The organism is Yersinia vastinensis (assembly GCF_902726565.1).
Lineage (GTDB): Bacteria > Pseudomonadota > Gammaproteobacteria > Enterobacterales > Enterobacteriaceae > Yersinia > Yersinia vastinensis.
Genome location: NZ_CACVAF010000003.1, coordinates 1 through 57,671, shown reverse-complemented (window position 1 = coordinate 57,671; position 57,671 = coordinate 1). Strand labels below are relative to the sequence as shown.

Here is a 57,671-nt window from a genome sequence, read left to right as displayed (position 1 = left end):
GCGTTTTAGCTGGGCCTGCATAATAGATTGGATGGTCTTTAATGTACTGTGGCAGGCCTTCGCCGTTGTCCAGTCGCTCTTTTAATTTGGCATGGGCGATATCACGGCCAACAATAATGGTGCCACTCAGTGACAGGCGCGTGGATACCGGATACTGCGACAGCTCTTTTAAAATCTCAGGCATTGGGCGGTTAAGGTCGATTTTAACCACTTTGCCTTCTGTGCTCTGGCGCAAATGCTCAGGAATGTATTTCCCCGGATTTTGCTCCAGTTTTTCCAGCCAGATACCTTTACGGTTGATTTTGCCTTTGATATTACGGTCAGCGGAGCAGGAAACACCCATGCCGACAGGGCAGGATGCGCCATGACGTGGTAGCCGAACGACTCGCACATCGTGAGCAAAGTATTTACCACCGAACTGCGCGCCCAGACCTAAATCTTGCGCAGCTTCCAGCAGTTCTTGCTCAAGTTGGATATCACGGAAAGCTTGCCCGTGTTCATTCCCTTCTGTTGGCAAGCCATCGTAATACTTGGTTGAAGCCAGTTTAACCGTCTTCAGCGTGCTTTCAGCGGAGGTGCCACCGATAACAAAGGCGATATGGTATGGCGGACAGGCTGCAGTACCCAAGGTGCGCATTTTATCAACCAGATAGTCTTTCAACTTACCCGGTGACAGCAGCGCCTTGGTTTCCTGATACAGATAGGTTTTATTCGCGGAGCCGCCACCTTTGGTGACGAACAGGAATTTGTAATCCTCACCTTCAGTGCTGTACAAATCAATCTGTGCTGGCAGATTGGTGCCGGTGTTCACTTCTTTATACATATCCAACGCTGCATTTTGCGAGTAGCGTAGGTTATCTTCAATAAAGGTGTTATACACGCCGCGTGACAGTGCTTGCGCATCATTACCGCCGGTCCAAACGCGCTGACCTTTTTTGCCCACGATAATCGCGGTGCCGGTATCCTGACAGGTCGGTAAAATCCCTTTGGCGGAGATTTCTGAATTGCGCAGGAATTGCAGGGCAACATATTTATCGTTTTCGCTTGCTTCCGGGTCATCCAAAATAGCGGCGACTTGCTTTTGGTGGGCGGGGCGAAGCAGGAATGACGCGTCGTGGAAAGCATGTTGGGCGAGGAGGGTCAGGGCTTCTGGCTCGACTTTTAGAATGTCGTGGCCTTCAAACTGTGTAACCGAGACATGATTATTACTGACAAGGTAATACTCAGTATCATCTTCCTTTAATGGGAAGGGATCCTGATAGTGGAACGGTTTGTTTGACATATTTTTCTCACATTCAACATCAGCTAGCGAAAGTGTTCGATAACAGAAACAAGCATTGGCAAATCGAGCCTATCTATTTTTAGCCCTGATCTTACTATAGAAAGTGATTGTCAGGCGACGGCGCCACCCTCTTTATAACGGGTGGATCTCATTTTCCGCACTTATCGATGGCCCTGACAGCATGATGGTGGGAGACTGGCCGACCGCCAGCAGATAACACTGCCATAAGCGTGCATTTTACCGCGAGATCCTGAATGCTGAACGGCTACATCATCACTGCACTATTCGACATCCACATTTGAGATAACTTGCTCGACATCATCCAACGTACCGATCCTTACCTCTCCGGTTCTGCACATTTTACTTTTATCGATCAGCAAAATAGATTGTGTGGCGCGCTTAAGCAGCATGGTTTTGAATTCGGCATTAAATGGGTTGGAATCCCACATAACACCGTCAGTATCAATGCCTTCACATGAGAAGATAAACAGGTCGATTTCGATGGTTTTCAGTAACGAAAAAAGGGCTGGATTAACGTAGCAAGCATACTTGCGCTGCAACAGACCACCGGCACTGATCAGCTCGATATTTTGGTGTTTCGCCAGTTCCTGACAAATTCGCACGCTATTGGTAAATACCGTGATATCGATATCCGGGAGTTTTTTGGCTAAATACCAGCAGGTGGAACTGGCATCCAGCGCAATCACCATCCCGCTGTCAATCAATGATAAAGCATGGTCGGCAATGCTGGCCTTGCTGGAAAGATGGCTCTTTAAGCGCTTGGTAAAAGGATCACCGCTATCTTTGGTTGCGCGTTTAATACTTTTGGCTCGCCCATGTTGGCGAATGATCAGCCCTTGTGCTTGTAGCTCGTTTAGGTCACGGCGAATGGTTTCCTGACTGACCGCCAGTAAACGGGCTAGGTCTGCCGTCGTCAGCGTTTCATGCTGCTTAATGTGTTGCAGGATTTCCTGATGACGAGACGCTTTCATTATCCTCTCCGTCAGCAAAGCCATGTATTTCATACCTGATGAGTATCAGTATTAAATACATGGCTAAAGGGGTGAGGTTACGTGATAGTCGATTTAAAAAACAGGCGTCACCCCTTTCTTTAGCAGAATATTGCCATACTTGGCGGTCTCTCCTGTGATGACGATCGCAAATGCTTGTTGGGCGCGCTGATAAAACGCAAAACGATCAATACGCTCGACTGGCAGGGCTTTTTTAGCCCCAAATAGGGCGCGTAAATAACGTTTCTCAACCGAGGCATCGAGTGTGTCACCATCAACTGCGGCCATCATCACCAGTGGTGGTGCATAGCTGTCGAGTTCAAATAATGGGATGGTGGCCTCCAGTAACGCACTGACAGATAATCCGTCGGCATGAATCACTTGCGGCCCGTTGTTTTTACCAATGGCATGAGCGGGAAAATGGGCATCTGAAAAGATAATTTCATCGCCGTGCCCCATTTCTGCCAATGTTTTTAGCAACTGCGGTGATAGCAGTGGTGAGATGGTTTTAAGCATGACACGCTCCTTTTAAAGGTATGGCTTGCATTAAGGGAATGGGGAGGGCTGAGAGCGCCTGATAAAGTGGCTGCTGGTCACCCGGTTGATAATATTGATAGCGGTAATTAACTTGTGCCCGAGCTTCTTCGGCACTGGCGTAGTAGCCTGTGGCGTGCCAGGCAAACAGTGCCGCGCCCAACACGGTGGTTTCGGCCTCATCAATGACTTTAACCGGTAGATTGAGCACGTCAGCTTTAATTTGATTCCACAATGCATTGCGGCTGCCACCGCCAACCAGCAGCAACTCTTTGGTATGGAATTCGCCAATCCTTTCCAGCACGGCCAGATTATCTTTCAATTGCCAGGCCAGACCTTCTAACGCCGAGCGATAAAAGTGCCCACGCCCACTGGAGAGCGAAACTCCTTGCCAGCCACCGGACAATTTGTGGCGTGCGTTGCCGAGCAAGTTACAATCCATTCTCACTCCATCAGCACCCGGTGCGATAGCCTCGGCCTCGCGAATCATCCGCTGATAAACATCATCACAGGCATCATCGTGCCAGTACAATTGTCGAACCCACTCCAGTACACCAGAGGCCAACCACTGCAAACCGGGGTTAAATAACCGTGGGCAACTGTCGAGTTCGCAGGTAGAACCGGCAAATTGCGGTAACAGGGCGGTATTCACACGAGGTGTTCGCACCATTAGAATTTCCCATGTACCTGATGACAGCACGGGTTGATCTAAACCAGCCCCTGAGCCAAATAGCGCAAATTGGGTGTCGTGGCCGGCAGAAATCACGGGTAAACCAGCAGGTAGCCCTAGTGACGTCGCAATATCCGGTTGTAGTTGCCCGATAATGTCACCTGCAGCAACCATTGGCGGAAAGAGGTCTGCTTGAATGCCTATCCTCTGTAAAATTTCGCTGCTGAATTGTTCACGCTTCACATCCAATAGTTGGCTGGTGCCCGCCATGGTGCGGTCTGTGGTAAATTCCCCGGTGAGGCGCTGATTAATTAAGGACGAAATAAACAGCCAAGCATGGGCCTGCTCGATTAAATCTGGCCGATTTTCTTGTAACCAAATCAGCTTGTACAAGGTGTTAAAACTAAACTGACCAATGCCGGATATCTGTTGTAACTTTTCGGCGGACAGATAGCGGGCGATATTTTCCATCACCGCAACGGTGCGTGGGCATTTCCAACTGATAATCGGATACAGCATCTTGCCTTTAGCATCGACTAACGCACCGTCTACACCAAAAGTCGTCACTGTCACTGCGTGGATCTTATCTTGTTGAATCTGTGACAGTAACTTACGGCAGCATTGGGCGAAACTCTGCAAAATGCCCTCCAGTGGCCATAATTGCCACTGCGGATTAGCCGGGTCGGATTGGCTATGATTGGGCAACACAGCTTTAGCGACGACTACGCCTTGAGGGTCTACTGCAATTGCTCGGATATTGGTTGCGCCGCAATCTAAAACGATGACCACATCGCGCTTCATAAAGGCTCCTGTAACGGCTATCTGGCAGCAAAGAAGGTTATCTGGCCCCAGTGAAGAGTGGTTTTCACCGGGGCAGATCGCCTAATGAGTTTAAAAATGACGGATTATTATTTTTTATATAATGGGCCGTAATTCTGGCAGGCACGGTAATCTTGCCCTTCGATATCCATACCGTGTGCGCCCCAAGCGGTTGGCCGGTAGACTCTCTCCTCTTCCACGTTGTGCATGCAAACAGGAATGCGCAGCATTGAGGCTAAAGTAATCAGGTCCGCGCCCACATGGCCGATGGTCAGCACACCATGGTTTGCTCCCCAATTCGCCATGACGGAATACACATCGCTAAATGGCCCTTTACCCGTCAGGCGCGGTGCAAACCAAGTGGTAGGCCAGCTTGAGTCGGTGCGTTTATCCAGAGTGTCATGGACCGATTTTGGTAACTCAACACTCCAGCCTTCCGCAATTTGCAATACTGGCCCAACACCCTTAATCAGATTGATGCGGCTCATGGTGAATGGCACGCCGCCACGGGTCAGGAAACGAGAGGAAAAGCCGCCGCCCCGGAAATATTCATGAATCGCCGGACACCATTCAGTGGCAGCTAAACACGCATCGGCTTCTTGTTGGCTCACTTGCCAATGTGGTTTGATGATAGGTTTACCTTGAGCATCATTTTGGCAGCAAGTGCCATCCAATGCAGCGGAACCCGAGTTAATCAGGTGGATAATGCCGTGCTCGGCAACGCCCTCAAGCTGGTGGCCGGTCACGCGCTGTACTGCTTCCGGTGACCAATAAGTACGGACATCAGCAAAGATCTGCGCAGTCCCGGTCAGCGTATGGCCAAATAGCATTGCAACGCCGTTCAAACTGTCATTTTCGGTAGCGATAACCATGGGTTTTCGCACCCCATTCCAGTCGAACGAGCTGTTTAGCAAGGCTTCAGCGGTATCCCCGTTCGAGTATTGATCCGTCCAGTGACGCTGCCCTTGGAAACCGGCGGCGATGGCGTTGTAACCCAAAGCTTCTTCACCAAAACCTTTGGCGGCCAGTGCCGGGTTGCCTTGCATCATATCGCGGATGCATATTGCCATTTGTAGGCTTTCACGGAGCACTGCGCGGCTGCTTTCTGGGGAGCGACGATATTGTTCGGCGTTTTTATCTGGGCCAAATTTGAAATTGTTATCAGCCCATGCCAGTGCCAGTTCTAGCTCTTGTTCATCATAGATTTTGTGGTCAATGCGGCGGCGCAGTTCAGTCATGTCCACTGCCTGCACTTTCATCCCTAGCCAAGATTCAAAGAAATTATGGTCAACAATGGAACCGGCAATCCCCATCGATACCCCACCAAGTGAGAGGTAACTTTTGCCTTTTAAGCTGGCGACGGCTAAGCCAGCACGGGTGAATCGCAACAATTTTTCCTGCACATCAGTAGGGATGCGGGTGTCATTGGCATCTTGTACGTCATGACCATAAATAGAAAAAGCAGGTAGCCCTTTCTGATTATGCGCCGCCAGTGCTGCGGCCAGATAAACGGCTCCTGGGCGTTCGGTGCCATTGAAGCCCCAAATAGCTTTCGGGCGGAACGGGTCCATATCAATGGTTTCGCTGCCATAACACCAGCAAGGTGTCACGGTGATGGTCAGCCCGATATTCTGAGCACTGAATTTATCATCACAAGCGGCAGATTCGGCCATGCCTGCAATACAGGTATCGGCAATGACGCACTCAACTGGTGTTCCGCAAGGATGGCGCACCACTTCGTGAAGAAATTCTGCGGTGGCGCGGGCCATTTTCATGGTTTGTTCTTCCAGTGACTCACGCACGCCCATTCTGCGACCATCGATGACCGGACGGATACCAATTTTAGGTAACTGAATTGTCTTTTTCATAATTTTTCCTTATGTTCTGTAGCAAAATTTAATTTATTAGTTACCCGCGGAATTAATTCACGGGAGACGTTTTGAATTTGGCGAAAATAAAGATAATGGCAAAGCACAATGCTGGAATAAGTTCTGCTGTCGGTATATTTCCTGCTGCGTCACTGACCAGCCCCATAATAGGCGTTACAATCCCGCCACCGACAATGGTCATGACAATAATAGATGCACCATATTTAGTGTCTTGATTCAGATTCTTAATGCCTAAAGAGAATATAGTTGGATACTGTATGGACATGAACATGCTGCATAGCGTTAATGCTAATAGTCCAAAATGCCCACCAAAGGCGGCAGAGATAATACACAGTAACATCGAGATAAAGGCATAGGCCGCTAATACTTTCTCTGGGGCAAAACGTGTAATTAACCAAGTGCCACTAAATCGACCAATAAAGAAACAGACCATGGTGGCGGTTAGATAATTCGCGGCGTATCCAGGCGTAATATTAGGTAATTCTTCTATTGCATAACGAATTAAATAACTCCAACACGCAGTTTGAGCACCGACATAACAAAATTGTGCTAATACCGCCCAACGCCAATGGGTTATTTTTAATAAGCGAGGTAATGAAGCAAAGAAAGAACCATTATGTGTATCGTCTGATTCACTTTTTATTGCCGGAAACCGAGTAATAAGAATTAATAGTGCTACAAAGATAACCACTGCCACAATAATTAAATAGGGTAACTGTACTGCTTTGACCAAGCTATGATGGTAGCTATTCAAATCTTCGGCAGACAATTTATCCAATACTTCTTGTGTTTGGTGAGGAACATTCGAGAGGATTAAACTTTGTCCGAACACAACGGCAATGATGGCTCCGAAGGAGTTAAATGTTTGCGCCAAGTTGATACGGAAATGGCTACTTTTTTCTGGCCCCAGAACGGTAACAAAAGGATTTGCAGCTGTTTCAAGGCAACCTAAACCTGCGGCAATAATAAATAAACCGATTAAAAACAAAGTGTAATTCATTGTTTCAGCGGCAGGCCAGAACAGCGCAGCCCCAAAAGCGTAGAACAGCAGCCCGGTAATAATCCCTGCTTTATAACTGAACCTTTTCATCAAGATACCCGCGGGGATCGGAATCAAAAAGTAACCAAAATAGAAAGAGGATTGGATCAACCCCGCTTGAAAATTAGTTAGGGTGAATGCCTGCTGAAACTGGGGTAATAAAATATCATTCAAGTTGTTTGCTACTGCCCAAAGGAAGAACAGTGAGCACAGCAATGCGAAAGGAATCAGATATCTTTTTTTATTTGCCGACTCGTCACTTACCGAGGCGGAAATTTTGGTGCTATCTGTTTGTATTAAAATATTTCCCATGATGCCCTCGTCAGATGTTGCACTTATTCTACTCGTCTTAAAATGCGTAGTATTCGACGGAAGTCTTTTATTTAATGAATGATGATTTTATTTCATCTGGCATTTATGAGTGTCGGGTGAAATTAAAATATCCTCATTGCGTTAAGTCCCGTCCTTTATAAGGCAAAAACCACTGAAAAGTATGAGCTGAATCACATTGGTAACTCAATGCTGATATTTTGTGATGACAATCACTTTAAATAAAAACATTTCATGACCGTTTGAAATGAAATGTGTTTCAAACCCACATGCATAATGACCGATTTTTTTATTTTCGTCACAAACGGTCAATTCAAGATGGATATAACTATGTTCGGTTGTTGAACTGCCACTTGACCGTTTAATCATATTATTTTTTCAAACGGACATTTTATAAAAATAAATAAAATTTAAATTGCCAGAAAGTGAGCAATAGTCATGACATTGATCACAAATTTGTATGCTTAATTTTTGACTTCAAATAAATAAGCGAAAAATATCTCTCACATTCACCATTGTTAACGTTCATTGGCCCCTATCCATTATTTAATGCATTTTTATATTTAGGTGTAAGAGAGGAATAAATGAAGAAAGAAGCATTGGCGCGCGACATTATTAACACTTGCCTGGAAATGACCCGATTGGGCCTTAATCAAGGAACCGCAGGTAATGTTAGCGTGCGCTATCAGGAAGGATTTTTGATTACGCCGTCGGGTATTGCCTACGACAAACTGACTGAGTCGCACATTGTTTATATTGATGCTGACGGCCACCATGAAGCCGGTAAAGTTCCCTCCAGTGAATGGCGTTTTCATCAGGCGGTTTACCAGACTCGCCCCGATGCCAATGCCGTGGTGCACAATCATTCCATTCATTGTACGGCAGTTTCGATTCTTAACCGTCCAATCCCCGCCATTCATTACATGATTGCGGCCGCTGGAGGGGATGATATCCCATGTGCACCTTACGCCACTTTTGGCACCAAAGCACTTTCAGAGCATGTCGCTAATGCAATGAAACACCGTAAGGCGACACTATTGCAGCATCACGGACTGATTGCGTGTGAAGAAAATCTGGCAAAAGCATTGTGGTTAGCTCACGAAGTGGAGGTATTGGCCACGCTACTATTGGCTATTTTGCCCATTGTTGATGAGGTCCCGGTGTTATCTAAAGAGGAAATCAGTGTGGTTTTGGAGAAATTCAAAACCTACGGTTTGCGGGTCGAAGAATAGTCAGTGGATTAACACATTGAGGAATCAATCATGAATAGAATGATTTTAAATGAAATGGCCTGGTTTGGTCGCGGTTCACTGGATGCCTTGACCGACGAGGTATCTCGGCGCGGCTATCAAAAAGCTTTAGTGGTAACAGATAAAATATTGCTCGAATGTGGTGTGGCAACGCGTTTAATGGACCGTCTGGAACAGGCGAGTCTGGACTTTGCGGTTTTTGACGCTGTTAAACCCAATCCGACTATCAGTATTGTGCAACAAGGAGTGGCTGCCTTTCGGCAAAGTGGAGCGGATTATCTGATAGCTCTTGGCGGTGGTTCACCACAAGATACCTGTAAAGCTATTGGTATTATCATTAATAACCCTGAATTTTCTGATGTGCGCAGTCTGGAAGGGGTTGCCGACACCCACCAGCCTTGCGTACCGATTCTGGCTATCCCAACCACGGCGGGTACAGCAGCAGAAGTCACTATCAATTACGTCATTACCGATGAAGAGCGGCGGCGCAAGTTTGTTTGTGTTGACCCTCATGCGATTCCTGCTATTGCCTTTATTGATGCCGATATGATGGATAGCATGCCCGCAGCGCTCAAGGCTGCTACCGGTGTGGATGCTCTAACCCATGCTATAGAGGGGTATTTGACGAAAGGGGCTTGGGAACTCACGGATGCTTTGCATCTGAAAGCTATCGAAATTATCAATCGGTCATTGCGTGCTTCCGTAAAAGGCGATGCGACAGCAACCGAGGATATGGCGCTTGGGCAGTATATCGCGGGAATGGGATTTTCGAATGTGGGTCTTGGATTGGTGCATGGAATGGCTCACCCGCTGGGGGCGTTTTATAACATGCCACATGGTGTCGCCAATGCGATTTTACTGCCGTATATCATGCGCTATAACGCCCCTTATACTGGCGAGCGTTTTCGCCAAATCGCCATGGCAATGGGGTTGGATAACGCCCAAAGTTCACCGTTGGAGCAGGTGCGCGAGCAAACTATTGAGGCAGTGATTGCCTTAAACCGCGATATCGGTATTCCATCTTCTCTGAGTGCTGTGGGGATGCGGGCCGATGATATTCCGGTGTTGGCGGTAGCAGCATTTGCTGATGTTTGTACCGGAGGAAACCCGCGCGACACCACGATTGATGAGATCATGGCGCTCTATCATCAAGCCTGCTAAATAATAGAACCGTTTTTCATCACAAATTCACTATAAAGCAGCAGGGAAAACCAAATCCTTACTGCTTTATTGATGCCAAACAAATCCCGCACTACCCAAAAGAGGTAAAAATAGTGCTAGCGGGACGGGTTATTAATTATCCTAATTATAAAACTTGCCGTAATTGGGTCAGCGGCCCCCACTAAGTACCCCTTCCATCCCGCTTATTTACTCATTTTTTTGAATTAATCGGATGTCATCTTTGCGGGTGATCTCCATTTTCTGGAATGCAACCAAGTGGGAATCTTATGAAAGAGACCAACGAATCCCGACTGTTAACAGCAGAAGTTTCGCGCCGAAAACTGGTCCAAACGACACTCGTTGGCGGCCTTGCCATCGCCACCGGCGCGTTTTCGCTGCCGTTCTCCCGCACGGCCCGTGCTGTCCAATCTGCAATCAACCCCACCAATGACGGTAAAGTCATTTGGAGTGCTTGCACCGTTAACTGCGGTAGCCGCTGTCCATTACGTATGCATGTTGTTGATGGCGAAATTAAATATGTCGAAACTGACAATACCGGCGATGATAATTTTGATGGCTTACATCAAGTACGTGCGTGCTTGCGTGGCCGTTCAATGCGCCGTCGAGTATATAACCCTGACCGATTGAAATACCCGATGAAGCGTGTTGGTGCGCGTGGGGAGGGTAAATTCAAACGCATCTCGTGGGAAGAGGCTTTTGATACTATCGCCGCCAGTATGCAGCACATTATCAAAGAATATGGCAATGAAGCCATTTATCTGAATTACGGCACTGGGACTCTGGGTGGCACCATGACCCGCTCTTGGCCACCGGGTTCAACACTATTGGCGCGTTTAATGAATTGCTGTGGTGGCTATCTTAATCATTATGGCGACTACAGTACTGCACAAATTGCTGCGGGTCTGAATTACACCTATGGCGGCTGGGCTGATGGTAATAGCCCATCAGATATTGAAAACAGCAAGTTAGTGGTGATGTTTGGTAACAACCCCGGCGAAACCCGGATGAGTGGTGGCGGCGTCACCTATTATCTGGAACAGGCGCGGGAAAAATCCAATGCTAAGATGATTGTGATTGATCCTCGCTATACTGATACCGCCGCTGGTCGTGAAGACGAGTGGATCCCGATTAGACCAGGAACCGATGCCGCACTGGCCTCTGCATTGGCTTATGTCATGATCACTGAAAATCTGGTTGATCAGCCATTCCTCGACAAATATTGCGTCGGCTATGACGAGAAAACGTTGCCAGAGGGTGCACCGAAAAACGGTCATTATAAGGCTTATATTTTAGGGGAGGGGGCAGATAAAACCGCCAAAACGCCACAGTGGGCAGAGGCTATTACTGGGATTCCGGCGGCAAAAATCATCAAGCTGGGGCGTGAGATAGGGTCGGTCAAACCGGCTTACATTGCGCAGGGTTGGGGGCCACAGCGTCATTCCAACGGTGAGAATACCAGCCGCGCCATTGCCATGCTGGCTATTTTGACGGGTAACGTCGGCATTAATGGCGGTAACTCTGGTGCTCGAGAAGGCTCCTATGGTTTGCCGTTTGTTCGAATGCCAACCTTAGAAAACCCGGTTAAAACCAGTATTTCTATGTTCATGTGGACTGATGCCATTGAGCGTGGCCCAGAAATGACGGCGACTCGCGATGGTGTCCGTGGCAAAGATAAGCTGGATGTGCCGATCAAATTTATTTGGAACTACGCCAGTAACTGCCTGATTAATCAGCACGCTGAAATCAACCGTACCCATGACATTTTGCAAGATGATAAGAAGTGCGAAATGATTGTGGTCATCGATAACCATATGACATCGTCGGCGAAATACGCCGATATTATCTTGCCAGACTGCACCGCTTCTGAGCAGATGGACTTCTGCCTTGATGCGTCCAGTGGCAACATGGCGTATGTCATCTTTGCTGATCAGGTAATCAAACCGCGCTTTGAATGCAAAAACATTTACGAGATGACCACTGAGCTGGCAAAACGCATGGGGGTCGAGCAGCAATTTACGGAAGGGCGCACGCAAGAAGGTTGGTTACGCTACCTTTACCAACAATCGCAAGAGGCCATTCCAGAGCTGCCTTCATTCGAGGAGTTCCGCGCGCAGGGGATCTTTAAAAAACGCGATCCTGAGGGCCATCATGTGGCCTATAAAGCGTTCCGCGCCGATCCTGAAGCTAATCCACTCAGCACACCATCCGGTAAAATCGAGATTTACTCCGCTGAGTTGGCGCAGATTGCAAATACGTGGGAGTTACAACCTGACGATGTTATCGATCCGCTGCCAGTGTATGCCGCCGGTTTCGAAAGCTTTGATGACCCGCTTAACCAGAAGTATCCACTGCAACTGACCGGGTTCCATTACAAATCCAGAACCCACTCTACTTACGGTAACGTCGATGTACTCAAAGCATCTTGTCGCCAAGAGATGTGGATTAACCCGATAGATGCTAGAGAGCGCAATATCAAAAATGGCGATATGGTGCGGATATTCAATGGCCGTGGCGAAGTTCAGATTAACGCTAAAGTCACACCGCGCATGATGCCGGGGGTTGTCGCATTGGGCGAGGGGGCATGGTACAGCCCGGATGAGAAACGTATCGACCGAGCGGGCAGCATTAACGTGTTAACGACTCAGCGACCGTCTCCGTTGGCGAAAGGGAACCCATCCCACACCAACCTCGTTCAAGTAACCAAGGCATAAGGAGCTAAATGATGACGCAATATGGTTTTTACATCGACTCCAGCCGTTGCACGGGTTGCAAAACTTGCGAACTGGCTTGCAAGGATTTCAAAAACTTATCAACGGATGTCAGCTTCCGGCGCATCTACGAATATGCCGGGGGGGATTGGCAGCAGGATAATGGTGCATGGCATCAGAATGTGTTCGCTTACTATCTGTCTATTGCCTGCAACCACTGTAGCGACCCCGCCTGTACCAAAGTGTGCCCGAGTGGTGCAATGCATAAACGCGATGACGGCTTTGTGGTGGTGAACGAGGACATTTGTATTGGTTGTCGCTACTGCGATATGGCTTGCCCATACGGTGCGCCGCAATATGATGCCGAAAAAGGGCATATGACCAAGTGTGATGGCTGCTATGAGCGTGTGGCCGCGGGTAAAAAGCCGATTTGTGTCGACTCCTGCCCACTGCGAGCGTTGGATATGGCCCCGATTGATGAACTGCGCGAGAAATACGGTGACTTAGCGGAAGTCGCGCCATTGCCATCGGCGCATTTCACGCTGCCAAATATTGTCGTGAAACCGAATGCCAACAGCCGCCCGGTCAGAGATACCACCGGCCATCTGGCAAATCCGGAGGAGGTGTAACATGGGCATGGGATGGCATGAATGGCCGCTAATGGTCTTTACGGTTCTGGGGCAGTGTGTGGTCGGGGGCTTTATTGTTCTGGGGCTAGCACTGATATTCGGTGGTTTTAATCGCGGGCAACAACTGCGGATTCACCGTAGCATGTTTGTCTTGTGGGTACTGATGGCGCTGGCCTTTATCGCCTCGACATTGCACTTAGGGTCGCCTATGCGCGCGTTCAACTCATTGAACAGAGTCGGGGAATCAGCACTGAGTAATGAGATTGCCGCAGGTTCGGCGTTCTTTGCAGTGGCTGGTTTTTACTGGTTGCTGGCGGTATTAGAGAAAATGCCTGCTATGCTCGGTAAAATCTGGCTGGTGGTGGCAATGGTCTTGGGCGTGGTATTTGTTTATGCCATGTGTATGGTTTATTCCATTGATACCGTGCCAACGTGGGACAACCTCTATACGCCGCTGGGCTTTGTCTTGACCGTCTTTATCGGTGGCCCAATGTTAGGCTATCTGCTGCTGCAACTGGCTGATGTCAATATGGACGGTACCCATGGCCGTATGATGCTGCAATTACCGATGATCAGTGTATTGGCGCTGATTATCAGTATTGCTAGTGTCATTATGCAGGCAGCGAGTTTGTCGACTATTTATAGCTCAGTACAACAGGCTTCAGAGCTTATTCCCAATTACGGGACGTTAATGGTCTGGCGGTTAGTGCTGCTAGTCTTGGGGTTGGGGTGCTGGATTTGTCCGTTGATCCGTGGTCGCACACCAATGACACTGGGGATGATCTTTGCCATGCTACTGATTATTGCGGGTGAATTGATTGGTCGCGGTGTGTTTTACGGGCTGCATATGACAGTCGGTATGGCCGTCGGCGGGTAATTGTTCACTAAACGGCTGCTGCGCCTTGCCATTCTGGGTTGGCGCAGTGCTCGCCCAGACTGACTTTGCTCGCAACGCCTTGATCGAGTGTGTTCACTAAACGGCTACTGCGCTTTGCTATTCTAGGGGGGCAGTAGCTGGCTTAATCTGAACCCAATATCATTCAGGATAATATTTGATGGTTGAAAATAACATTGTTTATCAACATATTGCATTGACAGGCCGAGTGCTGGGGGCGCTGTTTTATTGTGAGCCAGACAGCCCGGCATGCAGTGATATTGTGGCGCAATTGAGCAGTGGCTCATGGTTAACACAATGGCCTTATGGGCGTGAAGATCAACTGGCTCCCATCGCCAAGTTACTGGCGCAATCAGAGACAGAGGAAACGCGGGAAGAAGCCTGGCAGCGGTTATTTATTGGCCCTTATGCTTTGCCTGCCCCTCCTTGGGGTTCGGTGTATCTGGATAAAGAAAATGTACTGTTTGGGGATTCGACCCTCAAATTGCGTCACTGGATGGCCGAGCAGCAAGTGGAAGTCACACTGGATACGGATGAACCCGAAGATCAGTTTGGTTTAGTGCTGATGATGGCGGCCTGGCTGGCAGAGAATCAACCCGAAAATCTACCTGATTTGCTGGCAGAACATGTACTGCCTTGGGCTTACCGCTATCTGGCTTTACTGCAATCTGATGCCGGGCACCCATTTTATCAAGGGGTAGCCCAGTTGGCAGCCCTGACGTTGAGCCATTGGCAGCATGAATTGCAGGTTACCCCGGTTGTGGTTCAGCTATATCGCTGAGTCAGCATTGAGTTAATGACTCAAGAATAAATGTCACTTTCTTACCAATATTGCTCGCCATGCAAACTAATGCATCAAGAGTAAGTTTCTCTGTTTTTTGATTCACCACATCAGACATTCTAGGGCGCGACACGTGTAATAATGTGGTCGCGTCCACTTGTCGTACTCCTTCAGATTTCATCGGCTAATCAATTCGTTTTTACAACTGTTATCTCCTCATTTCCCATGACCGTATCCGATCCGGCTCTTTTCGTATCGACTAATTTGTGACCGGCTTCTACTTTCCTTATTCTCATATTGGACAAGGCGTGGGGCGTTTGTATTATTAGATTGAATATAAATTTAATAGTGAATATATATTCAATGCGGAGAAAAATAATGAAAAATACCCTACTGAAATCCTGTCTTACCGCAGCATTGATCTCAATGGCGGGTGTTGCTGGCGCAGCCAGTAACGGTCTGATCGCCATTATCACCCCTTCCCACGATAACCCGTTCTTTAAAGCAGAGGCCGAGGGCGCTAAAGCCAAAGCAACAGAGTTGGGATACACCGTTCTGGTTGCTTCTCATGATGACGATGTGAACAAACAGAACCAATTGCTAGAAACGGCCATCGCCCGGAAAGCCAAAGCGATCATTCTGGATAACGCAGGTTCCGATGCCACTATCGGGCCATTGAAGAAAGCCAAAGCGGCAGGGATCCCAACCTTTCTGATTGACCGCGAAATCAACGAAACCGGTATTGCGGTCTCGCAAATCGTGTCGAACAACTATCAGGGCGCACAACTGGGCGCAGAGAAGTTCGTCGTGCTGATGGGCGGCAAAGGCAAATATGTTGAATTGCTAGGCCGTGAATCTGATACCAACGCCCATGTTCGCTCACAGGGTTATCACGATGTGATTGACGAACACAGCGACATGAAAATGGTCGCCCAACAGACTGCAAACTGGAGCCAAACTGAAGCCTTCAACCGGATGGAGTCCATTTTGCAGGCTAATCCAGACATCACTGGGGTGATTTCGGGTAACGACACTATGGCACTCGGCGCTGAAGCAGCATTAAAAGCCGCTGGGCGTAACGATGTCATCGTGGTTGGATTTGACGGCAGTGACTATGTCCGCGACTCCATCATCAACAAAGGCAACATCAAAGCCACAGTGCTCCAGCCGGGTTGGGCACAAGCTCAGATGGCGGTAGTTCAAGCTGATAAATATCTGAAAACCGGTTCAACCGGACAGGAAGAGAAACAGCTGATGGATTGTGTATTGATTGATGAAAACAATGCCAAGAACCTGAATGTCTTCGCGCTGAAAGAGTAACCGTTAAGTCAGATTCTAACACGCGCGTTTAAAGGCAATGAGGGGCGTCGCAGCCCCTCCTGACAGGAGGCAGTATGTGGTTCAGTGCCCTTTCGAAAGCCGGTGGGTTGTTGGTGATAAGCGCCGTGCTGGTGGCTTGCACCGTGGTGGATTTGGATGAAAACGGCAAGCCGATTCTGCCGGTTGATCCCAATGCGGTCGTCAGTGACTACAACCAACCACCGGACAAAGTCGCCGCCACTATTTGGGTGAACAAAGTGATGCCGTTTGCCAACACTAATGCACTCAGTTGGCAACAAGTGAAACAGCAACAAAACCAGCCAGCAACAGGGAAGAATAGCCAAAGCCGTTTTGTGCGCTTTAGCGGCAAAGTGGTCGCAGTAGAAACAGAAGGGCGGGAAGGCATGATGAAAGTTGCTATCGATGGTGACGAGCAAGTGCTGCAATTAGGCCCTATCGTTAAAGGCAATGCGATTCGCGATGCGTCAACCTTTATCCGTTTCGAGGATTTTAAAAACCAAGTGCAATACGCCCAGCTCTCTAAGGCATTAAGTAAGCGGGCTTTGCAGGATGTGGCAAAACCTGATGCCAGTTGGGTTGGGCAGCAAGTCGAGGTCTTGGCTGCGGTGACATTAACCCCAACGAACCTGAGTAATGCGGTACCACTCAGTTTGAATAAGGAGGGCCACTAATGGACCACAGACCTGACATTGTCATGCGTGCTGAGGACATTTCGATGCGTTTTCCTGGCACATTGGCATTAGATGCCGTCAGTTACCACGTATATCGCGGCAAAGTGAATGTGATTATTGGTGAAAATGGTGCTGGAAAATCAACCCTGATGAAGATTTTGGCCGGTGTGCAACAACCAACATCTGGGCAGATCTATTTGAACGAGCAGCCAGTAACGATTGCCAATACCCGCGAGGCCGCCGCACTCGGTATCGGCATGGTGCATCAGGAGCTGAATTTGTCTGAAAACCTCAATGTCGCGGAAAATATTTTTCTGGGGCGCGAGATTCAGCAAGGGCTGAAACCGATTAATCAAGCCGCGCAGGAATTGATTGCTGAACAACTGATGGTACGCCTTGATCAGGCCATTTCACCCAAAGAAATGGTGTCGAACCTGAAAGTCGGTCAGCAGCAACTCATTGAAATTGCCAAGGCTCTGGCAGAGCAGGCGGACATTTTGATTCTGGATGAACCGACCTCGGCACTGAGCAAAACCGAAGTCGATATTCTGTTTCGGGTGATTCGTGAGCTGACCCGCCAAGGTGTGTCCATCATCTACATTTCACATCGGCTGGAAGAGCTGATGGCCATTGGTGACTACATCACTATTTTGCGTGATGGGCGCTTTCAAGCAGAGGCGGCGGTCAAAGACATTGATGTGCCGTGGATTGTCCGTGAAATGTTGGGCAGTGATCCAGTCTCCAGCTTCCTTCATCCGGGCCGGACCTTCGGCGCGCCAATGATGGAAGTGGATAACGTTACTTTAATCAATGAATCCGGTAACACGGTGGTGAACCAAGTTTCGCTTGCCGTTCGCGCAGGTGAAATTGTTGGGATTTATGGCTTGATGGGGGCCGGGCGTACCGAACTGTTTGAATGCCTACTGGGTACTCAGCAAAACTATCTTGGCACCATCCGGCTTAATGGCACCGCGATTAATGCCAGAACCTCAACAGCGGAGCGCATCCGTCTTGGCATGAGTTTGGTGCCAGAAGACCGTAAAAAAACCGGCATTTTCCCTGTTTCCTCGGTTGCGAACAACCTGACTATTTCCAGCTTATGGCGTCGGCTGAAACACCGCTTTGCCATCTGGCAAGAGAGTGAGTCGCAGGTGGTAGCATCGGTGATTGGCGACTTGTCGATCAAAGTCTCCTCGCCAGAGGTGGAAATTCAGGCACTCAGTGGCGGTAACCAGCAAAAAGTGGTGATTGGCCGTTCATTGCTGACCAGCCCGAACATTTTACTGCTGGATGAACCGACGCGGGGCATTGATGTCGGTGCAAAAGCCGATGTGTTTGAAATGATGGTGAAACTCTCTGAGCAGGGAATTGGCATTCTGTTTTCCACCTCAGATCTGAAAGAAATCATGGCGGTATCCGACCGCATCTTGGTGATGTCGAACGGCAAACTGACGGCGAATGTTTCTCGTCAGTCGGCCAGTGAATCGGCATTGGTTACGGCAAGCGCACAAGGGTTTGAATGATGAAAGCAACAACTGGCACTGCGTTGGCGAGTCACCAGCCCGGTGGAGCGTCGTGGTCACGGGAAAACATGCTGCTGCTTCTGCTAAAGATGCGCACTTTTATTGCCTTATTCCTGATCCTGGGTTTCTTCTCGGTGATGGTTCCGGGGTTTCTGGCGACGGGCAGCCTGATCATTATGGTGAAGCATATTGCTATCAATGCTTTCCTCGCCTTGGGGATCACCTTTGTCATTATCACTGCCGGTATTGACCTTTCTATCGGGGCAACTTTGGGGCTATGCGGCATGATTGCCGGCTGGATGATTACCCAAGGCATTGTTTTACCAATGTTTGGTATTGCCATCTTCCCGAGCGTTTGGGTCGTGGTTCCGGTGGTATTGGTTATCGGGGCGCTGATTGGTGCGGTCAATGGTTGGATCATTACCCGCTATAACGTCGCTCCTTTCATCTGCACTCTCGGCACCATGTATGTGGTTCGCGGCGCGGCAATGCTGATTTCCGGCGGTGAAACCTTCCCCGGTTTACAGGGAAATCCGCAATTAGGGAATACCGGCTTTGATCTGTTGGGGTCAGGCACGCTGCTGGGATTGCCGATTGCTATCTGGATTATGTTTATTCTGGCGCTGGTCATTGCTTATGTTGCACGCCGCCTACCTTTTGGTCGCCATGTCTATGCCATCGGTGATAACGAACGTGCCGCAGAGCTGTCTGGTGTCAAAGTGCGGCAGGTCAAAGTATGGGTATACACCATCTCCGGTTTTTGCGCCGCGATTGCTGGGATCATTGTTTCTGCTCAACTGGTGGCTAGCCACCCCGCCAATGGCAGTGGTTTTGAGATGAATGCGATTGCTGCCGTTGTGCTTGGTGGGACCTCTCTGGCTGGGGGCCGGGGTACCATTTTGGGGACACTGATCGGTGCATTTGTTATTGGTATTTTGGCTGATGGGCTGGTCATGATGGGGGTCAGCGAGTTCTGGCAAATGGTTATCAAAGGCATCGTGATTATTGTGGCCGTTATTATCGATCAGATGCAAAACCGGATGCAGCACAAGGCCGCGATTGTCTCGCAAAAGGCGACTGTAGTGCCGCAAGTGGGGAAAAGCGAACAGGCATAAAGCGCGCATGGTTCAAAGGGCCATTGCAACCTAAGTACCACCGCAACCTGAGTACCACCGAACACAACAGATCTCATGCCGGAGAATCATTTCCGGGCAGGCTTGATGAAAGCTATTTTTTAGCATCATTAAGAATAAATATTCCTAAGTGAGTAAAAATTCACTGATGGATGATAAATAAAGAGAGGTAATGTCATGAATCCGTATTCACTGTCAGTCGATGAGCTGGTGAAAAAGGCGCGGGCTATCCGTCGCCGGATTGTCCTGCTTAATGCGAACAGCCCCGCAGGGGGGCACACCGGCGCTGATCTTTCGCAAGTAGAGATTCTGACGGCACTCTATTTTCGCATCCTCAATTGCGCGCCAGACCGGCTGACCTCACCTGAGCGCGATATCTATGTGCAATCTAAGGGACATGCTGTCGGCGGTTATTACTGCTGTCTGGCGGAAGCCGGTTATTTTCCTGAAGAGTGGCTGGCAACTTATCAACATGCCAATTCCCATCTGCCGGGTCATCCAGTCAAACATAAAACCCCCGGAATTGAATTAAATACCGGAGCGTTGGGCCATGGCTTACCTGTCGCGGTAGGTATCGCGTTGGCAGCAAAACGCGCTAACAGCAAACGTCGAGTATTTGTCTTGACCGGTGATGGTGAACTGGCGGAAGGCAGTAACTGGGAGGCTGCGTTAGTGGCTGCTCACTACCAGCTAGACAACCTCATCATCATTAATGACAAAAATAAACTCCAACTGGCAGGCACCACGAAATCCATTATGAATACCGATCCGCTGGCAGATAAATGGCGGGCATTTGGTCTGCATGTCACGGAGTGTCAGGGCAATGACATGCAATCAGTCGTGGAAACACTGGAGGGGCTGCAATCCAAGGGTAAACCGAATGTGGTGATTGCCAACACTGAAAAAGGTGCCGGTATTTCCTTTATTCAAGGGCGTGTGGAATGGCATCACCGGGTGCCGAAAGGCGCTGAAATTGATCTGGCACTGGAGGAGTTGAGCGATGAGTAATGCAGAACATTTGGCCTCAGTGATGGTCGAGCAATTTATAAATGCCGTTGATAACGGCGTGGATCTGGTCCCTGTTGTGGCTGACTCAACCTCAACGGCGAAAATTGGGCCTTTTATGGCTCGTTTCCCTGACCGAGTAGTGAATGTCGGGATTGCCGAGCAAGCCATGGTAGGTACGGCGGTAGGGTTGTCCATGGGCGGTAAAGTGGCCGTGACCTGCAATGCCGCGCCATTCCTGATTTCACGCTCCAACGAACAACTTAAAATTGATGTTTGCTATAACAACAGTAACGTCAAACTGTTTGGTCTTAACTCTGGTGCCAGTTATGGGCCACTGGCGAGCACTCACCACTGTATCGATGATATCGCTATCTTACGTGGCTTTGGCAACATTGAAATCTATGCACCCTCTGACCCACAAGAGTGCCGCCAAATCATTGATTATGCCTTGGCACATGTGGGGCCAGTCTATATCCGTCTGGACGGTAAATCTTTACCGCCGCTTCATAGTGAACACTACCAGTTCACTCCCGGCCAAATTGATGTTTTGCAGCAAGGGCAGGATATTGCTCTGGTAGCAATGGGTTCTACAGTGCATGAGGCTGTGAGTGCAGCAGCCATACTGGCAGACAACAATGTTTCTGCTGCGGTGGTCAATGTTTCTTCGATTCGCCCGTGTGATACTCAGCAGCTGTTAGCCATCCTCCAAAATAGCCAGCGGGTGATTACCATCGAAGAACATAATATTAATGGCGGTGTGGGTAGTCTGGTGGCTGAAGTCCTGGCCGAAGCGGGGAGCGGTATTCCTCTGGTGAGATTAGGTATTCCTGACGGTGGTTACGCGATTGCTGCCGATAGAGCGGATATGCGTGCCTATCATGGTTTTGATACGGCAGGCATTGTGGCTCGTGCTCTGCGGTTCTGCCGAGGAGAGTAACTATGTCGTTGAGTAGGCAGGCAATGTCGTCACCGATTATTTTGGCTATTGATGAAGGCACCACCAATGCGAAAGCCATTGCTGTGGACACTGCTGGGCAGATTTTGGCGAAAGCGTCAGTTCCCCTCCAGTTGGATCACCCAAAGCCTGGCTGGGCACAACAGGATCCACTCGCCATCTGGCAAGCCGTTTCTTTGGCTATTGAAGGCTGCCTAAGCCAGTTAGTCGGTGTGCGAGTTGCTGGCGTTGCTATCAGTAACCAGCGTGAATCTGTGCTTATTTGGGAGCGTGAGACAGGAGCGCCACTGACTCCGGTGGTGAGTTGGCAGTGTCGGCGATCGGAGACTTTTTGTCAGGCTCTGAGCCAATTACCCGAAGCTGCCATGGTTGCCGAACGCACTGGATTACCGATTGATCCTTTGTTTCCTGCGGCCAAAGTCCACGGCATGTTGGCTGAAATTCCCCAAGGTGTCGAAAGAGCGGCACATGGTGAGCTTTGTGTGGGCACGATTGACTGCTGGCTGACTTGGCAACTCAGTGGTGGTCAAAGTTTCTCAACTGACTTTTCCAATGCCGCCCGTACCCAGTTATTTAATATTCATTCAGGCCAATGGGACCCTGACCTGTTGGCGCTCTTTGGGATTCCGAGCCTTTGTCTGCCGGCGGTTTTACCTTCGGCGGCTATCCACGGGCATACTGGCAATACCGGTATCATCGGCCTGAGCCAAGGCGTGCCGATAGTGGCACAAATTGGTGATTCACATGCCGCGCTCTACGGTCAAGGGGGGGATCGTGCAGGTGAAGTCAAAGCCACCTATGGCACGGGTTCTTCTTTGATGACCACGGTGAAGCAAGCGAGCGCGCAGAGTCATGGTCTGAGCACGACCATCGCTTGGCATGATGGTGAATTACGCTATGCCCTTGAAGGCAATATCACTCACACCGGCTCCGGGGTGGCGTGGGTTTCGCGCATGTTGGGGATGACCGATTTAGCCTGTTTAACTGAAATGGCACAAAGCCAGCCGGGTAATCAAGGGGTCTACTTTGTTCCAGCATTATCCGGATTGGGAGCACCTTATTGGGACAGTCAGGCGCGTGGGTTATTTTGTGGCCTGACTGATGCCACTACGCCAGCGGTACTGGCCCGTGCCGGGCTGGAATCCGTCGCCTATCAAATCGCAGACGTCTTTTTTGCTATGGAGCAGGCTGGCCATCACCGCCTTGAACGACTACGTGTTGATGGCGGCGCGACCAGCAACCACTGGCTGATGCAATTCCAGGCCGATTTACTTCAACGTACCTTAATACGTAACCACACCGCAGAAGTGTCCGCACTGGGTGCGGCTTATTTAGGGGGGAAAACCCTTGGCTGGTGGCAGGATAGCCAGCAACTGGCGGCACTCCCCCGAGAAGTGGAATACATCGAACCGCGCGCTCAAAGTGCGGAGATGCAAGATAACTATAGCCTCTGGCAATCGGCCATCGCGCGCGCGCGTTTTCAGCCGAAATAACCCACACTAGGAGTAAGCATATGTCAGCAATACCTCGTAAGTTAACTTTTGCTGTGATTATCGGCAATCGGGGGTTCTTCCCCAGCTATCTCGTGGCAGACGCGCGCCGTGATGCTCAGGCACTGTTCGACCGCTTGGAAATTAACACTATTATGCTCAATGAAGAGCAAACCCCATTGGGGGGAGTAGAAAATTGGCGCGATGCTAAAGTATGTGCCGAATTATTCCGTAAGCACAGTGAAGAAATCCACGGTGTCGTGGTTATTTTGCCCAATTTTGGTGACGAAAAAAGTGTCTCTGACGCCATCCGTCTTTCTGGTCTTAAAGTGCCAGTATTGGTACAGGCAGAAGAGGATGCACTGGATAAAATGGGGTTGGCGACACGCCGGGATAGTTTCTGCGGCAAAATCTCACTTTGTAACAACCTGCGCCAATACGGTATCCCATTCACTTTGACGAAACAGCATGTTTGCAGCTTAAACAGCGAGATTTTCAGTCGTGATGTTGAACAGTTTGTGCAGCTATGCCGCGTTGTTCATGCCATGAAACGGGTACGAGTCGGGGCTATAGGTGCTCGCCCAACAAACTTTAATACCGTGCGCTACAGCGAGAAACTGTTAGAGAATTTAGGCATTACGGTTGAAACCCTCGACTTATCTGAAGTTTTTTTCCGGGTTGCCAACCTCAGTGATAACGACATTCGTGTTGGTGAAAAACTGGCATTGTTAAAAGCCAATGGAGATACCAGTGCTATTCCACAAGATAAATTGCACAAAATGGCAAAATTATTTGTGGTTATCAGTGAATGGATTATCGCCAACGATATTGATACGACTGCCATGCAGTGTTGGACATCATTGCAACAAAATCTGGGTATTAACGTTTGCTCCATCATGAGTGTGATGTCCGGGCAACTCATGCCAAGTGCCTGTGAAGTGGATGTTATGGGAGCATTATCGATGTATGCACTGGCTAGTTGTTCGCTGGCGCCGGCCTCTATTGCTGACTGGAATAATAACTTTGGTGCTGAACGTGATAAGTGCGTACTGTTCCATTGCGGTAACTTTGCCAGTGAAAGTTTGGAAAGTTCGACCATGGGTACTGCTGATATTATTGGCACCACCGTGGGGTGTGAAAATACCTGTGGTGCTGTCCATGGCCGAATGAAGTCTGGGCCATTGACTTATTTCCGCCTATCCTCCGATGATTTTACCGGTCAAGTGCGAGCTTATGTAGGAGAGGGGCGCTCTGTCAGTGATGAATTAGACACTGTAGGGTGTCGTGCCGTGGTCGAAGTACCACAATTGGAAAGTTTACTTACTCATATCTGCAATAATGGCTTTGAACACCATGTGGCGATGAATCATTCAGCCACCGCTCAAGTGCTGCAAGAAGCATTCAGCAAATACCTCGGTGTTGATTGCTACTGGCATGCGAAGTAAGCGCTCGCATCACTATTATCCCGCGCCAAGGAAGGTGCGGTTGACTGTATTGCCGTCTTTCAAGATGCAGAGTTGTCGACTGACATGGTTTACCCTAGCCATTGAGTTATCCCAACACCTTGTGCCCATTCAGTTGCCACCTACCTACAATCTGAAATCTATTGGCTCTGCAATGTGATTTCGCTATAACAGTGTCTCGGCAGTTAATCTGTCGGTAATCAAGACATCTATATAGTGACCCGTTAGTGCGCCGCGAATAGCTGCACTTTTACCCACCCCACCCGCTAGCGCCACAACTCGTGGGCAGGCGCGCAATTGTGGCAATGACATACCGATGACTGGGTCTTCTTCATCGCTGAGCACCGCGTTACCTGCCGCATCAAAATAGTGTAGGCATAAATCACCTACCGCACCGCGCTCGGCCAATAATTTCAGCATCTCTTCATGGTAATAGTTACCGGAATTTTTCAGCAGTTGTGATGGCTCTAGATCGCCGATACCGACTAACGCCAGATCCACTTCTGCAAATTTATTCACTACATCAGCAACTTCACCGCTGGAGATCAAACGTGCACGATCTTCTGTTGAACGTTCAATACTTTGTGCGGGTAGTAAGTAGGCAGGACAATTTAAAATGTTTGCCAATGATTGGGTCAATAATGTGGCTTGAACGTTACCGTTGGGGCCAACACCGCCCAATAATTGGATAACGCCGCTGGCTTTGATGTTAAGTGGGTGAAGATTATCCACCATCGCTCGGATAGTGCTACTCCAAGAAGAGATACCCACCATATCGTTTGGTCGAATACTGGTTTGCATATAGTGGGCGGCAGCAGAACCGATAGCTTGCTTGATTTGTACGGGGCTGGCGTCATCCGCAATATCTACCACTATGGCCTGGTCAATACCATAATGTTTTTGAATCTGTGATTCGATACCAATAAACATGTTAGCGGGCTGGATAACACTGATTTTCACCACACCCTCTTTGACACAACGGGTTATCGCACGGGACACAAAAGATTGAGATAAATGTAAGCTGTCAGCAATTTCGGATTGCTTCATTCCTTCGGTGTAATACAGCGTGGCTATCTTCACCAGCAACCTTTGCTCATCTTGTCTTGACATGGTTCCATCCCGCTAAATACCTGATGCTGATATTTTTATTCAAAGCCGAATAAATAACAAGCAGTACCCAATTCACACCTAACCTGTTATTGCTCTTTAGAATCATCCTTTGACAAGTTTTCTTCTGGGGCTTTCTCACCTTCAGGTTGGTCTGGTGGTGGCATAATGTCGTGGATTAATTGTTCATCAAAGCTTGGGTTTAGCGCAGAAGAGAGGGGAGAACTCACTAAACTGTCTGGTATTGCCATATGTGGCACAGGAGCATCGTTAACAAATTCATCTTGATCTTGTTTCACGGTTCGGCTGAATGCGATGAGGCTTAAGCCACAAAGAGAGAAGAAGGCATACAGAATATTGCCACCCAGAGGCGCAATCAGCGCCCCAACAGCAAGTGGCCCGATACTTGCGCCTACCCCAAATGACATCAGTAAACATGCCGCTAGTGAGACTCGCCGTTCGGGTGCAATCAGGTCATTGGCCAGTGCCACAACCAAGGGATACAGCGTGAATTGCAACATGCTGACGATAAAGCCCAACCCTAGCAGAAAATGGAACGATATATGGGGTACCAGCGCTAGTGGAAGTGCGGTTAATGCCAGTAATAGTGCGTTAATGCGAATTAAGAGAGTGCGGTTATAGCGATCTGACAGCCAGCTGAGTGGAAGTTGGGCGACTAAACCGGCAAAAATGGATAACGCCATAAACAGACCGGTTTCCTGAGTCGAAAGTGATTGCAGGCTGGCATAGACGGGCGCCAAGCCGTAAAACGAACCGACAATCATGCCAATAACCAATGTTGATGCCAGAATTTTGGGGATGGAGCGGATGAAAAATTTCAATTCCATCGGTGCCGGAGACATCTGCTGGGCATTACTGCGAGTGGTCAGTGCGACAGGCACCAAACAAAGGGCAAAAAACAGAGCAATAATCATCAACGTGCTTAAACCCAACTCGGGTTGAAGCATTAATACCACCTGCCCCAATGCCATTCCGGCATAGGTTGCCGCCATATAAAAACCAAATACCGTGCCGCGCTGATTAGACTCAGCCTGATCGTTGAGCCAGCTCTCCAATACCATAAATTGGCACATCATACAGAGGCCAATAATCAAGCGTAGAACCACCCATGCGGGGATATATTCAGTCAGGCCATGACTTAGCACTGCTGCGGTAATAATGCCCGCACAGGCAACATAAGCCCGAATATGACCCACTCGCGCAATCAGGAAGTGGCCGACCTTGCCACCGATAACCAAACCAATATAGTTTGCGGCAATGATTGACCCAATGAGTGCACCTGAGACATTAATGGCGGTCAGACGTAGTGAGATATAAGTGGTCAGCAAACCTGAACCCAACAACATCAGCACGGTCGCACTATAAAGTGGGAAGAAGGCGTTAAGAATTTTTTTCACTGTCACGTCCTTAGTTCATCATCCCGGATAAAATTCCGGAACTACAGATGTCGCCAGCCGCATCCTCTTTATTTTGATACTAACAGCTGAGCCTCTGAGGTAAAGCTTTGTACGGAAAAGAACTTTCTTTCATAGCACCTTGCGAAGCGCTTCGCACAACTGAGCGCTGTTGTCGCGGCAAGCAAAAGAAGTGCTACTATCTGCAACAGAAAATCTCATTTGAGTCGGGGGAGCAATGAGCGAGAAACTGTTACGTCAGCTTAGTATTGCGGTGGGTAATAAGCTAAAAGAGCGTGCTGCCTGGGTGACTTGTGCTGAGTCTTGTACGGGAGGGTGGGTTGCGAAAACACTGACTGATATCGCAGGCAGTTCAGCCTATTTTGACCGTGGTTTTGTGACTTACAGTAATCAGGCAAAACATGATTTACTGGGTGTAAAAGAAAATACACTGGCAAATTATGGTGCGGTGAGCGAGAACGTGGTGCAAGAAATGGCTCTGGGCGCATTACGAGAAGCGAATGCAGACTTCGCGATAGCCATTAGTGGCATTGCCGGGCCTGATGGTGGTTGTGCGAAGAAACCAGTAGGTACGGTATGGTTCGCTTTTGCAACGCATGAAGGTTTGGTTGTTGCCAATAAACAGTTTTTCGAGGGTGACCGCGATGCTGTGCGGTTGCAAGCAACTGTTTTCGCACTACAAACACTATTAGATGATTTTCTGTAAAAATAGGCTTGATACTGTATGATTGTACAGTATAATTAGCGGTAATTTCCTGCACAAAACAACATTCAGTGGTGATGACAGGGGTAACCCGGCATACCAGAGAGGGAGTAAAAATGGCTATTGATGAGAATAAACAAAAGGCGTTAGCAGCAGCACTGGGCCAAATTGAAAAACAATTCGGCAAAGGCTCTATTATGCGTCTTGGCGAAGACCGCTCAATGGATGTTGAAACCATTTCTACCGGTTCTCTTTCTCTTGATATCGCATTGGGGGCGGGTGGCCTGCCAATGGGGCGTATTGTTGAAATCTATGGCCCTGAATCATCAGGTAAAACAACGCTGACTTTACAGGTTATTGCCGCTGCCCAGCGTGAAGGCAAAACTTGTGCATTTATCGATGCTGAGCATGCTCTTGATCCAATTTATGCTAAAAAATTAGGCGTAGATATTGATAATTTGCTGTGTTCTCAGCCGGATACCGGTGAACAAGCGTTGGAAATCTGTGATGCATTGACTCGCTCTGGCGCTGTTGATGTCATCATTGTTGACTCCGTTGCAGCATTAACACCAAAAGCTGAAATTGAAGGTGAAATTGGTGACTCTCATATGGGCCTGGCGGCACGTATGATGAGCCAAGCTATGCGTAAGCTGGCGGGTAATTTGAAGAATGCCAATACCTTGTTGATCTTCATCAACCAGATTCGTATGAAAATCGGTGTTATGTTTGGTAACCCTGAAACCACCACTGGCGGTAACGCACTTAAATTTTATGCCTCGGTACGTCTAGATATCCGTCGTATTGGTGCAGTAAAAGAAGGTGATGTGGTTGTAGGTAGCGAGACTCGCGTCAAAGTTGTGAAGAACAAAATTGCAGCGCCATTTAAACAAGCTGAATTCCAGATCCTGTACGGTGAGGGTATCAATATTAATGGCGAACTTGTTGATTTAGGTGTTAAGCACAAGCTGATTGAGAAAGCGGGCGCATGGTATAGCTACAACGGCGACAAGATTGGTCAGGGTAAAGCGAACGCCAGTAACTATTTAAAAGAAAACCCAGCGGTAGCTGCTGAGTTGGATAAAAAACTGCGTGAGATGCTACTCAACGGTGGCAATGGTGAACAAGCTGCAACGACAGCAGCATTTGCCGATGAAGCTGATGAGACAAGCGAAGAGTTTTAATTCGTAAGTTTTGACCGAGTTTACACGGTAACCCATTAATAAACGGCTCACTTAGTGGGCCGTTTTAGTCAGTGGCGAAAAGCACCGGTAACGCCGCCGCAACTTTGAGAAGAAAGATGTTACCCAAAGTCATTGGCGTTGCAGCAAGGCCGCAAATGAATGAATCCCGATGAGCTGATAATGGTCAGTAATTCGGGTGAAAGAGTGTAGCTAACACCGCTGCAACTTCAAGTAAGAAGGGTAATTATGAATGACTTACTGAGCCGAGCTATGAGACTCCTTTCTCAACGCGACCATAGTGAGTCTGAACTGCGCCGCAAACTTGCGGCGCAGCCATTCTCAGCAAAAGGCCATTGGGGAAAACGAGCAGACGGTGGGAATAGTGAACCTGTCGAGGACATTGCTCCAAAAGTTATCGAACAGGTTATTGCTTACTGCTACCAGCATAATTGGCTAGATGATTCCCGCTTTGCTACCAGCTACCTTAATAGTCGCAGCCGTAAAGGATATGGCGCACAGCGTATCCGTTCTGAATTGATGCAAAAGGGTGTCGATAAAGAACGAATTCAGGCTGCTTTTGAAATTAGTGAAATTGACTGGTGTATGCTCGCAAAAGAGGTTGCACAGCGAAAATTCGGGGAAATTTTACCTGTTGACTGGAAAGAAAAGGCTAAGGTTCAGCGATATCTTCTTTATCGTGGCTTTTTTCAGGAAGAAATTCAGTCTATTTACAGGAATTTTGTCGAATGAATGCACACGGGATTTTACTTCCCCTCGAAGAAAATTTATCTTAGTCCCACTTTTTGTTCGTGAGCTTACCCACTGTGTCGCCCTTTATAGGCACCAGATTTGCTCGCGGGCTATTCTTTTAGCTTGTTTCCGGGACAATTATGAGCAAGAGCACCGCTGAGATTCGTCAAGCGTTTCTCGATTTCTTCCATAGCAAGGGACATCAGGTTGTATCAAGCAGCTCTTTGGTCCCTAATAATGACCCTACGCTGTTGTTTACCAATGCCGGGATGAACCAGTTTAAGGATGTCTTCTTAGGTTTGGATAAACGGGCTTATTCCCGTGCGACGACCTCTCAGCGTTGCGTGCGAGCGGGTGGTAAGCATAATGACCTTGAAAACGTAGGTTATACCGCGCGTCATCATACATTTTTCGAAATGTTGGGTAACTTCAGCTTTGGTGATTACTTCAAACATGACGCCATCAATTTCGCTTGGGAGTTATTAACCGGCGAACAGTGGTTTAATTTACCGAAAGAAAAACTGTGGGTAACCGTTTACGAAACTGATGACGAGGCCTACGAAATTTGGGCCAACGAAGTTGGGGTGCCGCGTGAGCGCATTATCCGTATCGGTGATAACAAAGGCGGCGCCTTTGCATCAGATAACTTCTGGCAAATGGGTGATACCGGCCCTTGTGGTCCATGCACAGAGATTTTCTATGACCATGGTGACCACATCTGGGGGGGGCCTCCGGGGTCAGCAGAAGAAGACGGCGATCGCTATATTGAGATTTGGAATATCGTCTTCATGCAGTTCAATCGCCAATCTGACGGTACTATGCTGCCGTTGCCTAAGCCGTCAGTTGATACTGGCATGGGGCTTGAGCGTATTGCTGCGGTATTACAGCACGTTAACTCAAACTACGAGATTGACCTGTTCCGTAATTTGATCAGCGCGGTGGCTGATGTCACGGGTGCAACAGATCTTTCCAGTAAGTCTCTCCGGGTGATTGCTGACCATATCCGTGCTTGTGCTTTCCTAATTTCCGATGGGGTTATCCCGTCGAATGAAAGCCGTGGTTATGTTTTACGCCGCATCATCCGTCGCGCAATCCGTCATGGCAACATGCTGGGCGCTAAAGAGACTTTCTTCTACAAACTCGTAGCGCCATTGATTGCGGTTATGGGCTCTGCTGCTGATGAATTGAAGCAGCAGCAGGCGATGGTAGAGCAGGTTCTAAAAACCGAAGAAGAGCAATTTGCACGGACATTAGAGCGTGGTTTAGCGCTATTAGATGAAGAACTCGGCAAATTGACCGGTGACACTCTTGATGGTGAAACCGCCTTCCGCTTGTATGACACCTACGGTTTCCCGATCGATTTAACCGCAGATGTTTGTCGTGAACGTAACTTGAAAGTAGACGAAGCCGGCTTTGAACAAGCAATGGAAGCTCAACGCCGTCGTGCCCGTGAATCTAGCGGATTTGGTGCAGATTACAACAGCCTTATTCGTGTGGATAGTGCAAGCCAGTTCTCTGGTTATGATCATGTTCATCAGCAGGCGACGGTGACGGCACTATTCCGTAATGGCGCAGCAGTTGATGAGATTCATGAAGGCGAAGAGGCGGTTGTTGTTCTTAATCAGACACCATTCTACGGTGAGTCTGGTGGTCAGGTTGGTGATAAAGGCGAGTTGAAAAATGCGACCGCAACTTTTGTTGTAGGCGATACCCAAAAATATGGCCAAGCTATCGGGCATTTAGGGAAATTGACTCACGGAACGTTGCGAGTTAATCACAGCATTGATGCTCAGGTTGATGTCGCACGGCGTAATCGTATTCGTCTGAATCACTCCGCGACTCATTTACTGCATGCAGCATTACGTAAAACGCTGGGTGAGCATGTGGCTCAGAAAGGCTCGTTGGTGAATGACAAATATCTGCGCTTCGATTTCTCTCATTTTGAAGCCATGAAACCAGAGCAAATTCGTCTGGTAGAAGATATTGTCAATGAGCAGATTCGTCGCAATATGCCGGTTCAAACTGAAGTGATGGAGCTGGATGCGGCAAAAGAAAAAGGCGCAATGGCTCTATTTGGTGAGAAATATGATGACCAGGTGCGAGTTCTGACCATGGGGGATTTCTCAACCGAGCTGTGTGGTGGTACTCACGCTAGCCGTACCGGCGATATTGGCTTGTTCCGCATTTTGTCTGAGTCAGGCACCGCTGCCGGGATTCGCCGTATTGAAGCGGTAACCGGTGAAGGTGCTATTGCACAGTTGCATCAACAAAGTGACCTTTTGGCAGATGTCGCTCATCTGGTGAAAGGCGATACTAATAATCTGGCTGATAAAGTGCGTGCGGTGCTGGATCGTAGCAAAATGTTGGAACGTGAACTCCAACAATTAAAAGATCAGCAGGCTGCGCAGGAAAGTGCCTCATTGTCGTCCAATGCAAAATTGGTCAAAGGTGTGAAACTATTAGTCAGTCAGTTGGATAATGTTGAACCAAAAATGCTGCGTACTATGGTTGATGATCTTAAAAATCAGCTAGGGTCCGCTATTATTGTGCTGGCAACAATAGCCGATGATAAGGTCAGTCTTATTGTTGGTGTAACTAAAGACCTCACGAGTAAAATCAAAGCGGGTGAGTTGATCGCGGATATTGCTCAACAAGTTGGTGGTAAAGGCGGTGGGCGCCCTGATATGGCTCAAGCAGGTGGGACTGATGTCCAAGCATTGCCAGCTGCATTGGCAAGTGTTGAGGCATGGGTTGAATCCCGGCTATAAATAAAGAATGACCTATTAAATCAATACGCCATATCTCTATGCGAGGTATGGCGTTTTTCAATTTTCCTGTCATAGTTCAATCACAAAGTTAAACGCAAAGTTGTTTGCTTCAGCTAAACTTGTATTAGTTAGAGACTTGACCAAGCTACTTACATTTTATGTGAATGTGATGGCTTACGTTTTCACGGTGTATGATGGATAATGGCGGGGAAACAGAGAGACCCGACTCTTTTAATTTTTCAAGGAGCAAAGAATGCTTATTCTGACTCGTCGAGTTGGTGAAACACTCATGATTGGCGATGAGGTTACGGTTACTGTATTAGGGGTTAAAGGCAACCAAGTTCGAATTGGTGTAAATGCTCCGAAAGAGGTTTCTGTTCACCGTGAAGAAATCTACCAGCGTATCCAAGCAGAAAAGTCTCAACCGACGACTTACTGATTTTGAAGAAGCGTCTCGTGTTTCACGAGGCGCTACTGCCCTATTTATTCCCCTCATTCCGCCGTTTATCCATTTTTTATGTTCTTATTCCAGTAATAATTATCTGTTCGCGACCAATTTAATGGGGCAACCAAGATGATTTTCTTTTTTCCCTCATCAACTTCCATCACAATAAACACTATGTTGCCTGTTGATAAAACACTCTTTTTGACGTCAAACTGGTCATGTTGCGTGTGAATTGTGCAATTGAACGTGAGTTAGGAAAAATTGTTTGACTTATAAGTGCGGGAAAGTAATATGTGCGCCACGCAGTGCCGATGAGCTTCTTCAAAAGCAAGTTAGGCACAATTCGCAAGAAGCGTATGGTGAGGTGGCCGAGAGGCTGAAGGCGCTCCCCTGCTAAGGGAGTATACGGTCAAAAGCTGTATCGAGGGTTCGAATCCCTCCCTCACCGCCATTTACTATGCACCCATAGCTCAGCTGGATAGAGTACTCGGCTACGAACCGAGCGGTCGGAAGTTCGAATCTTCCTGGGTGCACCATATTTTGCAGTATGGTGAAATAGTTAAATGAACATCAGGTAGTGTCAAAGAATTAATTGCACCCATAGCTCAGCTGGATAGAGTACTCGGCTACGAACCGAGCGGTCGGAAGTTCGAATCTTCCTGGGTGCACCATATTTTGCAGTATGGTGAAATAGTTAAATGAACATCAGGTAGTGTCAAAGAATTAATTGCACCCATAGCTCAGCTGGATAGAGTACTCGGCTACGAACCGAGCGGTCGGAAGTTCGAATCTTCCTGGGTGCACCATATTAAGAAACCTCGCTACGGCGGGGTTTTCTGTTTTCTAGTGCTCAGAGTACGTATAGAGCCGAGCGGTCGGAAGTTCGAGCCGAGCGAAGCGAGACAACGTTGCTTTAGCAACGGCCCGTAGGGCGAGGCGTTAGCCGAGTCATCTTCCTGGGTGCACCATATTAAGAAACCTCGCTACGGCGGGGTTTTCTGTTTTCTGGGCCTGGATCATTTCATGACTGACCAATTTAAACCTTTTCACCTTCCTATCTTGCTATTCACTCGCCAACTTATTATTTTTTATCATTCTGGATGGCATGACGATCAATTGATAAGTGTATTTTTTGATTAAATTCAATTAATTATACAGTAAGCGACAATCTGGCTGGTTTACGATAAAGTAGCTTTTCATTTTCTCCCAGGTCGTGGGGTCACGATGTACGATCTCTATGAAGGTCTGATTTTTGATATGGATGGCACCATCCTGGATACTGAATCCACCCATCGCCAAGCATGGCGTCAGGTGCTAACGCCTTATGGTATGCAGTTTGACGAGCAAGCTATGGTGGCATTGAATGGTTCACCAACGTGGCAAATTGCCCGTGTAATCATTGCAAATCATCAATCAGATCTGGATCCTCATTTATTGGCCGCAGAAAAAACCGCATTGGTGAAAACGATGCTGTTGGACAATGTGAAGCCTCTGCCGCTCATAGACGTGGTTAAAGCCTATCATGGGCGCAAACCTATGGCTGTGGGAACAGGAAGCGAACACGCCATGGCTGAGATGCTTTTAGGGCATCTTGGCTTACGTGACTATTTTGATGCCATTGTCGGTGCGGATGATGTCACCAAACATAAACCTGAGCCTGAGACATTCTTGCGCTGTGCGCAATTACTCGGTGTCCGTCCTGATCAATGCGTAGTCTTTGAAGATGCTGACTTTGGTGTCGAGGCTGCAAAAAGGGCGAATATGGCAATAGTTGATGTGCGCTTGCTGTGAGTAGTACGCTCGCTATTGCTTCATTATTTGGGAGTAGCTTCCTTAGCGCGACACTCTTACCCGGAAATTCTGAAATTCTGTTAGTCACCCTATTAACGGCAGGTAGTACGCCAGCCTTGATGCTGGTGTTGTCTGCTACCGTCGGAAATACGTTAGGGGGGCTAACAAATGTTGTTATAGGCCGTTTATTACCGGAACTGAAGCCACAGCGTGGGATGAGCACAGCACTAGGCTGGCTTCAACGCTTTGGCCCCGCGGCTTTGTTACTAAGCTGGTTACCGGTAGTGGGCGATTTGATGTGTGTGTTGGCAGGCTGGTTGCGTATGCCCTGGGGTCTTGTGGCTTTTTTTCTGTGTTTGGGAAAAGCATTGCGTTATATCGTGTTAACGATAATTACGTTGCAAGGAATCGCGTGGTGGCAGTAAAGAATGTGACAAACTTACGTAGTCACATCTATGCAGTTTCAGTATGCTGACGAGTTATGGTTTTCAAGAGCGGGAGGTCGATTTGATCCCGGATGTATCACACGCGCTGACTTGGTTGGAAGCGCATCCTAAAGCCCTGAAAGGGATCCGTCGCGGTATTGAGCGGGAAACATTGAGAGTCACTGCCGATGGCCAACTCGCCTCGACGGGCCATCCAGAGTCGCTGGGTGCGGCATTGACACATCAGTGGATTACTACCGACTTTGCTGAGGCATTGCTGGAATTCATCACGCCAGTCGATGGTGATATCGATCATCTGCTGACTTTTTTACGTGATATTCACCGCTATACCGCACGTAAATTGGGTGATGAACGCATGTGGCCACTTAGCATGCCTTGTTTTATCGGTGCCGAGCAGGATATCGAACTGGCTAAATATGGTTCATCCAATATTGGTCGTTTCAAAACACTGTACCGTGAGGGGTTAAAAAACCGTTACGGCGCACTGATGCAAACTATTTCCGGCGTGCACTATAACTTCTCTTTGCCATTGGAGTTTTGGCAGGCATGGGCCGGTGTTACCGATGAGAAAAGTGGTAAGGAAGAGATTTCCGCAGGATATTTTCGCCTGATCCGCAATTACTACCGCTTTGGTTGGGTTATTCCTTACCTGTTTGGTGCTTCTCCGGCCATTTGCTCATCATTCCTGCAAGGGCGTGAGACAGCGTTGCCGTTTGAACGTAATGATCAAGGAATGTGTTATTTGCCGTATGCCACCTCATTGCGCCTGAGTGACTTGGGTTATACCAATAAATCACAAAGCAATTTGGGCATCACGTTTAATGACTTGCACACCTATGTTGCAGCACTGAAACGCGCGATTCAAACGCCATCAGAAGAATATGCAGCCTTGGGGCTAAAAGACGGTGATCGTCATCTGCAATTGAATACCAACGTACTGCAAATCGAAAATGAGCTGTATGCTCCAATTCGGCCTAAACGGGTTACCCGAGTCGGTGAGTCGCCATCTGATGCTTTGTTACGCGGTGGTATCGAATATATCGAAGTACGTTCGCTGGATATCAATCCATTCTCACCGATTGGTGTTGATGCTGTGCAAGCGCGCTTCCTTGATCTCTTCTTGATTTGGTGTGTGCTGGCGGATGCGCCTGAAATGAGCAGCGATGAATTGCTGTGTACTCGTAAGAACTGGAATCGGGTCATTTTAGAAGGGCGTAAACCGGGTCAGACTATCGGCATGGGGTGCAATGATACCCGTGAGCCACTGGAGAAGGTTGGTAAAGATCTGTTTGCGGACTTGCGTCGTGTTGCAGAAGTTTTAGATGGGAAAGATAGCACTGAGTATCAACAGGTCTGTGATGAGCTGGTCGCATCCTTTGATGACCCAAGTTTGACGTTCTCTGCGCGTATTTTGCAAGCGATGAAAGAAAATGGTATTGGTGGTGTTGGCCTTGAGTTAGCTGAACGTTATCGCGAAATGCTGCAAAGTGAGCCATTGGAGTTGCTGACGGAAGAGCAATTATCTGAAGAAGGCGCTGCATCATGGGTACGCCAACGTGAGTTGGAACTCAAAGATAAGCTAAGCTTTGAAGAGTATTTGGTACTGCACGGCGGCCAATAAAAAGAAAAGGCCACATTGCTGTGGCCAAATTAACATCTCTGATAACAGGGATGATGATAACAAATGCGCGTCTTTCACATATTAAGACGCGCAGGAAAGAAAAAAGTTTCACGAGTTGCGAAAAAAGATCGAATAAAAATTATTTTTTTATGAGGAGGTGACTAAATGCCATTATTGGATAGCTTTACCGTAGACCATACCATCATGAAAGCACCCGCAGTTCGCGTTGCCAAGACGATGAAAACCCCTCATGGTGACGAGATAACAGTATTTGATTTACGCTTCTGTGTGCCAAATAAAGAAGTGATGCCTGAGCGTGGGATCCATACATTGGAGCACTTGTTTGCGGGTTTCATGCGTAACCATCTTAATGGCAATGGTGTTGAGATTATCGATATCTCGCCGATGGGATGCCGTACCGGTTTCTATATGAGCTTGATTGGAACACCAGATGAGCAGCGTGTTGCTGAGGCCTGGAAAGCAGCAATGGAAGATGTGTTGAAAGTCACCGATCAGCGGAAAATCCCTGAGCTAAATGAGTATCAGTGCGGTACTTATCATATGCACTCGCTGGAAGAGGCGCAGGACATTGCCAAAGGCATTATTGACCGCGGTGTGCGCGTCAACCACAACGAAGAGTTGGCTTTGCCGAAAGAAAAACTGAAAGAGCTACATATCTAGCTTTCAGTCATTGATAGATAAACATAAAAAGACGCTCATAAGGCGTCTTTTTTACTGACAGCAGGGGGATTAGATCCTGTGATTACAGGGGATGGTTATCCGGTAGAATAGGTGTTACCCGCACTCGCTTAATCATGTTCTCTTGCACATCCAGTACATCAATCAAATAATTCCCAATGCGAACCTGAGCATCTATTTGTGGAATATCTTCTAACTCTTCCAACAACATGCCATTGATTGTGCGGGCATCGACAGGTAACGACCAGTTAAATGCTTTGTTCAGTTCACGAACACTGGCACTACCATCAATCAAAACAGAACCATCACTCTGTGGATTGACCTCTTCAGCAAGTGTTGGGGACATGGATGTTGTGAAGTCACCCACGATCTCTTCCAAAATATCTTCGACCGTCACTAAACCTTGAATATCGCCATACTCATCGACAATCATGCCGACTTTCTCTTTATTACGCTGGAATTTCACCAACTGTACGTTCAGCGGTGTGCCTTCAGGAATAAAATAAATCTCATCGGCTGCTCGCAGTAGATTCTCTTTGTTGAACTCTTTTTTTTCCATCATAAGCCGATAAGCTTCCCGCACACGTAGCATGCCTATAGCATCATCCAACGATTGGCGGTAGAGCACGATACGGCCATGAGGTGAGTGGGTAAGCTGGCGCATGATTGATTTCCAATCGTCATTGATATCAATACCAATCACTTCATTGCGCGGCACCATAATATCGCTGACTGTGACCTTTTCCAGATCCAGCACCGATATCAGCATGTCTTGATTACGGCGAGAGATTTGTGAATGGGACTCATTCACAATACTGCGTAATTCATCTTTACTCACGGCATCACTGCTGTGCACATTCCCACGGATACCACATAGACGCATTAATCCTCGGGTAATGGTATTGAGCAACCAAACCAATGGCAGCATGATTTTTTGTAGGGGGGCAAGTAATACACTACTGGGGAAGGCCACGCGCTCAGGATAAAGTGCCGCGATGGTTTTGGGCATGACTTCAGCAAAAATCAGCACGACAAACGTCAGAACCCCAGTGGCAATTGCAACCCCGGCATTCCCATATAAACGGATACCGATGATTGTCGCGAGCGCGGAAGCCAGAATATTGACCAGATTATTACCAATTAGCACTAGGCTTATCAGGCGGTCAGGGCGGCGTAGTAGTTTCTCAACCCGGCGAGCGGCACGATTGCCTTGCTTAGACAAGTGGCGTAAACGATAGCGATTCAGAGTCATCATGCCGGTTTCGGAGGCAGAAAAATAAGCCGAAACCACGACCATAATGACAAGAATGATGAGAAGCGTGCTAGTTGATATGTGATCCAACGCAGAGTTCCTTAATTGCTATGTAGGCCATATATGAGTGAGTTAAATCATGATTAAGGAACCATGATTTCCTGAACCAGTCGGCTACCAAAATAAGCCAGTGTAAGCAAAAGCGCACCCGCAAAACTGAACCAAATTACTCTGCGCCCACGCCAACCCTCATGATAATGGCCCCATAATAGAACGATATAAACAAACCACGCCATGGTCGATAACACCGCTTTATGGACGTTTTCCTTGCTAAAAATATTGTCCATATACAACAAGCCGGTACAGAGTGTCAGTGTGAGTAGTACCACACCAATTTGCGTAATATGGAACATTTTACGCTCAATGCTCATCAAAGGAGGCATATCGGTATTAAATGTGACTTTCTTATTCTTTAACTGGTAATCGAGCCAAGCCAGTTGTAGGGCATAGAGTGCTGCGATGATAAGCGTTGCGTAGGCAAAAAGTGCGAGTCCAATGTGGACGAAAATAGCAGGGCTGGCTTCTAGATGGGTAATAAACTCCCCCGGCAACAAGCTGGCCAACGCTAAATTTATCATGGCAAAGCTATAGACAATAGGTAGTAAGAACCAACCTCGCCCTTGAGAGGCGACAATCGTCATGATGGTGCAGATCATTAGCCCAACAATGGAGCCAATATTCAATAAAGTCAGATTCTGGCCTCCACCGACATCAAAAACCTGATGCTTTAGAGCAATAGCATGGCACACTAGCGCCACGACAGCAGAAAGCAGTGCTAACCGTCGGTAAGCACTGCTTTTCTGCACCAGACTAGGGACAATCAAGCCCAAGCTGAGTGAATAAGCGATCAAAGCCAAAATAGAGAACACGGGCATAGCGTTATATAGGCATCGGCTAAGTGAATTAGATAGCCAGTATAGCGTTGAGCGCGTCCCTCTCCAACCGTTCTCCGATGTGGGGGCAGAGATCGTTTAAGCTTCGTGTTATAATCCCCGCCATTGTGTCGCCAGAGCGGCCTGTTTCCACGTTGAGTATGAGACAATGTTTGAGAACTTAACTGATCGATTGTCGCGCACACTGCGCAATATCAGCGGCCGTGGCCGGCTGACAGAAGAAAATATTAAAGAAACGCTACGTGAAGTTCGCATGGCGTTACTTGAAGCTGACGTTGCTCTTCCGGTTGTCCGCGATTTTATCAACCGAGTAAAAGAGAGTGCTGTCGGGCATGAGGTGAACAAAAGCCTCACGCCAGGTCAGGAATTCGTCAAAATAGTTAAAAATGAACTTATTGCCGCGATGGGCGAGGTTAATAACGAGCTGAATCTGGCGGCACAACCGCCCGCAGTGGTGTTAATGGCCGGTCTGCAAGGTGCGGGTAAAACCACCAGTGTGGCTAAACTGGGTAAGTTCCTGAAAGAAAAACAGAAGAAAAAAGTACTGGTGGTTTCAGCTGACGTGTATCGCCCTGCGGCGATCAAACAGTTGGAAACTCTGGCTCAGGGTGTTGGTATTGATTTCTTCCCGTCTGATGTACAAGAAAAGCCGATTGATATCGTTAATCGTGCTCTGCAACAGGCAAAACTCAAGTTTTATGATGTCCTGATTGTCGATACCGCCGGTCGTTTGCACGTTGACGAAGCGATGATGGACGAAATCAAACAGGTCCATGCCGCGATTAATCCGGTTGAAACACTGTTTGTTGTCGATGCCATGACCGGTCAGGATGCAGCCAACACGGCAAAAGCATTCAACGAAGCCTTACCGCTTACTGGTGTGGTTCTGACCAAGGTTGATGGTGATGCGCGTGGTGGTGCTGCTCTGTCCATTCGCCATATTACGGGCAAGCCGATTAAATTCCTCGGTGTTGGTGAAAAGTCAGAAGCACTTGAGCCATTCCACCCAGATCGCGTGGCCTCTCGTATTTTGGGTATGGGCGACGTACTGTCACTGATTGAAGATATTGAAAGTAAAGTTGACCGTGCGCAGGCCGAAAAACTCGCCACTAAGCTGAAAAAAGGCGATGGCTTTGATCTCAATGACTTCTTGGATCAACTGAAACAAATGCGCAACATGGGTGGCATGGCCAGCATGTTAAGCAAAATGCCGGGGGCAGGCCAACTGCCCGACAACGTGAAATCACAGATGGATGACAAAGTGACGGTGCGAATGGAGGCTATCATCAACTCGATGACGCTGAAAGAGCGCGCCAAACCTGAGATTATCAAAGGTTCACGTAAGCGTCGTATCGCAACCGGATCAGGTGTGCAGGTGCAGGATGTTAACCGCTTGCTTAAGCAGTTTGATGACATGCAGCGCATGATGAAGAAGATGAAAAATGGCGGTCTGGCTAAAATGATGCGTGGCATGAAAGGTATGATGCCACCAGGTTTCCCTGGCCGCTAAGGTCATTTGGCGCTGTGGTGTTCACCAGCGTGAAGTGAGTAAAGATTTCCCGCTGAAAACAGCGGTAAACGAAGAGAATTTGACTCATTACAAATCTAGCGCATAGGAATCTACGCTTTAGATTGCTTTTTGCGCCAAAATGAGTAAAATTTTCGGGCTTTTTATATTGCAACTGGACCCCGTTCCCCGATGGGGTCCAGTTGTTTTATTAACTAAAGAGGATGTTATGGTAACAATTCGTTTGGCTCGTGGCGGCGCTAAAAAGCGTCCGTTCTATCAAGTAGTAGTGACCGACAGCCGTAATGCTCGTGACGGTCGTTTCATCGAACGTGTAGGCTTCTTTAACCCGATCGCATCTGGTCAGGCTGAAGCTCTGCGTTTGGATCTGGACCGTATCGAACATTGGATTGGTCTGGGTGCAACAGTTTCTGATCGCGTATCTGCGCTGATCAAAGACGCTAAGAAAGCAGCTTAATCTGTCGCGGTGGTGGTTATTATGAGCAAACAACTCAATCCAGTGGTTCCCGAACAGCCGATTGTTCTCGGTAAAATGGGTTCAACTTACGGCATTCGCGGTTGGCTCAGAGTATTTTCATCCACCGAGAACGCCGAAAGCATTTTCGATTACCAGCCGTGGTTTATCCAGCAGGCCGGTAAGTGGCAGCATGTCGAGTTGGAAGACTGGAAGCGCCACAGTCAGGATCTGATCATTAAAGTTAAAGGTGTTGATGATCGAGATGCCGCGAATTTACTGACTAATTGCGAAATTGTCGTCGATTCGAAGCAACTACCCCCATTAGGTGATGATGATTACTACTGGAAAGACCTTATGGGTTGTCAGGTAGTAACAACCACCGGTTATGAACTAGGCAAAATCATCGATATGATGGAAACCGGTTCTAACGATGTGATGGTAGTGAAGGCAAACCTGAAAGATGCATTCGGTATGAAGGAGCGGTTGGTCCCGTTTCTTCATGGGCAGGTTATCAAGAATGTCGATCTCACTGCTCAACGTGTTGAAGTAGATTGGGATCCTGGTTTTTGACCTCCGAACTAAACGGCAAAAGTGAGTGGAACAAAACAATGTGGATCGGTGTTATTAGCCTGTTTCCCGAGATGTTCCGCGCGATAACCGATTACGGGGTAACTGGCCGGGCAGTAAAAAATGGCCTGCTGAGCGTGCAGTGTTGGAGTCCTCGTGACTTTACCTACGATCGGCATCGTACCGTGGATGACCGTCCCTATGGCGGTGGCCCGGGAATGCTGATGATGGTGCAACCGCTAAGGGAAGCCATTCATGCAGCAAAAGCAGCGGCAGGCGAGGGAGCAAAGGTGATTTATCTGTCACCTCAAGGGCGCAAACTGGACCAACAGGGTGTTTGCGAACTGGCAACTAATCAGAAGATGATTCTGGTGTGTGGTCGGTACGAAGGAGTTGATGAGCGCGTAATCAAAACCGAAATTGATGAAGAATGGTCAATTGGTGATTACGTTCTCAGCGGTGGCGAGCTGCCAGCAATGACTTTGATAGATTCAGTATCCCGCTTTATTCCGGGTGTGCTGGGTCATCAGGCCTCTGCAGAGGAAGATTCCTTTGTTGATGGATTGCTGGATTGCCCACACTACACTCGTCCTGAGGTGTTGGAAGGGATGGAGGTTCCGCCAGTTTTACTGTCGGGCAACCATGCCGAGATTCGTCGCTGGCGCTTAAAGCAGTCGCTGGGCCGTACCTGGCTTAGAAGACCTGAACTTCTAGAAAGCCTAGCTCTGACTGACGAGCAAATGGTGTTGCTGGCTGAGTTCCAACGGGAACACAAGCCCTGAGCAACAGAACTATGAAAGGAACATTGTGCTGCGTGCCAATTTCCTGATATATCAGTTTACCTAGGGTAAGAGACTTATTATGAGCAATATTATCAAGCAAATCGAACAAGAGCAGATGAAGCAAGATGTACCTGCATTCCGTCCGGGTGATTCCGTGGAAGTTAAGGTATGGGTTGTGGAAGGTTCTAAAAAGCGTCTGCAGGCATTCGAGGGCGTGGTTATCGCTATTCGTAACCGCGGTCTGCATTCTGCGTTCACCGTTCGTAAAATTTCCAACGGCGAAGGTGTTGAGCGTGTATTCCAAACTCACTCCCCAGTAATCGACAGCATTACTGTGAAACGTCGTGGTGCCGTTCGTCAAGCGAAACTGTACTATCTGCGTGAGCGTACTGGTAAGTCAGCTCGTATCAAAGAGCGTCTTAACCGTATTAACTAAGATTCAGCTCAGGCTTCATCCAAAAGTTAATAGTTATGAAGGGGTTAGCCATGTGCTAACCCCTTTTTTTATGCATATTTTAGCAGACGAAAAAATTCGTTAGACATTGTTTAGAGGGATGGGGGAAAAACAGGCAGGAATCAGCGTGGCATAGCACCACGCTAAAAAGTAACGTTATTACAGGCCGTAAACCAGAGTCACCGAGGTTGTGGTATCTGTATTTTTGGGAGCACTTGCAGGCGGCTTGGTGTTGTAGGTTGCAACATAGGCTAAACGTAATGCGAAGCTCTTATTGATTGCGACATTCAGCGCCGTTTCAGAGTTCAATGTGGTTTCTTCGTTTGCTAATGCTGAAACGCCTTCACTGAACACTGTGTTATCCGTTAGCTGATAAGTATAGTTACCACCGGCATACGCCAATGCTTTTGTCGCACGGCCACCTTCATAAAACTCATCATGGCGCACACCTGGACCAAATTCCACCCGCAGATTATGCAGCGGTGTGGTCATAATCTGGCGACCATAACCGGTGGTCAAAACAGAGCGCGAATCAAAACCGTTATAGCGATCATTTAACCAACTAGCCTGTCCGAACAGATAGTTACGGTCAGTTAGGTTATAGCGAGTACGCCCACCTAATTGATACCGCTCGGAAGAACGTTGATTGTTTGAGCTGGTATTACGTGCTGCTCCCCACAAACTGTAGGCTGTGTTGGGCTGAAACCAAGTTAATGTCGAGTTAGCGGTCAGTGTTGAGTTGGTTGTATTACCTGACTGCGCGGTATAACCCGCTTCGACAGTGCCATCAAAGCTCTTCTTGGCTGTAGCTGGATCGTCTAAGGCAGTAAAAACAGTCGCGTCAGCAAGAACTGAGGTGCTGATTAGGGATAAAGCGAGTGTGCTGATATAAAACGGCAACGCCCTGGTATGACGCAAAGAAAACATAATAGGTCCATGGTGAAAAAGATGATGTTTGTGATGCGGGTCGCATTGTAGCAGTAGTAATTCAACTTACTCAGAAGATATTTCGGAACGAATAATTAATTATAATAAGCGGGATTTTTTGATGAGTTCATTCTTAAAATGTCATAAGTAGAGGCGGTCATTGTCGAGTATTGACGCTTTTTATTGGTTTTATAAATGAAGATTTATCGGGTTAAGGCAGGCATATAATTAAGGGCCAGATAAATTCTGACCCTTAATTCTGTTCAAATTCGTTTTTACATAAAAGTGGTTACCAGCAAGTAGCCAGTAATACATGAACAGATAACGCCGATGAGACCTGGAATGATAAAGCTATGGTTAATAATAAATTTACCAATCTTGGTCGTGCCGGAACGGTCAAAACCGATACAGGCAAGGTCACTTGGGTAGGTAGGCAGAACAAAGTAGCCATAAGCGGCAGGGAAGAAAGCAATCAGCATCTTAGGATCGACGCCTAATTGCAATCCCATAGGGGCAATGGCTGCCAGAGCCGCCGCTTGGCTATTCACCAGTTTTGAAACCAGGAACAAGACAATAGCATAGGTCCATGGATGGGTTTTCACCACATCTTCCAAGGCAAGTTTCAAGTCACCCATATGGGCTTGGAAGAAAGTATCACTCATCCAGGCGACACCGAATACGGAAAAGATAGCGACCATCCCCGCTTTAAATACAGCACCGTTGGAGATATCACTAGGTTTCACTTTACAACCGATAAGAATAACTGCACCAGCAATTAGCATCATCATCTGAATAACCAAGTTCATCGATAATGACTGTAATTTGCCTTTCACTTCAAAGGCAGGTCGCAGATCTGCAAAAGCACCGAGTAATACAACTAATGCAATAGCCGCGAAAAATATCCAGGTAGACCAATAAGCTTGTTTTGGAAAAACCTGATTTAGCAAGGTATCGGTTGAACCGTAGATAAATTCACGCTGCTCTGGGTCTTTGATTCTCTCTTGGAAATCAGGATCTATATCCAGATTTTTACCACGACGCAGGCTCCACAATGCAGCAACTAGTACACCGACTAATGATGCGGGGACTGAGATGGCCAGAATTTCCAGAATACTGTAAGCCTGCCCGATCCCATGATTGGCACCAATAATAGATACTAATGAAACGACGGCAACCGAGACTGGCGATGCGGTAATCGCCATTTGTGAGGCGACGGAGGCAACAGCCATTGGCCGTTCCGGGCGAATTCCTTTTTTAATCGCAATATCAGAGATAATAGGGAACATTGTATAAACAACATGCCCAGTGCCACATAAAAAGGTTAATGACCAAGTTGTGAAAGGGGCAAGTAGCGTAATATGCTGAGGGTGACGACGTAATAATCGCTCCGCAAATTGCATCATTACATTTAATCCACCGGCAGTTTGTAATACGGCAGCACAACCAATAACTGCCAATATTGTGAGCATGACATCTACAGGGGGTTTTCCTGGTTCTAATCCAAAGATAAAGGTCAGAATAAATAAGCCGATACCACTTATTAGCCCCAGCCCCATGCCGCCATATCGAGTACCGACTAACAGACATAGAATTATAATTATAAATTGTAGTGTTATCATAATTTTACCTTGCTTCCAACATGAATAAAATCCGTTTCGCATTTGCTAGCTTTAAGCAATGAGCATGGCTCTCACATGACTTTCTTTATCAGAGCACAGGCGGCATTGATTAAAACCTTACTAATGCCAAGGCTACATTGTTGAGTTATGTAATTAATTAAATCTGGGATCTGTCTCTATTTTTATATCAGCTTGGACTTTTCTAATTAATTAAAGTGGAATGGAAATGGGGGAATAGAATATAAGATTTTGAATGTGAAATTAATGTGTAAATATTGTTTTAAATTAATGAATCAATTGGCTCTAAATTTAATAGGAATAGCATTATCTAACCGGGAAATTCATTGGAACAATATCCCGGTCGAGCAGAGATGACCGTTTCATTTAATTAATCCCTAATTTCTCCTTTAGGGGTTTCAAGTAACGGCGACTCACTGGGATATGTTTACCACTGCGCGTAATCACTTCTGCGGAACCATTATCCATCAATTGAATTTCACCCAGTTGCTCAGTATTGACCATGTATTGCCGATGGCAACGAACAAAAGGTGTTTTTTCTTCCAGTGTCTTAAGTGATAGCTGGGTATAGCCAGACTGCACTGTTCCAATAACATGTACACCACTCAATTCTGAACTGAGATATTCTACTTCTTCAATCTTCAGTAAAAAAATGCGGTTGTGGCCAGAGCAAGGAATATGTCGTAGCATCGGCTCCGTGATTTTATGTAAATTATTATTTACACCAAGTCCCCGCCTTAAGCGAATGAGTGTTTTCGCCAACCGTTGATGGTCGAGGGGTTTTAACAGATAGTCAAAGGCATGTTCTTCAAAAGCACGAATGGCATATTCATCGTAAGCGGTAACAAATACGATGTGCGGCATGCTCTCTGGATTCAGCATCGAGGCCAATTCCAAACCATTAATTCTGGGCATCTGGATGTCGATAAATATCACATCGGGTTGCAGGCGTTGTATTGCGGGGATAGCTTCCAACGCGTTGCTGCATTCGGCGACGATCTCAATATCATGCTCTTCACTTAGTCTTTCGCGTAAATCTTCACGCGCGGGTTGTTCATCGTCGACGATGATGACTCTTAACATACTGCCTCCACAAATTTCCCGCATCTTATCATGGCGTCAAGGGGAGGTTAGGACCATCTGCAGAAACTGAGACTTGCCGCAAAAGTCAGAGTGAAATACGCCTGTAAATCTAGAGGTAATTATTTATTTACACATATGGATTGAAAACTTTACACGCCGTGGTATTGTGGTGTCCTCAAACGATAAACATGCTAAACGACATCCGCTAAACAGAGATAGGTAAAGAATATGATCATGCAAAAAGATGCGCTCAATAATGTCCATATCAGTGCCGAACAAGTCCTGATGACACCAGAAGAACTGAAAAACCAGTTTCCATTGAGCAACAGTGATCAGTATGCAATTGAAGCCTCACGTAAAACGATTGCTGACATTGTTCAAGGACGAGACCCTCGCCTACTGGTGGTTTGCGGGCCATGTTCTATCCACGATGTGGATGCTGCTCTGGATTATGCGCGTCGTTTGAAAGCTCTTTCTGCACAATTGAGTGATAGCCTGTATATCGTTATGCGTGTCTACTTTGAAAAACCAAGAACCACAGTTGGCTGGAAAGGCCTGATTAATGACCCTGCAATGGATGGTTCTTTCGATGTAGAAAAAGGATTACAAATTGCACGGCAATTGCTGCTGGATTTAGTGAAGATGGGCTTGCCATTAGCAACCGAAGCACTGGACCCGAACAGCCCACAATACTTGGGGGACTTATTCAGTTGGTCGGCTATCGGCGCGCGTACTACCGAATCGCAGACTCACCGTGAGATGGCCTCGGGCTTGTCTATGCCAGTTGGGTTTAAGAATGGTACTGATGGCAGTCTGGGTACAGCAATCAATGCCATGCGTGCGGCAGCGATGCCACACCGTTTCATGGGAATTAACCAGTCTGGTCAGGTTTGTTTGCTGCAAACTCAAGGTAACCCACACGGCCATGTGATTTTACGCGGTGGTAAAACCCCGAACTACAGCGCACAAGATGTTGCTCAGTGCGAAAAACAGATGCAGGATGCGGGACTCGTTCCGTCCTTAATGATAGATTGCAGTCATGGAAATTCGAATAAAGACTTCCGCCGTCAGACTGCAGTCGCTGAATCTGTTGTTGAGCAGATCAAGGCTGGCAATCGTTCTATTACTGGCGTGATGCTGGAAAGCAACATTCACGAAGGGAATCAGTCCTCTGAACAACCACGTGTAGACATGCGCTACGGTGTTTCAGTGACCGATGCCTGTATTAACTGGGATACGACTGAAACCTTGTTACGTGAAATGCACCAGGAATTACGTTCAGCGCTGGCGGCACGGACTGCAGAGGAAAAGTAAGTATGGTGGCTGAACTGACCGCTTTACGTGATCAAATTGATGAAGTCGATAAAGCTCTGTTGGATTTGTTGGCCAAGCGTCTGCATTTAGTGGCTGAAGTAGGCGAAGTTAAAAGTCGTTATGGTTTGCCTATTTATGTTCCGGACCGTGAGGCGGCAATGCTGGCCTCACGCCGGCAGGAAGCTGAAGCTCTAGGCGTTCCACCTGATTTGATTGAAGACGTATTGCGCCGAATAATGCGAGAGTCTTATACCAGCGAAAATGACAAAGGTTTTAAGACGCTGTGTCCGCAATTACGCCCAGTTGTCATTATCGGTGGTCAGGGCCAGATGGGGCGGTTATTCAATAGAATGCTGACGTTGTCTGGCTATCAGGTAAAAACGCTAGAACAGGAGGATTGGCCACAGGCCGAGTCTATTCTGGCTGATGCCGGTATGGTGATTGTCAGTGTGCCCATCCATATTACTGAAGACGTGATTGCTCGGTTGCCAAAACTGCCATCGGATTGCATTTTATTGGATCTCGCGTCAGTGAAGAATAAACCGCTGCAAGCAATGCTTGCCGCCCATGAAGGGCCGGTTGTTGGCTTGCACCCGATGTTTGGGCCTGATGTTGGTAGCCTTGCCAAGCAAGTGGTGGTGTATTGTGATGGTCGTGACCCACAAGCCTATCAGTGGTTGCTGGAGCAGTTACAGGTATGGGGGGCGCGGTTACATAGAATCAGTGCCGTTGAGCATGATCAGAATATGGCGTTTATTCAGGCGTTGCGCCATTTTGCGACCTTTGCGTATGGCCTACACTTGGCAGAAGAAAATGTGCAGCTAGAGCAGTTATTGGCACTGTCTTCACCGATTTATCGTTTAGAACTGGCGATGGTAGGCAGACTGTTTGCGCAAGATCCGCAACTTTATGCCGATATCATTATGTCATCGGAAGATAATCTGGCGCTGATTAAGCGCTATTACAAACGCTTTGGTGAGGCGATTACTTTACTGGAGCAGAGTGACAAACACGCCTTTGTGCAAAGCTTCCAGAAAGTTGAGCACTGGTTTGGCGATTATGCCGAGCGCTTTTTGGTGGAGAGCCGTTCATTATTGCGGCAGGCAAACGACAACCGCCAGTAACCTGAACCACTCATTGCTGGTTTGTAAAAGAAGTCCCCTCGACACCATCGCGGGGACTTTTTGCTATCTATGCTAGCGACTCTTTCAGCTTGGATTCACGGGAACCACGTTTTCGCTTGGATAGCAGCCCAAGACTTTTAATGAACGGGTTATCGGCGTCAAATCGGCCAAGGCTTTTTGCATAGGATCAGAGCGTAAATTAGCCTGCACATCGATATAAAACATCTCTTCCCATGGATTGCCATTGATTGGTCGAGATTCAAGTTTTGTCATAATGATCCCGTGATCCCTCAATACTAATAATGCTTCAACCAGTGCCCCAGATTGTTGGCCTGTGGCCATGATCAAGGTGGTTTTCGCCGGGATCTGCTCAGATACATCAATGGCCTTACGGGCAAGCACGATGAAGCGAGTAATATTTTGCTGTTGGTTCGCCAGATTATGTTCGAGCACCTGTAAGTTATAAAGTGCACCGCCGGCTTCACTCCCTAATGCTGCCGCTGTCGGTGAATTTAACTGTGCAACTTTCTCCATCGCGGCGGCTGTGCTTTCGCAATATTCGATTTTCCAGTGCGGGAAACGGTTAATAAACTGGCTGCATTGTTGGAAGGGCTGCGGATGACTGTAGACCGTGTTAATTTGGCTCAGGTCAGTATCTGTGGCGACCAGTACGCAATGATCAATAGGATTGGTTATTTCACCAACAATCGACAAGCTGGTGTGCTGCAATAAGTCATATACATCGTTTATGGAACCTGAACTGGTATTCTCTATTGGTAATACGGCGTAATCGGCCTGCCCGGTCTCCACCTGAGTAAAAATATCCTGAAATTTCTGGCAACCGCACTCAATGAGATGCTCAAAATGACGAGCTGCATATTGGCGGGCGGCCAAATGTGAGTAAGAACCTTTCGGGCCAAGGAAGGCAATACGAGCAGAATGTTGAGTGGTTTGATTCAGCTGATGCTGCAACAGTGCCTGTTGAGTCAATACTGAATCTTCGATAATCAGTTGGAACAGGCGGGTAACATAGAATCCATCGAGATCATAAGGTTTGGCGGCGCTAATGAGGGCATCCAGCAAGTCACGTTCACGTTCCTTATCGCGAATAGGGCGATGATGGAGCAACTTGGCTTTAGCAACATCCACTGCCAATTCACGCCGTTCTGCCAGTAAAGCCAGCAGTTTTAAATCAAGTGCGCTGATGCGCTCACGTAGCACCAGTAATGGATTATCACTCATAGGGTCTGCCTTATTATCATCCTGAATGTTTTATGCATAAAAAAAGCCTCCCGCTTGGGAGGCTTTTTTGTTCGTCTTCGCATTCTTTATCACACGACGAAACGCCTCCCAATCAGGGGAAGGTAAAAAAGAATGCGAAGAAAAACACTTTATTGATCATCGTTGCTGATTACCCGTTATGGACCGGTTTGTGAATTATGGATTCAATCGCTTGCTAAGATAAAGGTAGTTAAAAAGTATAACCTTTAAACGTGACCTTAAAAATAGACAGTCTCTAAACTAACCGCCAGCCTGAATTGCTGTCAATAAAAAACGCGCCCGAAAGCGCGTTAGATCCGAAATGAGATAGTTTTTTCCGGCTATTGTTCCTGCTCGGATTCTTCTTCCTCTACATCGACTGACTCCAAATTAGCATCTTTAACACTGCTTGCCGCACGACGAGCTTCACCTTTGTGTTGAACTTTATTTAATTGGCGTTCTAGTTTGGTGATCAGTTCATTAATTGCAGCATACATATCATCATGTTTGGCACTGGCAACCAAAGGACCCATCGGGGTACTGATTGTTGCGTCTGCAACAAATCCTTGCGGATCTTTAGACAGTACAATATGTGGGTTTATTAACTGGGCCTGCCATTTATCCAGTTTGGTGAGACGGTCTTCAACATGCTTACGAATTGCTGGGGTGATATCCATTTGCTTACTAGTAATGTTGACTGTCATATGACTTACCTCGCTGTCTACTCCTCTTGGATAACTTCAGCATACCTCTCTTTTTCATAAAATGTATGATCGAGATCACTTATTTTTGTCACTTTTTGCAAAGGTCATGGGAACTGTGATTTAACGTCAGGAATAGGTGCAGAGGGCTTGAATCATTGGTCAGAATACCGCATTATCGATAAGTTATATCGCCTGCATCTTGCTAAAAATAGCATGATTTAGTTGTTTTAAATGCGATAGTAGGGCGATAGTCTAACATGATGAATCGCATCGATTTGTGGTGTTAAAGCAGAATTGAAAACGGCAGCCTGAGCTGCCGTTTGTTATTTTTATCGTTCCAAATAATATTAGGCTGGGTTCGCCGCAATTATCTTGGCAACTTTGTCTGCTTGCGCATTCAGTTGCAGTTGTTTATAAGCATTTTCCATCAACGGTAGCGCATCGCGTGTTGCCTGAGTATCAGGATAATCTCTCAACATTTGCTCGACACGGTTAACTACCGCGACGTAAGCGCCTCGTTTAGTGTAATATTGTGCCACGGCCAATTCATGCTTGGCCAGACGATCTTTCAGGAACATCAGGCGTTTTTGCGCGTCAGTTGCGTATTGGCTGTTCGGATAGCTTTGAATCAACTGGTTAAAATCGCGGAATGCGGCCTTAGCATGTTGTGGATCGCGGTCTGAACGATCAATCCCGAAAAAGCCTTGTAATGCACTGTCATCCAGAGCCATGTCAGTCAAACCACGCATATACAATACGTAATCGATGTTAGGATGTGTGGGGTTAAGGCGCATAAAGCGATCGATTGAGGCTTGCGCCAACGGCAGGTCAGCAGATTTATAATACGCATAAATCAAATCAAGCTGAACTTGTTGAGAGTAAGGCCCGAAAGGATAGCGGTTATCTAACGCTTCTAGTTGCGTAATAGCTCCCTTAAAGTTACCGTCCTGCAGTTTTTGCTGAGCGGTAGCATAGAGCTCAGAAGGCGGGTTATCGGGAACCACGTCCTTGTTACTGGAGCAACCGGTCAGCACCAGGCTCAACGTGGCGGCAGCCACCAGATATTTCATACGCGTCATGACGTTTTGATTATCCTCGAAGTGTTATTCCGGGAGACTGTCCGTTAAGCTCCCGACAAAGATCTAGATACAATAGCACATTATATTAAACGGCATCGCCGTCAAAACCCAACGTTAACGAACAAGAAGCTGCATATGGCACAACAAGTACAACTCAGCGCAACGGTGGCCGAATCACAACTCGGTCAACGGTTAGATCAGGCTTTGGCCGAATTGTTCCCTGATTATTCAAGATCTCGCATAAAAGAGTGGATTTTGGAAGACAGGGTGACAGTCAACGGTAAAAAAATTAACAAGCCTAAAGAAAAAGTGTTGGGTGGCGAGCTCGTCGCAATTGACGCGCAAATTGAGGAAGATGCCCGCTGGGCGCCTCAAGAAATCCCACTGGATATCGTCTATGAAGATAACGATATTTTGGTCATTAATAAACCCCGTGGTTTAGTCGTACACCCTGGTGCAGGTAACCCTGATGGCACAGTTCTGAATGCACTGCTCCATTATTATCCAGAAATTGTCGATGTTCCTCGTGCGGGTATCGTGCATCGTCTGGATAAAGATACCACGGGCTTGATGGTCGTGGCGAAAACAGTTCCAGCACAGACTCGTTTGGTTGAAGCATTGCAAGCACGCGAAATCACCCGTGAGTATGAAGCTGTAGCCATCGGGAATATGACCGCAGGTGGCAGAGTTGATGAGCCTATTTCTCGCCATTCTACCAAGCGGACACACATGGCTGTCCACCCAATGGGTAAACCGGCAACGACGCATTACCGCATTATGGAGCACTTTCGCGCCCACACCCGCCTGCGTTTGCGCTTAGAGACTGGCCGTACACATCAGATTCGTGTGCATATGTCTCATATAAACCATCCGCTGGTGGGGGATCAGTTGTATGGTGGCCGCCCGCGTCCACCTAGAGGTGCATCAGATTCCTTTATTGCTATTCTGCGTGGTTTTGATCGTCAGGCGCTACATGCAACTATGCTGCGTTTGTATCATCCAATCAGTGGCATTCAAATGGAATGGCATGCAGCATTACCAGAAGATATGGTTGAGCTGATTAATGCACTGAAAGCCGATACTGAAGAATTCAAAGATCAGATGGATTGGTAATGAACAAGCTGATACTTCCCGATTGGCCAGCGCCTGCTCGTGTTAAGGCATGCAGCACCACCCGTCACGGTGGTATCAGCGAATTCCCTTATGATTCATTAAACCTTGGCACTCATGTGGGGGATACGGCTTCCACTGTGATAGCGAATCGCCAACGTTTAGTGGAACAAGCGGGGTTGCCGCAAATGCCCGTTTGGCTGGAGCAAGTACATGGCACACGTGTCTTGCATCTGGATGGCACGGCAATTTCTGATGTGCAGGCTGATGCTGTATATAGCCGCGTTGCGGGGCAAGTATGTACGGTTATGACCGCAGATTGCCTACCCGTGCTATTTTGTTCTTTAGCTGGTGATGAAGTTGCTGCAGCGCATGCGGGTTGGCGAGGTCTATGTTCTGGGGTTCTTGAGCAAACGCTGGCGCAGTTCCAAGCTGCACCGTCATCTATTATTGCCTGGTTAGGTCCGGCTATCGGCCCACAACAGTTCGAAGTGGGTGAAGACGTTAAACAAGCCTTTATCACTATCGACGCGCAATCTACTGCTGCGTTCATGCCTTTCGGTACGAAGTATCTCGCCGACATCTATTTATTGGCTCGACTGCGACTACAAGCTGCGGGTATTCATGCTATCTATGGTGGAGATCGCTGCACAGTGAGCGAAAAACAACAATTTTTCTCCTATCGACGCGATGGAATCACCGGACGTATGGCAAGTTTAGTCTGGCTGATATAACCTATTGAATTAGGACGATCCGCTGACGTATAACGTTTTACTCTAAATATTGTGTCGAAGTAACCTTGAAAATTTGAGGGATGACCTCATCTAATCTCCAGTAGCAATTTTGACCAACATTGGAGGTGTTATGCGTCTGGATCGTCTTACTAGTAAATTCCAGCTTGCCCTCGCCGATGCCCAATCTTTAGCTCTTGGGCGCGACAATCAATTTATTGAACCGTTACATTTGATGAGCGCTCTGCTCAATCAGGATGGGGGAACGGTTCGCCCATTATTGACCTCGGCGGGAATTAATGTCGCGAGTTTACGTAGCGATATTGAGCAAGCATTAGGTCGTCTTCCACAAGTCGAAGGTACTGGCGGTGATGTTCAACCATCAAATGAGCTGGTCCGTGTATTGAACCTGTGTGACAAATTAGCGCAAAAGCGTGCTGATAAATTTATCTCTTCAGAGCTGTTTGTTCTGGCAGTTCTTGAAGATCGCGGCACCTTAACTGACATGTTAAAGGCTGCTGGCGCAACAACGAGTAATATAGATAAGGCAATTGAAACTATGCGAGGTGGTGACAAAGTTGATGACCAAGGCGCAGAAGACCAGCGCCAGGCATTGAAAAAATTCACTATCGATCTGACTGAGCGAGCGGAGCAAGGCAAACTCGATCCGGTTATTGGCCGTGATGAAGAAATTCGCCGTACCATTCAGGTACTACAACGTCGTACGAAGAATAACCCCGTATTAATCGGTGAGCCGGGTGTCGGTAAAACGGCCATCGTGGAAGGTCTGGCGCAGCGAATCGTGAATGGTGAAGTGCCAGAAGGCCTAAAACACAAACGCGTGCTTTCTTTAGATATGGGGGCATTGATCGCGGGTGCTAAGTATCGCGGTGAGTTTGAAGAGCGTTTGAAAGGCGTGTTGAACGATTTATCAAAACAAGAAGGTAGTGTGATCTTGTTCATTGATGAATTGCATACCATGGTCGGAGCCGGCAAAGGCGACGGGGCGATGGATGCAGGTAACATGCTGAAACCTGCATTAGCACGTGGTGAACTACACTGCGTAGGTGCAACAACTCTTGATGAGTATCGTCAATATATAGAGAAGGATGCGGCGCTTGAGCGGCGTTTCCAGAAAGTTTATGTGGCAGAGCCGACAGTCGAAGACACTATTGCGATTTTGCGTGGGTTAAAAGAGCGTTATGAGCTGCATCATCATGTGCAGATAACTGACCCAGCAATTGTTGCAGCAGCAACACTGTCGCATCGCTATATTTCGGATCGTCAGTTACCGGATAAAGCTATCGACCTTATCGATGAAGCCGGTTCTAGCATCCGTATGCAAATGGATTCAAAACCAGAATCATTGGATCGGTTGGAACGTCGGATTATCCAATTGAAACTGGAGCAGCAGGCACTGAAGAAAGAGTCTGATGACGCCAGTAAAAAACGTCTAGAAATGCTCAATACCGAATTAGAGCAGAAAGAACGTGAATATTCAGAGCTGGAAGAAGAGTGGAAAGCAGAGAAAGCCTCTCTCACCGGAACTCAGAATATTAAAACTGAACTGGAACAAGCCAAAATCACCTTAGAGCAAGCTCGTCGTGTGGGTGATTTAGCGCGGATGTCAGAACTTCAGTACGGTAAAATTCCTGAGCTGGAAAAACAGCTGGCGGCGGCAACGGCGCTTGAAGGGAAAACCATGAAGCTGCTGCGTAACCGTGTCACAGAAGCTGAGATTGCTGAAGTGCTGGCGCGCTGGACAGGTATCCCAGTCTCTCGCATGCTGGAAAGTGAACGAGATAAGTTACTGCGCATGGAGCAGGATCTGCATAAACGCGTCATTGGACAAAATGAAGCGGTTGAAGCGGTATCCAATGCGATTCGTCGTAGCCGCGCTGGGCTATCAGATCCAAACCGCCCAATTGGTTCCTTCCTATTCTTAGGGCCAACAGGGGTGGGTAAAACTGAGTTGTGCAAAGCGCTGGCGAATTTCTTGTTCGACAGCGACGATGCCATGGTTCGTATTGATATGTCCGAGTTTATGGAGAAACATTCCGTTTCTCGGTTGGTCGGCGCACCTCCGGGTTATGTAGGTTATGAAGAAGGTGGGTATCTGACGGAAGCTGTACGCCGTCGCCCTTACTCAGTCATTTTGCTGGATGAAGTAGAAAAAGCGCATCCCGATGTCTTCAACATTCTATTGCAGGTATTGGATGATGGGCGCTTGACTGATGGGCAGGGCAGAACCGTCGACTTCCGCAATACGGTCGTTATCATGACTTCTAACCTCGGTTCAGATTTAATTCAGGAACGTTTCGGTGAAAGAAGTTACACCGAAATGAAGGATATGGTGATGGAAGTTGTTACTCATCACTTCCGCCCTGAATTTATCAACCGTATAGATGAGGTGGTTGTCTTCCATCCACTGGGTCGGGCGCATTTGGCTTCAATTGCTCGTATCCAACTGGAACGTCTGTACAAACGTTTGGAAGAGCGTGGCTATCAGGTCACTATTACTGAACCTGCGCTGGAGTTCCTGGGGGAAACCGGCTTCGATCCTGTTTATGGGGCACGGCCATTGAAACGTGCTATTCAGCAGGAAATCGAGAATCCACTGTCACAGCAGATACTTTCTGGCAAATTAATACCGGGAGTTCCAGTGACTCTGGATGTCGAGAATGGGCATATCATTGCTAAACAGTAATGGTTAACTCTTAAAGGGGCGAGAAATCGCCCCTTTTTTGTTGTTTTTTTCACCGCATCTGGTGTTTTTGCCGCATTAATGAGCGGTTGAAAAATTTTTTTAAATTAGGGGTTGCAGGCTGTCAGGAACTCCCTATAATGCGCCTCCACTGACCGGGAACAACGAAACAAACTTCGCCGGGTCAGGAAGAGAAAAGAATGATTTTGACTTCGAAAGAAACAAAAGAAAACCTTGACTCTTCAGCGGGAAAGCGTATTATCTGCCTCCCGCGTTACCGTAAGATTCGCCGCAAGGCAAACAGGTAACGAACGCTCTTTAACAATTTATCAGACAATCTGTGTGGGCACTCGCAAGACGATATCGAAGCCTGTTTCGGCAGGCAGAAGAAATATTAAAGTCTTGAAGAGTGACCAAAGCAGTAAACATTTGAACTTCGGTTCGAATGCATATTTG

The 57,671-nt window shown here is 47.6% G+C and carries 50 protein-coding genes, 4 tRNA genes, 1 other RNA gene and 1 other annotated feature (1 of these 56 running past the window's edge); of the genes, 38 read left to right on the top strand and 17 right to left on the bottom strand.

What is annotated here, in order from left to right:
• The 6 genes from fumA to fucP all read right to left on the bottom strand — a co-directional run.
• Positions 1-1,282, bottom strand: the 5' portion of a protein-coding gene (gene fumA, locus HUZ92_RS05120; protein WP_050100224.1) for a class I fumarate hydratase FumA. The gene continues 362 nt to the left of window position 1, outside the view; the window shows 1,282 of its 1,644 coding nt (coding positions 1-1,282); it begins with the start codon at positions 1,280-1,282; its stop codon lies beyond the left edge, outside the window.
• A 281-nt stretch (positions 1,283-1,563) separates the two neighbouring features.
• Positions 1,564-2,274, bottom strand: a complete 711-nt coding sequence (fucR, locus tag HUZ92_RS05115; protein WP_050100223.1) for an L-fucose operon activator — start codon at positions 2,272-2,274, stop codon at positions 1,564-1,566.
• A 93-nt stretch (positions 2,275-2,367) separates the two neighbouring features.
• Entirely contained in the window at positions 2,368-2,808 is a 441-nt protein-coding gene (gene fucU / locus HUZ92_RS05110; RefSeq protein WP_050100221.1) for an L-fucose mutarotase, read from the bottom strand.
• The gene (fucK, locus tag HUZ92_RS05105) at positions 2,801-4,297 is read right to left on the bottom strand and encodes an L-fuculokinase (protein ID WP_145580068.1); all 1,497 of its coding nucleotides are present in this window, start codon (positions 4,295-4,297) and stop codon (positions 2,801-2,803) included. Before fucK ends, fucU begins: the two co-directional genes overlap by 8 nt.
• 107 nt (positions 4,298-4,404) lie before the next feature.
• Positions 4,405-6,183, bottom strand: coding sequence for an L-fucose isomerase (locus HUZ92_RS05100; RefSeq protein WP_145580069.1), 1,779 nt, complete (start codon positions 6,181-6,183; stop codon positions 4,405-4,407).
• A 52-nt stretch (positions 6,184-6,235) separates the two neighbouring features.
• On the bottom strand, positions 6,236-7,555 hold the full coding sequence (gene fucP / locus HUZ92_RS05095; protein ID WP_050100216.1) for an L-fucose:H+ symporter permease: 1,320 nt from the start codon (positions 7,553-7,555) through the stop codon (positions 6,236-6,238).
• 602 nt (positions 7,556-8,157) lie between these two features.
• Between fucP and HUZ92_RS05090 the strand changes: the two genes are divergently transcribed.
• The 6 genes from HUZ92_RS05090 to dmsD all read left to right on the top strand — a co-directional run bounded on the left by HUZ92_RS05090 (position 8,158) and on the right by dmsD (position 15,018).
• Positions 8,158-8,805: an L-fuculose-phosphate aldolase gene (locus HUZ92_RS05090; RefSeq protein ID WP_050100212.1), complete on the top strand. Its 648-nt coding sequence runs from the start codon at positions 8,158-8,160 to the stop codon at positions 8,803-8,805.
• A 30-nt stretch (positions 8,806-8,835) separates the two neighbouring features.
• On the top strand, positions 8,836-9,984 hold the full coding sequence (gene fucO, locus HUZ92_RS05085; protein WP_128451248.1) for a lactaldehyde reductase: 1,149 nt from the start codon (positions 8,836-8,838) through the stop codon (positions 9,982-9,984).
• Between the two features lie 287 nt (positions 9,985-10,271).
• The gene (gene dmsA, locus HUZ92_RS05080; protein WP_145580071.1) at positions 10,272-12,716 is read left to right on the top strand and encodes a dimethylsulfoxide reductase subunit A; all 2,445 of its coding nucleotides are present in this window, start codon (positions 10,272-10,274) and stop codon (positions 12,714-12,716) included.
• 8 nt (positions 12,717-12,724) lie between these two features.
• A complete protein-coding gene (locus HUZ92_RS05075) occupies positions 12,725-13,342 on the top strand; it encodes a DMSO/selenate family reductase complex B subunit (RefSeq protein ID WP_050140567.1) in 618 nt (205 codons plus the stop codon).
• Between the two features lies 1 nt (position 13,343).
• On the top strand, positions 13,344-14,219 hold the full coding sequence (locus tag HUZ92_RS05070) for a dimethyl sulfoxide reductase anchor subunit family protein (RefSeq protein ID WP_145580072.1): 876 nt from the start codon (positions 13,344-13,346) through the stop codon (positions 14,217-14,219).
• 178 nt (positions 14,220-14,397) lie between these two features.
• Positions 14,398-15,018 (top strand): Tat proofreading chaperone DmsD, encoded by a 621-nt coding sequence (gene dmsD, locus HUZ92_RS05065; protein ID WP_050100203.1) that lies wholly within the window; start codon positions 14,398-14,400, stop codon positions 15,016-15,018.
• A gap of 1 nt (position 15,019) precedes the next feature.
• Here the strand turns inward: dmsD and HUZ92_RS05060 are convergent, their stop codons facing one another.
• Complete coding sequence (locus HUZ92_RS05060; protein ID WP_128451246.1) at positions 15,020-15,199, bottom strand: XRE family transcriptional regulator; 180 nt, start codon at positions 15,197-15,199, stop codon at positions 15,020-15,022.
• Between the two features lie 197 nt (positions 15,200-15,396).
• On the opposite strand from HUZ92_RS05060, the gene HUZ92_RS05055 reads away from it, so the two are divergent.
• The 8 genes from HUZ92_RS05055 (at position 15,397) to HUZ92_RS05020 (ending at position 24,584) form a co-directional block, all read left to right on the top strand.
• A complete protein-coding gene (locus HUZ92_RS05055) occupies positions 15,397-16,338 on the top strand; it encodes a D-ribose ABC transporter substrate-binding protein (RefSeq protein ID WP_019080371.1) in 942 nt (313 codons plus the stop codon).
• Between the two features lie 74 nt (positions 16,339-16,412).
• A complete protein-coding gene (locus tag HUZ92_RS05050) occupies positions 16,413-17,030 on the top strand; it encodes a DUF2291 family protein (RefSeq protein ID WP_050100202.1) in 618 nt (205 codons plus the stop codon).
• Positions 17,030-18,553, top strand: coding sequence for a sugar ABC transporter ATP-binding protein (locus HUZ92_RS05045; RefSeq protein ID WP_050100200.1), 1,524 nt, complete (start codon positions 17,030-17,032; stop codon positions 18,551-18,553). The genes HUZ92_RS05050 and HUZ92_RS05045 overlap by 1 nt, the downstream gene beginning before the upstream one ends.
• Positions 18,553-19,668: an ABC transporter permease gene (locus HUZ92_RS05040; protein WP_050100198.1), complete on the top strand. Its 1,116-nt coding sequence runs from the start codon at positions 18,553-18,555 to the stop codon at positions 19,666-19,668. Before HUZ92_RS05045 ends, HUZ92_RS05040 begins: the two co-directional genes overlap by 1 nt.
• Before the next feature lie 195 nt (positions 19,669-19,863).
• Positions 19,864-20,694, top strand: coding sequence for a transketolase (locus tag HUZ92_RS05035; RefSeq protein WP_050100197.1), 831 nt, complete (start codon positions 19,864-19,866; stop codon positions 20,692-20,694).
• Entirely contained in the window at positions 20,687-21,631 is a 945-nt protein-coding gene (locus HUZ92_RS05030; protein ID WP_050100195.1) for a transketolase family protein, read from the top strand. Before HUZ92_RS05035 ends, HUZ92_RS05030 begins: the two co-directional genes overlap by 8 nt.
• A gap of 23 nt (positions 21,632-21,654) precedes the next feature.
• Positions 21,655-23,142, top strand: coding sequence for an FGGY family carbohydrate kinase (locus tag HUZ92_RS05025; RefSeq protein ID WP_050295891.1), 1,488 nt, complete (start codon positions 21,655-21,657; stop codon positions 23,140-23,142).
• 20 nt (positions 23,143-23,162) lie between these two features.
• Positions 23,163-24,584, top strand: coding sequence for an L-fucose/L-arabinose isomerase family protein (locus HUZ92_RS05020; protein WP_145580073.1), 1,422 nt, complete (start codon positions 23,163-23,165; stop codon positions 24,582-24,584).
• Positions 24,585-24,767: 183 nt separating this feature from the next.
• Here HUZ92_RS05020 and HUZ92_RS05015 read toward each other — a convergent pair whose 3' ends face one another.
• Positions 24,768-25,712, bottom strand: coding sequence for a sugar-binding transcriptional regulator (locus HUZ92_RS05015; RefSeq protein ID WP_050295847.1), 945 nt, complete (start codon positions 25,710-25,712; stop codon positions 24,768-24,770).
• An 86-nt stretch (positions 25,713-25,798) separates the two neighbouring features.
• Complete coding sequence (locus HUZ92_RS05010; protein WP_050100189.1) at positions 25,799-27,127, bottom strand: MFS transporter; 1,329 nt, start codon at positions 27,125-27,127, stop codon at positions 25,799-25,801.
• Between the two features lie 235 nt (positions 27,128-27,362).
• Here HUZ92_RS05010 and pncC point away from each other — a divergent pair, with 235 nt between their 5' ends.
• The 14 genes from pncC (at position 27,363) to luxS (ending at position 37,531) form a co-directional block, all read left to right on the top strand.
• Positions 27,363-27,851: a nicotinamide-nucleotide amidase gene (pncC, locus tag HUZ92_RS05005; protein WP_050100187.1), complete on the top strand. Its 489-nt coding sequence runs from the start codon at positions 27,363-27,365 to the stop codon at positions 27,849-27,851.
• A gap of 113 nt (positions 27,852-27,964) precedes the next feature.
• Positions 27,965-29,029 carry a recombinase RecA gene (gene recA / locus HUZ92_RS05000; protein ID WP_050100185.1) on the top strand — a complete coding sequence of 355 codons (1,065 nt, stop codon included), beginning with the start codon at positions 27,965-27,967 and terminating at the stop codon, positions 29,027-29,029.
• Between the two features lie 246 nt (positions 29,030-29,275).
• Positions 29,276-29,779: a recombination regulator RecX gene (gene recX, locus HUZ92_RS04995; protein WP_050100184.1), complete on the top strand. Its 504-nt coding sequence runs from the start codon at positions 29,276-29,278 to the stop codon at positions 29,777-29,779.
• Between the two features lie 140 nt (positions 29,780-29,919).
• Positions 29,920-32,547, top strand: coding sequence for an alanine--tRNA ligase (gene alaS / locus HUZ92_RS04990; RefSeq protein WP_050100180.1), 2,628 nt, complete (start codon positions 29,920-29,922; stop codon positions 32,545-32,547).
• Positions 32,548-32,800: 253 nt separating this feature from the next.
• The gene (csrA, locus tag HUZ92_RS04985; RefSeq protein WP_002209449.1) at positions 32,801-32,986 is read left to right on the top strand and encodes a carbon storage regulator CsrA; all 186 of its coding nucleotides are present in this window, start codon (positions 32,801-32,803) and stop codon (positions 32,984-32,986) included.
• Between the two features lie 364 nt (positions 32,987-33,350).
• Positions 33,351-33,443 (top strand) — tRNA-Ser (locus tag HUZ92_RS04980).
• Between the two features lie 8 nt (positions 33,444-33,451).
• Positions 33,452-33,528, top strand: a tRNA-Arg gene (locus HUZ92_RS04975).
• Between the two features lie 58 nt (positions 33,529-33,586).
• A tRNA-Arg gene (locus tag HUZ92_RS04970) sits at positions 33,587-33,663 on the top strand.
• A gap of 58 nt (positions 33,664-33,721) precedes the next feature.
• A tRNA-Arg gene (locus tag HUZ92_RS04965) sits at positions 33,722-33,798 on the top strand.
• Positions 33,799-33,831: 33 nt separating this feature from the next.
• Positions 33,832-33,960: non-coding RNA, RtT sRNA (locus HUZ92_RS04960), on the top strand.
• Positions 33,961-34,216: 256 nt separating this feature from the next.
• Positions 34,217-34,783, top strand: a complete 567-nt coding sequence (yqaB, locus tag HUZ92_RS04955) for a fructose-1-phosphate/6-phosphogluconate phosphatase (protein ID WP_050100179.1) — start codon at positions 34,217-34,219, stop codon at positions 34,781-34,783.
• Positions 34,780-35,208: a YqaA family protein gene (locus HUZ92_RS04950; RefSeq protein ID WP_050295845.1), complete on the top strand. Its 429-nt coding sequence runs from the start codon at positions 34,780-34,782 to the stop codon at positions 35,206-35,208. Before yqaB ends, HUZ92_RS04950 begins: the two co-directional genes overlap by 4 nt.
• Positions 35,209-35,251: 43 nt before the next feature.
• Complete coding sequence (gshA, locus tag HUZ92_RS04945) at positions 35,252-36,850, top strand: glutamate--cysteine ligase (protein ID WP_174846793.1); 1,599 nt, start codon at positions 35,252-35,254, stop codon at positions 36,848-36,850.
• A gap of 165 nt (positions 36,851-37,015) precedes the next feature.
• Complete coding sequence (gene luxS / locus HUZ92_RS04940; RefSeq protein ID WP_050100177.1) at positions 37,016-37,531, top strand: S-ribosylhomocysteine lyase; 516 nt, start codon at positions 37,016-37,018, stop codon at positions 37,529-37,531.
• An 82-nt stretch (positions 37,532-37,613) separates the two neighbouring features.
• On the opposite strand, the gene HUZ92_RS04935 is transcribed toward luxS, so the two are convergent.
• Positions 37,614-38,891 carry an HlyC/CorC family transporter gene (locus HUZ92_RS04935; RefSeq protein ID WP_141135207.1) on the bottom strand — a complete coding sequence of 426 codons (1,278 nt, stop codon included), beginning with the start codon at positions 38,889-38,891 and terminating at the stop codon, positions 37,614-37,616.
• A gap of 53 nt (positions 38,892-38,944) precedes the next feature.
• Positions 38,945-39,736, bottom strand: coding sequence for a cytochrome C assembly family protein (locus HUZ92_RS04930; protein ID WP_050100176.1), 792 nt, complete (start codon positions 39,734-39,736; stop codon positions 38,945-38,947).
• Positions 39,737-39,902: 166 nt separating this feature from the next.
• Between HUZ92_RS04930 and ffh the strand changes: the two genes are divergently transcribed.
• The 5 genes from ffh to rplS all read left to right on the top strand — a co-directional run bounded on the left by ffh (position 39,903) and on the right by rplS (position 43,524).
• Positions 39,903-41,264 (top strand): signal recognition particle protein, encoded by a 1,362-nt coding sequence (gene ffh, locus HUZ92_RS04925; RefSeq protein ID WP_050100174.1) that lies wholly within the window; start codon positions 39,903-39,905, stop codon positions 41,262-41,264.
• Positions 41,265-41,490: 226 nt separating this feature from the next.
• Positions 41,491-41,739: a 30S ribosomal protein S16 gene (gene rpsP / locus HUZ92_RS04920; protein WP_004877236.1), complete on the top strand. Its 249-nt coding sequence runs from the start codon at positions 41,491-41,493 to the stop codon at positions 41,737-41,739.
• 21 nt (positions 41,740-41,760) lie between these two features.
• Positions 41,761-42,309 (top strand): ribosome maturation factor RimM, encoded by a 549-nt coding sequence (gene rimM / locus HUZ92_RS04915; RefSeq protein WP_050140573.1) that lies wholly within the window; start codon positions 41,761-41,763, stop codon positions 42,307-42,309.
• Positions 42,310-42,347: 38 nt separating this feature from the next.
• Entirely contained in the window at positions 42,348-43,088 is a 741-nt protein-coding gene (gene trmD, locus HUZ92_RS04910) for a tRNA (guanosine(37)-N1)-methyltransferase TrmD (protein ID WP_004393426.1), read from the top strand.
• A gap of 79 nt (positions 43,089-43,167) precedes the next feature.
• The gene (rplS, locus tag HUZ92_RS04905) at positions 43,168-43,524 is read left to right on the top strand and encodes a 50S ribosomal protein L19 (protein ID WP_042547926.1); all 357 of its coding nucleotides are present in this window, start codon (positions 43,168-43,170) and stop codon (positions 43,522-43,524) included.
• A 177-nt stretch (positions 43,525-43,701) separates the two neighbouring features.
• On the opposite strand, the gene HUZ92_RS04900 is transcribed toward rplS, so the two are convergent.
• The 3 genes from HUZ92_RS04900 to btsR form a co-directional block, all read right to left on the bottom strand.
• A complete protein-coding gene (locus tag HUZ92_RS04900; protein WP_050100170.1) occupies positions 43,702-44,469 on the bottom strand; it encodes a DUF481 domain-containing protein in 768 nt (255 codons plus the stop codon).
• A 275-nt stretch (positions 44,470-44,744) separates the two neighbouring features.
• On the bottom strand, positions 44,745-46,088 hold the full coding sequence (locus tag HUZ92_RS04895; RefSeq protein WP_050100167.1) for an anaerobic C4-dicarboxylate transporter: 1,344 nt from the start codon (positions 46,086-46,088) through the stop codon (positions 44,745-44,747).
• Between the two features lie 384 nt (positions 46,089-46,472).
• A complete protein-coding gene (btsR, locus tag HUZ92_RS04890) occupies positions 46,473-47,189 on the bottom strand; it encodes a two-component system response regulator BtsR (RefSeq protein ID WP_050100165.1) in 717 nt (238 codons plus the stop codon).
• Positions 47,190-47,423: 234 nt separating this feature from the next.
• Here btsR and HUZ92_RS04885 point away from each other — a divergent pair, with 234 nt between their 5' ends.
• Both HUZ92_RS04885 and tyrA read left to right on the top strand, forming a co-directional pair.
• Entirely contained in the window at positions 47,424-48,503 is a 1,080-nt protein-coding gene (locus tag HUZ92_RS04885) for a 3-deoxy-7-phosphoheptulonate synthase (RefSeq protein WP_050100511.1), read from the top strand.
• Between the two features lie 2 nt (positions 48,504-48,505).
• Positions 48,506-49,627 carry a bifunctional chorismate mutase/prephenate dehydrogenase gene (gene tyrA, locus HUZ92_RS04880; RefSeq protein ID WP_050140574.1) on the top strand — a complete coding sequence of 374 codons (1,122 nt, stop codon included), beginning with the start codon at positions 48,506-48,508 and terminating at the stop codon, positions 49,625-49,627.
• Positions 49,628-49,711: 84 nt separating this feature from the next.
• Here the strand turns inward: tyrA and pheA are convergent, their stop codons facing one another.
• From pheA to bamD, 3 genes are all read right to left on the bottom strand, one after another.
• The gene (pheA, locus tag HUZ92_RS04875; RefSeq protein WP_050100159.1) at positions 49,712-50,869 is read right to left on the bottom strand and encodes a bifunctional chorismate mutase/prephenate dehydratase; all 1,158 of its coding nucleotides are present in this window, start codon (positions 50,867-50,869) and stop codon (positions 49,712-49,714) included.
• Between the two features lie 36 nt (positions 50,870-50,905).
• Positions 50,906-51,030: a sequence feature (Phe leader region), on the bottom strand.
• A gap of 198 nt (positions 51,031-51,228) precedes the next feature.
• Positions 51,229-51,591 carry a ribosome-associated translation inhibitor RaiA gene (gene raiA / locus HUZ92_RS04870; RefSeq protein WP_050100157.1) on the bottom strand — a complete coding sequence of 121 codons (363 nt, stop codon included), beginning with the start codon at positions 51,589-51,591 and terminating at the stop codon, positions 51,229-51,231.
• A 347-nt stretch (positions 51,592-51,938) separates the two neighbouring features.
• A complete protein-coding gene (gene bamD, locus HUZ92_RS04865; RefSeq protein WP_005166516.1) occupies positions 51,939-52,670 on the bottom strand; it encodes an outer membrane protein assembly factor BamD in 732 nt (243 codons plus the stop codon).
• 135 nt (positions 52,671-52,805) lie between these two features.
• Between bamD and rluD the strand changes: the two genes are divergently transcribed.
• From rluD to clpB, 3 genes are all read left to right on the top strand, one after another.
• Entirely contained in the window at positions 52,806-53,783 is a 978-nt protein-coding gene (rluD, locus tag HUZ92_RS04860) for a 23S rRNA pseudouridine(1911/1915/1917) synthase RluD (protein WP_050100156.1), read from the top strand.
• Positions 53,783-54,514, top strand: a complete 732-nt coding sequence (yfiH, locus tag HUZ92_RS04855) for a purine nucleoside phosphorylase YfiH (protein WP_145580074.1) — start codon at positions 53,783-53,785, stop codon at positions 54,512-54,514. The genes rluD and yfiH overlap by 1 nt, the downstream gene beginning before the upstream one ends.
• Positions 54,515-54,644: 130 nt before the next feature.
• Entirely contained in the window at positions 54,645-57,218 is a 2,574-nt protein-coding gene (gene clpB, locus HUZ92_RS04850; protein ID WP_050100153.1) for an ATP-dependent chaperone ClpB, read from the top strand.
• Positions 57,219-57,671: the final 453 nt, after the last annotated feature.

Excerpts from the sequence above, each read along its gene's own strand:
- fucR (WP_050100223.1), bottom strand. The coding sequence starts at position 2,274 with ATGAAAGCGTCTCGTCATCAGGAAATCCTGCAACACATTAAGCAGCAT.
- fucU (WP_050100221.1), bottom strand. The coding sequence starts at position 2,808 with ATGCTTAAAACCATCTCACCACTGCTATCACCGCAGTTGCTAAAAACA.
- fucK (WP_145580068.1), bottom strand. The coding sequence starts at position 4,297 with ATGAAGCGCGATGTGGTCATCGTTTTAGATTGCGGCGCAACCAATATC.
- HUZ92_RS05100 (WP_145580069.1), bottom strand. The coding sequence starts at position 6,183 with ATGAAAAAGACAATTCAGTTACCTAAAATTGGTATCCGTCCGGTCATC.
- fucP (WP_050100216.1), bottom strand. The coding sequence starts at position 7,555 with ATGGGAAATATTTTAATACAAACAGATAGCACCAAAATTTCCGCCTCG.
- HUZ92_RS05090 (WP_050100212.1), top strand. The coding sequence starts at position 8,158 with ATGAAGAAAGAAGCATTGGCGCGCGACATTATTAACACTTGCCTGGAA.
- fucO (WP_128451248.1), top strand. The coding sequence starts at position 8,836 with ATGAATAGAATGATTTTAAATGAAATGGCCTGGTTTGGTCGCGGTTCA.
- dmsA (WP_145580071.1), top strand. The coding sequence starts at position 10,272 with ATGAAAGAGACCAACGAATCCCGACTGTTAACAGCAGAAGTTTCGCGC.
- HUZ92_RS05075 (WP_050140567.1), top strand. The coding sequence starts at position 12,725 with ATGATGACGCAATATGGTTTTTACATCGACTCCAGCCGTTGCACGGGT.
- HUZ92_RS05070 (WP_145580072.1), top strand. The coding sequence starts at position 13,344 with ATGGGCATGGGATGGCATGAATGGCCGCTAATGGTCTTTACGGTTCTG.
- dmsD (WP_050100203.1), top strand. The coding sequence starts at position 14,398 with ATGGTTGAAAATAACATTGTTTATCAACATATTGCATTGACAGGCCGA.
- HUZ92_RS05060 (WP_128451246.1), bottom strand. The coding sequence starts at position 15,199 with ATGAAATCTGAAGGAGTACGACAAGTGGACGCGACCACATTATTACAC.
- HUZ92_RS05055 (WP_019080371.1), top strand. The coding sequence starts at position 15,397 with ATGAAAAATACCCTACTGAAATCCTGTCTTACCGCAGCATTGATCTCA.
- HUZ92_RS05050 (WP_050100202.1), top strand. The coding sequence starts at position 16,413 with ATGTGGTTCAGTGCCCTTTCGAAAGCCGGTGGGTTGTTGGTGATAAGC.
- HUZ92_RS05045 (WP_050100200.1), top strand. The coding sequence starts at position 17,030 with ATGGACCACAGACCTGACATTGTCATGCGTGCTGAGGACATTTCGATG.
- HUZ92_RS05040 (WP_050100198.1), top strand. The coding sequence starts at position 18,553 with ATGAAAGCAACAACTGGCACTGCGTTGGCGAGTCACCAGCCCGGTGGA.
- HUZ92_RS05035 (WP_050100197.1), top strand. The coding sequence starts at position 19,864 with ATGAATCCGTATTCACTGTCAGTCGATGAGCTGGTGAAAAAGGCGCGG.
- HUZ92_RS05030 (WP_050100195.1), top strand. The coding sequence starts at position 20,687 with ATGAGTAATGCAGAACATTTGGCCTCAGTGATGGTCGAGCAATTTATA.
- HUZ92_RS05025 (WP_050295891.1), top strand. The coding sequence starts at position 21,655 with ATGTCGTCACCGATTATTTTGGCTATTGATGAAGGCACCACCAATGCG.
- HUZ92_RS05020 (WP_145580073.1), top strand. The coding sequence starts at position 23,163 with ATGTCAGCAATACCTCGTAAGTTAACTTTTGCTGTGATTATCGGCAAT.
- HUZ92_RS05015 (WP_050295847.1), bottom strand. The coding sequence starts at position 25,712 with ATGTCAAGACAAGATGAGCAAAGGTTGCTGGTGAAGATAGCCACGCTG.
- pncC (WP_050100187.1), top strand. The coding sequence starts at position 27,363 with ATGAGCGAGAAACTGTTACGTCAGCTTAGTATTGCGGTGGGTAATAAG.
- recA (WP_050100185.1), top strand. The coding sequence starts at position 27,965 with ATGGCTATTGATGAGAATAAACAAAAGGCGTTAGCAGCAGCACTGGGC.
- recX (WP_050100184.1), top strand. The coding sequence starts at position 29,276 with ATGAATGACTTACTGAGCCGAGCTATGAGACTCCTTTCTCAACGCGAC.
- alaS (WP_050100180.1), top strand. The coding sequence starts at position 29,920 with ATGAGCAAGAGCACCGCTGAGATTCGTCAAGCGTTTCTCGATTTCTTC.
- csrA (WP_002209449.1), top strand. The coding sequence starts at position 32,801 with ATGCTTATTCTGACTCGTCGAGTTGGTGAAACACTCATGATTGGCGAT.
- yqaB (WP_050100179.1), top strand. The coding sequence starts at position 34,217 with ATGTACGATCTCTATGAAGGTCTGATTTTTGATATGGATGGCACCATC.
- gshA (WP_174846793.1), top strand. The coding sequence starts at position 35,252 with ATGCTGACGAGTTATGGTTTTCAAGAGCGGGAGGTCGATTTGATCCCG.
- luxS (WP_050100177.1), top strand. The coding sequence starts at position 37,016 with ATGCCATTATTGGATAGCTTTACCGTAGACCATACCATCATGAAAGCA.
- HUZ92_RS04930 (WP_050100176.1), bottom strand. The coding sequence starts at position 39,736 with ATGCCCGTGTTCTCTATTTTGGCTTTGATCGCTTATTCACTCAGCTTG.
- ffh (WP_050100174.1), top strand. The coding sequence starts at position 39,903 with ATGTTTGAGAACTTAACTGATCGATTGTCGCGCACACTGCGCAATATC.
- rpsP (WP_004877236.1), top strand. The coding sequence starts at position 41,491 with ATGGTAACAATTCGTTTGGCTCGTGGCGGCGCTAAAAAGCGTCCGTTC.
- rimM (WP_050140573.1), top strand. The coding sequence starts at position 41,761 with ATGAGCAAACAACTCAATCCAGTGGTTCCCGAACAGCCGATTGTTCTC.
- trmD (WP_004393426.1), top strand. The coding sequence starts at position 42,348 with ATGTGGATCGGTGTTATTAGCCTGTTTCCCGAGATGTTCCGCGCGATA.
- rplS (WP_042547926.1), top strand. The coding sequence starts at position 43,168 with ATGAGCAATATTATCAAGCAAATCGAACAAGAGCAGATGAAGCAAGAT.
- HUZ92_RS04900 (WP_050100170.1), bottom strand. The coding sequence starts at position 44,469 with ATGTTTTCTTTGCGTCATACCAGGGCGTTGCCGTTTTATATCAGCACA.
- HUZ92_RS04895 (WP_050100167.1), bottom strand. The coding sequence starts at position 46,088 with ATGATAACACTACAATTTATAATTATAATTCTATGTCTGTTAGTCGGT.
- btsR (WP_050100165.1), bottom strand. The coding sequence starts at position 47,189 with ATGTTAAGAGTCATCATCGTCGACGATGAACAACCCGCGCGTGAAGAT.
- HUZ92_RS04885 (WP_050100511.1), top strand. The coding sequence starts at position 47,424 with ATGCAAAAAGATGCGCTCAATAATGTCCATATCAGTGCCGAACAAGTC.
- tyrA (WP_050140574.1), top strand. The coding sequence starts at position 48,506 with ATGGTGGCTGAACTGACCGCTTTACGTGATCAAATTGATGAAGTCGAT.
- pheA (WP_050100159.1), bottom strand. The coding sequence starts at position 50,869 with ATGAGTGATAATCCATTACTGGTGCTACGTGAGCGCATCAGCGCACTT.
- raiA (WP_050100157.1), bottom strand. The coding sequence starts at position 51,591 with ATGACAGTCAACATTACTAGTAAGCAAATGGATATCACCCCAGCAATT.
- bamD (WP_005166516.1), bottom strand. The coding sequence starts at position 52,670 with ATGACGCGTATGAAATATCTGGTGGCTGCCGCCACGTTGAGCCTGGTG.
- rluD (WP_050100156.1), top strand. The coding sequence starts at position 52,806 with ATGGCACAACAAGTACAACTCAGCGCAACGGTGGCCGAATCACAACTC.
- yfiH (WP_145580074.1), top strand. The coding sequence starts at position 53,783 with ATGAACAAGCTGATACTTCCCGATTGGCCAGCGCCTGCTCGTGTTAAG.
- clpB (WP_050100153.1), top strand. The coding sequence starts at position 54,645 with ATGCGTCTGGATCGTCTTACTAGTAAATTCCAGCTTGCCCTCGCCGAT.